At 70.3% G+C, this 57,671-nt stretch carries 45 protein-coding genes and 1 pseudogene (1 of these 46 only partly in view); 21 read left to right on the forward strand and 25 right to left on the reverse strand.

The genetic code is table 11. From position 1 onward, the window contains the following. The first annotated feature begins 309 nt into the window (after positions 1–309). Both AC07BF_RS22290 and AC07BF_RS22295 read left to right on the forward strand, forming a co-directional pair. Positions 310–1,101 (forward strand): hemerythrin domain-containing protein, encoded by a 792-nt coding sequence (locus tag AC07BF_RS22290; RefSeq protein WP_363580900.1) that lies wholly within the window; start codon positions 310–312, stop codon positions 1,099–1,101. Positions 1,102–1,329: 228 nt separating this feature from the next. Then, positions 1,330–1,737, forward strand: a complete 408-nt coding sequence (locus AC07BF_RS22295; RefSeq protein ID WP_363580902.1) for a hypothetical protein — start codon at positions 1,330–1,332, stop codon at positions 1,735–1,737. A 151-nt stretch (positions 1,738–1,888) separates the two neighbouring features. On the opposite strand, the gene AC07BF_RS22300 is transcribed toward AC07BF_RS22295, so the two are convergent. Together AC07BF_RS22300 and AC07BF_RS22305 are read right to left on the reverse strand one after the other, a co-directional pair. Further along, complete coding sequence (locus AC07BF_RS22300; RefSeq protein WP_363628525.1) at positions 1,889–2,452, reverse strand: DUF1707 and FHA domain-containing protein; 564 nt, start codon at positions 2,450–2,452, stop codon at positions 1,889–1,891. A gap of 168 nt (positions 2,453–2,620) precedes the next feature. Then, positions 2,621–3,169: a DUF1697 domain-containing protein gene (locus AC07BF_RS22305; protein ID WP_478333806.1), complete on the reverse strand. Its 549-nt coding sequence runs from the start codon at positions 3,167–3,169 to the stop codon at positions 2,621–2,623. Positions 3,170–3,234: 65 nt separating this feature from the next. Between AC07BF_RS22305 and AC07BF_RS22310 the strand changes: the two genes are divergently transcribed. Next, positions 3,235–3,705 (forward strand): pyridoxamine 5'-phosphate oxidase family protein, encoded by a 471-nt coding sequence (locus AC07BF_RS22310; protein WP_363580906.1) that lies wholly within the window; start codon positions 3,235–3,237, stop codon positions 3,703–3,705. A 48-nt stretch (positions 3,706–3,753) separates the two neighbouring features. Here the strand turns inward: AC07BF_RS22310 and AC07BF_RS22315 are convergent, their stop codons facing one another. Further along, complete coding sequence (locus AC07BF_RS22315; RefSeq protein WP_400805584.1) at positions 3,754–4,110, reverse strand: arsenate reductase family protein; 357 nt, start codon at positions 4,108–4,110, stop codon at positions 3,754–3,756. A 135-nt stretch (positions 4,111–4,245) separates the two neighbouring features. On the opposite strand from AC07BF_RS22315, the gene AC07BF_RS22320 reads away from it, so the two are divergent. Continuing rightward, positions 4,246–5,463, forward strand: coding sequence for a cytochrome P450 (locus AC07BF_RS22320; RefSeq protein ID WP_363580908.1), 1,218 nt, complete (start codon positions 4,246–4,248; stop codon positions 5,461–5,463). Between the two features lie 269 nt (positions 5,464–5,732). Further along, a complete protein-coding gene (locus AC07BF_RS22325) occupies positions 5,733–6,830 on the forward strand; it encodes a PP2C family protein-serine/threonine phosphatase (protein ID WP_363580909.1) in 1,098 nt (365 codons plus the stop codon). A 168-nt stretch (positions 6,831–6,998) separates the two neighbouring features. Here AC07BF_RS22325 and AC07BF_RS22330 read toward each other — a convergent pair whose 3' ends face one another. After that, a complete protein-coding gene (locus AC07BF_RS22330) occupies positions 6,999–10,277 on the reverse strand; it encodes an SdrD B-like domain-containing protein (RefSeq protein WP_478318756.1) in 3,279 nt (1,092 codons plus the stop codon). A 597-nt stretch (positions 10,278–10,874) separates the two neighbouring features. Between AC07BF_RS22330 and AC07BF_RS22335 the strand changes: the two are divergent. After that, positions 10,875–11,664, forward strand: a pseudogene (locus AC07BF_RS22335) (IS5 family transposase). A 451-nt stretch (positions 11,665–12,115) separates the two neighbouring features. On the opposite strand, the gene AC07BF_RS22340 reads toward AC07BF_RS22335, so the two are convergent. The 3 genes from AC07BF_RS22340 to AC07BF_RS22350 form a co-directional block, all read right to left on the reverse strand. Further along, positions 12,116–12,862, reverse strand: coding sequence for a hypothetical protein (locus AC07BF_RS22340; protein ID WP_478333807.1), 747 nt, complete (start codon positions 12,860–12,862; stop codon positions 12,116–12,118). Then, on the reverse strand, positions 12,859–13,263 hold the full coding sequence (locus tag AC07BF_RS22345) for a hypothetical protein (RefSeq protein WP_478333808.1): 405 nt from the start codon (positions 13,261–13,263) through the stop codon (positions 12,859–12,861). Before AC07BF_RS22345 ends, AC07BF_RS22340 begins: the two co-directional genes overlap by 4 nt. A 220-nt stretch (positions 13,264–13,483) precedes the next feature. Next, entirely contained in the window at positions 13,484–13,879 is a 396-nt protein-coding gene (locus tag AC07BF_RS22350; protein WP_478333809.1) for a hypothetical protein, read from the reverse strand. A gap of 292 nt (positions 13,880–14,171) precedes the next feature. Between AC07BF_RS22350 and AC07BF_RS22355 the strand changes: the two genes are divergently transcribed. The 3 genes from AC07BF_RS22355 (at position 14,172) to AC07BF_RS22365 (ending at position 18,902) form a co-directional block, all read left to right on the forward strand. Next, positions 14,172–16,193 (forward strand): restriction endonuclease, encoded by a 2,022-nt coding sequence (locus tag AC07BF_RS22355; protein WP_478333810.1) that lies wholly within the window; start codon positions 14,172–14,174, stop codon positions 16,191–16,193. A gap of 614 nt (positions 16,194–16,807) precedes the next feature. After that, positions 16,808–17,023, forward strand: coding sequence for a KTSC domain-containing protein (locus tag AC07BF_RS22360; protein ID WP_400662346.1), 216 nt, complete (start codon positions 16,808–16,810; stop codon positions 17,021–17,023). Between the two features lie 88 nt (positions 17,024–17,111). Further along, the gene (locus tag AC07BF_RS22365; protein WP_478333811.1) at positions 17,112–18,902 is read left to right on the forward strand and encodes an ATP-dependent nuclease; all 1,791 of its coding nucleotides are present in this window, start codon (positions 17,112–17,114) and stop codon (positions 18,900–18,902) included. Positions 18,903–20,255: 1,353 nt separating this feature from the next. Here the strand turns inward: AC07BF_RS22365 and AC07BF_RS22370 are convergent. Together AC07BF_RS22370 and AC07BF_RS22375 are read right to left on the reverse strand one after the other, a co-directional pair. After that, entirely contained in the window at positions 20,256–21,815 is a 1,560-nt protein-coding gene (locus tag AC07BF_RS22370) for an AbiJ-related protein (RefSeq protein ID WP_478333812.1), read from the reverse strand. A gap of 9 nt (positions 21,816–21,824) precedes the next feature. Beyond that, a complete protein-coding gene (locus tag AC07BF_RS22375; protein WP_478333813.1) occupies positions 21,825–22,412 on the reverse strand; it encodes a restriction endonuclease in 588 nt (195 codons plus the stop codon). A 92-nt stretch (positions 22,413–22,504) separates the two neighbouring features. Between AC07BF_RS22375 and AC07BF_RS22380 the strand changes: the two genes are divergently transcribed. From AC07BF_RS22380 to AC07BF_RS22420, 9 genes are all read left to right on the forward strand, one after another. Then, positions 22,505–23,347 carry a DUF932 domain-containing protein gene (locus tag AC07BF_RS22380; protein ID WP_478333814.1) on the forward strand — a complete coding sequence of 281 codons (843 nt, stop codon included), beginning with the start codon at positions 22,505–22,507 and terminating at the stop codon, positions 23,345–23,347. Then, complete coding sequence (locus tag AC07BF_RS22385; RefSeq protein ID WP_478333815.1) at positions 23,344–23,703, forward strand: hypothetical protein; 360 nt, start codon at positions 23,344–23,346, stop codon at positions 23,701–23,703. Before AC07BF_RS22380 ends, AC07BF_RS22385 begins: the two co-directional genes overlap by 4 nt. A gap of 273 nt (positions 23,704–23,976) precedes the next feature. Then, positions 23,977–24,492 (forward strand): hypothetical protein, encoded by a 516-nt coding sequence (locus AC07BF_RS22390; RefSeq protein ID WP_478333816.1) that lies wholly within the window; start codon positions 23,977–23,979, stop codon positions 24,490–24,492. Between the two features lie 34 nt (positions 24,493–24,526). Continuing rightward, positions 24,527–25,018: a hypothetical protein gene (locus AC07BF_RS22395; protein WP_363628833.1), complete on the forward strand. Its 492-nt coding sequence runs from the start codon at positions 24,527–24,529 to the stop codon at positions 25,016–25,018. 92 nt (positions 25,019–25,110) lie between these two features. Next, the gene (locus AC07BF_RS22400) at positions 25,111–25,590 is read left to right on the forward strand and encodes a hypothetical protein (protein ID WP_478333817.1); all 480 of its coding nucleotides are present in this window, start codon (positions 25,111–25,113) and stop codon (positions 25,588–25,590) included. 87 nt (positions 25,591–25,677) lie between these two features. Further along, positions 25,678–26,595 (forward strand): DUF2637 domain-containing protein, encoded by a 918-nt coding sequence (locus AC07BF_RS22405; protein ID WP_478333818.1) that lies wholly within the window; start codon positions 25,678–25,680, stop codon positions 26,593–26,595. Then, positions 26,558–27,406 carry a phosphoadenosine phosphosulfate reductase domain-containing protein gene (locus AC07BF_RS22410; RefSeq protein WP_478333819.1) on the forward strand — a complete coding sequence of 283 codons (849 nt, stop codon included), beginning with the start codon at positions 26,558–26,560 and terminating at the stop codon, positions 27,404–27,406. Before AC07BF_RS22405 ends, AC07BF_RS22410 begins: the two co-directional genes overlap by 38 nt. Beyond that, on the forward strand, positions 27,403–28,599 hold the full coding sequence (locus AC07BF_RS22415) for a hypothetical protein (RefSeq protein WP_478333820.1): 1,197 nt from the start codon (positions 27,403–27,405) through the stop codon (positions 28,597–28,599). The genes AC07BF_RS22410 and AC07BF_RS22415 overlap by 4 nt, the downstream gene beginning before the upstream one ends. A gap of 189 nt (positions 28,600–28,788) precedes the next feature. Further along, complete coding sequence (locus AC07BF_RS22420) at positions 28,789–29,793, forward strand: hypothetical protein (RefSeq protein ID WP_478333821.1); 1,005 nt, start codon at positions 28,789–28,791, stop codon at positions 29,791–29,793. 101 nt (positions 29,794–29,894) lie between these two features. Here the strand turns inward: AC07BF_RS22420 and AC07BF_RS22425 are convergent, their stop codons facing one another. Together AC07BF_RS22425 and AC07BF_RS22430 are read right to left on the reverse strand one after the other, a co-directional pair. After that, a complete protein-coding gene (locus AC07BF_RS22425) occupies positions 29,895–30,782 on the reverse strand; it encodes a hypothetical protein (RefSeq protein ID WP_478333822.1) in 888 nt (295 codons plus the stop codon). 93 nt (positions 30,783–30,875) lie between these two features. After that, positions 30,876–31,349 carry a hypothetical protein gene (locus AC07BF_RS22430; protein WP_478333823.1) on the reverse strand — a complete coding sequence of 158 codons (474 nt, stop codon included), beginning with the start codon at positions 31,347–31,349 and terminating at the stop codon, positions 30,876–30,878. 315 nt (positions 31,350–31,664) lie between these two features. On the opposite strand from AC07BF_RS22430, the gene mobF reads away from it, so the two are divergent. Then, positions 31,665–36,683, forward strand: coding sequence for a MobF family relaxase (gene mobF / locus AC07BF_RS22435; RefSeq protein ID WP_478333824.1), 5,019 nt, complete (start codon positions 31,665–31,667; stop codon positions 36,681–36,683). Positions 36,684–36,844: 161 nt separating this feature from the next. Here mobF and AC07BF_RS22440 read toward each other — a convergent pair whose 3' ends face one another. The 7 genes from AC07BF_RS22440 to glnA form a co-directional block, all read right to left on the reverse strand. Further along, a complete protein-coding gene (locus AC07BF_RS22440) occupies positions 36,845–41,131 on the reverse strand; it encodes a caspase family protein (RefSeq protein ID WP_478333825.1) in 4,287 nt (1,428 codons plus the stop codon). Then, entirely contained in the window at positions 41,128–41,973 is an 846-nt protein-coding gene (locus AC07BF_RS22445) for a lipase family protein (RefSeq protein WP_478333826.1), read from the reverse strand. The genes AC07BF_RS22440 and AC07BF_RS22445 overlap by 4 nt, the downstream gene beginning before the upstream one ends. After that, the gene (locus tag AC07BF_RS22450; RefSeq protein WP_478333827.1) at positions 41,912–42,598 is read right to left on the reverse strand and encodes a hypothetical protein; all 687 of its coding nucleotides are present in this window, start codon (positions 42,596–42,598) and stop codon (positions 41,912–41,914) included. The genes AC07BF_RS22445 and AC07BF_RS22450 overlap by 62 nt, the downstream gene beginning before the upstream one ends. A 51-nt stretch (positions 42,599–42,649) precedes the next feature. Beyond that, a complete protein-coding gene (locus AC07BF_RS22455) occupies positions 42,650–43,831 on the reverse strand; it encodes a hypothetical protein (RefSeq protein WP_478333828.1) in 1,182 nt (393 codons plus the stop codon). Positions 43,832–43,901: 70 nt separating this feature from the next. Next, positions 43,902–45,791 (reverse strand): hypothetical protein, encoded by a 1,890-nt coding sequence (locus tag AC07BF_RS22460; protein WP_478333829.1) that lies wholly within the window; start codon positions 45,789–45,791, stop codon positions 43,902–43,904. A gap of 384 nt (positions 45,792–46,175) precedes the next feature. Continuing rightward, positions 46,176–46,625 (reverse strand): endonuclease domain-containing protein, encoded by a 450-nt coding sequence (locus AC07BF_RS22465; protein WP_478333830.1) that lies wholly within the window; start codon positions 46,623–46,625, stop codon positions 46,176–46,178. A gap of 499 nt (positions 46,626–47,124) precedes the next feature. Continuing rightward, positions 47,125–48,537, reverse strand: coding sequence for a type I glutamate--ammonia ligase (gene glnA / locus AC07BF_RS22470; protein ID WP_063347323.1), 1,413 nt, complete (start codon positions 48,535–48,537; stop codon positions 47,125–47,127). 263 nt (positions 48,538–48,800) lie between these two features. On the opposite strand from glnA, the gene AC07BF_RS22475 reads away from it, so the two are divergent. After that, complete coding sequence (locus tag AC07BF_RS22475) at positions 48,801–49,268, forward strand: RDD family protein (protein ID WP_350885262.1); 468 nt, start codon at positions 48,801–48,803, stop codon at positions 49,266–49,268. Positions 49,269–49,393: 125 nt separating this feature from the next. Here AC07BF_RS22475 and AC07BF_RS22480 read toward each other — a convergent pair whose 3' ends face one another. The 7 genes from AC07BF_RS22480 to AC07BF_RS22510 form a co-directional block, all read right to left on the reverse strand. Beyond that, positions 49,394–50,083 (reverse strand): DUF4191 domain-containing protein, encoded by a 690-nt coding sequence (locus AC07BF_RS22480; RefSeq protein WP_063347321.1) that lies wholly within the window; start codon positions 50,081–50,083, stop codon positions 49,394–49,396. A gap of 205 nt (positions 50,084–50,288) precedes the next feature. Continuing rightward, a complete protein-coding gene (locus AC07BF_RS22485) occupies positions 50,289–50,468 on the reverse strand; it encodes a hypothetical protein (RefSeq protein WP_363580931.1) in 180 nt (59 codons plus the stop codon). A 224-nt stretch (positions 50,469–50,692) separates the two neighbouring features. Next, the gene (gene lipA / locus AC07BF_RS22490) at positions 50,693–51,646 is read right to left on the reverse strand and encodes a lipoyl synthase (RefSeq protein ID WP_063347320.1); all 954 of its coding nucleotides are present in this window, start codon (positions 51,644–51,646) and stop codon (positions 50,693–50,695) included. 198 nt (positions 51,647–51,844) lie between these two features. Continuing rightward, a complete protein-coding gene (lipB, locus tag AC07BF_RS22495; RefSeq protein WP_400805695.1) occupies positions 51,845–52,615 on the reverse strand; it encodes a lipoyl(octanoyl) transferase LipB in 771 nt (256 codons plus the stop codon). A 196-nt stretch (positions 52,616–52,811) separates the two neighbouring features. Continuing rightward, a complete protein-coding gene (locus AC07BF_RS22500; protein WP_400805596.1) occupies positions 52,812–54,719 on the reverse strand; it encodes a helix-turn-helix domain-containing protein in 1,908 nt (635 codons plus the stop codon). A 59-nt stretch (positions 54,720–54,778) separates the two neighbouring features. After that, positions 54,779–56,146 carry an MFS transporter gene (locus AC07BF_RS22505; RefSeq protein ID WP_363580937.1) on the reverse strand — a complete coding sequence of 456 codons (1,368 nt, stop codon included), beginning with the start codon at positions 56,144–56,146 and terminating at the stop codon, positions 54,779–54,781. A 187-nt stretch (positions 56,147–56,333) separates the two neighbouring features. Continuing rightward, positions 56,334–57,095 (reverse strand): 3-hydroxybutyrate dehydrogenase, encoded by a 762-nt coding sequence (locus tag AC07BF_RS22510; RefSeq protein ID WP_400805597.1) that lies wholly within the window; start codon positions 57,093–57,095, stop codon positions 56,334–56,336. A gap of 310 nt (positions 57,096–57,405) precedes the next feature. On the opposite strand from AC07BF_RS22510, the gene AC07BF_RS22515 reads away from it, so the two are divergent. Next, positions 57,406–57,671 carry the beginning of an NsdA family TPR-like regulatory protein gene (locus tag AC07BF_RS22515; RefSeq protein WP_400805599.1) on the forward strand. 1,651 nt of this gene lie beyond the right edge of the window, so 266 of the gene's 1,917 nt are visible here — the first part of the coding sequence; it begins with the start codon at positions 57,406–57,408; the stop codon falls past the right edge of the window.

The following is a 57,671-nucleotide window of genomic DNA, read 5'->3' on the forward strand; positions in this document are numbered from 1 at the left end:
ACGCCCCCCCCTCCCCCCCCCCCCCCCCCCCCCCCCCCCCCCCCCCCACCCCCCCCCCCCCCCCCCCCCCCCCCTCCCCCCCCCCCCCCCCCCCCCCCCCCCCCCCCCCCACGGCGTTCCGGCAGCGTCCGGAGGCCGGGGCGGGCGATCGCGGGGCGGCACCCGCGCAGCGCGGCTTCCCCCGCGCACATGCCTGTGACCTGCGCGTCAATCGGACATTGATTCACTTTTGATCGACTGTGAGCACCTTGGATGGGGCCGCTCCACCGGCTGGCCCCGCCCGCCCCACGACGTCGTGAAGAGAGTGCCATGCCGATCCATCTACTGCCCCAGCCGTCCCCCTCCGTGCCCGAGCAGGCGGGGTCCGGGGTCGACACCCGGGGCGCGGCCGTGCCCGTGCGGGCCGTCGGCGAGGAGCCGGCGACGGCCCGCTTCGCCGGACTGCGGCTGGTGCACGCCGCGCTGCGCCGGGACCTCGCCCGGCTGCCCAACGCCCTGCGGCTGCTCCAGCCCGGCGAGGACGACGCCGGCGAGGCGCTGCTGCGGCACTGGAGCTTCGTGACCGCGATGCTGACCTGCCACCACGAGCAGCAGGACAGCCGGATCTGGCCGATCGTGCGCCGCTTCGCCCCCGAGCTGCGGCTGCTGCTCAACTGGCTGGAGGCGGACCACCACAACCTCGACCACTCGTTCACCCGGGTCACCACGCTGGTGCGGATCGCCAGCCGGGACACCGGCAGCGCCTGGCCGGTGGCGTACGCGATGGAGGACCTGGCGGCCCGGCTGGAGACGCACCTGCGGATCGAGGAGCGCCAGTTGCTGCCCCGGATGGAGCGGGTGGTCCCGGAGGGCTCCCGGCTCGGCGGCCTGGGCGAGCTGATGGACCTGCTGCGCTCGGCGGACGGCCCGGGGACGGCGGACGCGCTGGCCTGGCTGCTGGAGGGTGTGGAACCGGCTCTGGTGGAGCGGCTGTTGGCCGAGTGCGACGACGACGTGGCCCGCAACTGGCCGCACTGGCAGGCCACCTACCAGCGCTGCATGGCGCCGCTGTGGGGTCCGGCCGGTGCGCGGGGCAGCGACCTGGGCGGTGTCGCCGACTGACCGCCGGTCCTTTTCGCGGCCCGTCGATCTACGCGCGTGGCATACCTCTGAGGCATATGCCGAGCCTTTCCGGAATCCGATCCAGCAGTTCCAACTCCCCTCGTCCCCTAGGGGATTCGACCCATCGCCCTCGGGGTCGCGATCGTTCGGGCGCTCCGGGGCCGGCCAGGGGGTGCGTACCGCCGACGGCCGATGGCGGGGCGCGTGCGGGCGCCTACCGTCGACGCCATGACCACAGCGAGCACCCCGAACTCCCACCGAACCCCTGCCCGGCGCCGTTTCGGGCCCGCCGTCCGCCGCCCGGCGCTCCTCGCCGCCGGCGCCGTCCTCACCCTCGGCGCCGGACTGACCGCCTGCGACGGCGGTGTCGCGCTCTGCCTCGACGACGACAGCTGCGACGTCGTCGTGCGCACCGATGACGCCGAGGCCTCCAAGACCCTCCAGGTCTTCGGCGGCGACCGCACCGTGAAGATGACCGTCAGCCACATCACCGACAGCACGGTCGAGGTCGCGGTCGGGGACGAACGGAAGACCGTCGGCAAGGGCGCCGAGACCGCCGTCGGCACGGCGAAGGTCACCCTGCGCAAGGCGGACAAGGGCGACCGCTACGCCGAACTGCACGTCACCCGCGGCTGACGTTCACCGCCCGCACGCCCGCACGCCCGCACGCCCGCACACCCGCACGCACGCCCGCACACCCGCACGTTCACCGTCCGCACGCATGGACGCCCACCCGACGCCTCCCCGGTGCCCGCTCGGGTCCGTACCGACCGGCCGGGGGTGCGACTCAGTCCGAGGCGAGCCGGAACTCCAGGTTCCCGAACCGGACCTGGTCGCCCGGCCGGACCCGTACCCCGCCCGCGATCCGGCGCCCGTTCACATGCGTGCCGTTGGTCGAGCCCAGGTCGTACAGCACCCAGCCGCCGCCCTCGCGCCGCAGTTCGGCGTGCCGTCGGGACACCGAGGCGTCGTGCAGCCGCAGCCCCGAGCCGGGGAACCGACCGATCGTCAACTGCCCGGCCCCGGTCTCCGGCAGGCTCAGCCCGGGCAGCCGTTCGGTGCGCCAGGCCCGGCGCAGCCGGTCCCCGAACGCGGAGACCCGGCCGACCGTCCGCAGCAGGAAGCGCTCGACCGGGCTCCCGGTCGGCAGCCCGGTCATCGCCTCGTCCAACTCGCCCCGGCTGGTGGCGTGCAGGACGATGTCCATCCGGCCGAGGAAGGTGTCGTGCGACAGCCGTCCGCTGCCCGCTCCGTCCTTGAGCACCCCGAGCGCCTGGTCCCGTTCGGCGTCCGAGGGGCGGACCGCGCCGGAGGGCCGGACGGCGCCGGTGCGGAACTCAGGAGACGTCATGGCCCGATTGTCGGCTCGGCCGGCTCGGACTGTCCAGATCACGCCGGGTGCCGGCGCACGGTGAGTACGTCACTGCACTCCAGACGCCCGGTGCGCCACCGCGGTTCCGGGTGGCCGGGTGGCCGGGTTGCCTGGTGCCGGGGTGGCCGGTGCGCGGATGTCAGGAGGTCAGCCCTTCCGGGCGACCGCCAGGATCTTCTCGGTGGTGTGCAGGAACCGGGAGGTGACCGCACCCCGGTAGGCCTTGCCGAACAGTTCCCCGGTGACCCACTTGCCGTCCCGCAGGTGGACCACCACGTACGCGGCGCCCGGGTCGGCGCCGACCACCTCGTGGTCGCCCTTCGGCGAGAGGCGGGGGAGGGCGAGGTCGGCGGGCAGCGGCTCGGAGAGGAAGGCCACCACCAGCCGGACGTCGGGCGTCACCTCGACGCCCTTGAACGGCTCGGCGGCCAGCAGCGCGGCCACCTCGTCGACCGTCCGCAGCAGCGTGGGCACCGGGTAGCCGAGGGACCGTTCCAGGTGCTCCTCGATGCGCCGGGTGAGGGCGGCGCGGTCCGGCTCGTCGGTGGTGAAGAAGACGTTGCCGCTCTGGATGTAGGAGCGCACGCCCCCGAGCCCCAACTCGGCGAAGAGCGCCCGCAGCCGCTCCATCCGCACCGTCCGGCCGCCGACGTTGATCGCCCGCAGGAACGCGATGTACGTGGTCGTGGTGGTCACTCCGCCAGTCTGGCACCGGCCCCTGACACCCGGCGGTTGTCGGTGCCCGGTGCCAGACTGGCGCCATGGCCACCTGGCAGGATTTCGAGCAGCAGGCACCCGAGCTGGCGCCCCTCGTGCGGGCCCGGTTCGAAGCCGAGAAGCACCACGTCCTGGCGACGCTGCGCAAGGACGGGTCGCCCCGGGTGAGCGGTACGGAGGTCGACTTCGTCGGCGCCGACCTGATGCTCGGGTCGATGTACGGCTCGGCCAAGGCGCGCGACCTCCAACGGGACGGCCGCTTCGCGCTGCACGCCCATCCGGGGGACGAGACGATGGCCGGCGGGGACTCCAAGGTCTCCGGCCGCGCGGTCGAGATCACCGACGAGGCCGAACTTTCCGCCTACGCGGCCGATCTGCCCGAGCCGCCGCCGACCGCCTTCCACGCCTTCCGGCTGGACCTGGAGCAGGTGGTGCACACCGCCGTGGGGGAGGGCCACCTGTGGGTCCTCAACTGGCACCCGGGCCGGCCGGTGCAGCGGATCCAGCTGCACTGACCGGCCCCGGACGCCCCGGACGCCTCTTGGGCTCCGGACGCGGCGCTGCTACGGCAGGACGGACTTGACCGCCTCGGGGGTGCGGGCCACGACGGCGTGGCCGTCGTCCGCGGTGATGATCGGGCGCTGGATCAGGATCGGGTGCTCCGCCATCGCCGCGATCCAGCGGTCCCGGTCCGCCGGCTCCCGGGACCACTTCCGCATCCCCAGGTCCTTGGCGACCTGCTCGTCGATGCGGGTGATGTCCCACGGCTCCAGGCCCAGCCGCTCCAGCACCTGCTCCAGCTCGGCCGCGGTCGGCGGATTCTCCAGGTAGCGCCGCACGGTGTACTCGGCCCCGACGGCCTCCAGCTCGCCGAGCGCCGATCGACACTTGCCGCAGCGCGGGTTGATCCAGATCTCCATACCGGCAACCCTACCGAGCCGCCCGACGGCCGGGCGCCAACCCGCCCGGCCCGGCGCCCCCGCCGGACGGGAACTCCGCTGCACCCTCCGGTGGTTCACGCAGCAGGAACGTGGCCTCTGGGAGGGGAGCACCGGATGGACGGCGCGGCGATCATCGAGGAACTGCTGACCAGCGAGGGCCGGGCCGACCCGTACCCGCTGTACGCGCGGGCACACGCGCTGGGCGCGGCGGTGCCCGCCGGGCCGGACACCTTCCTGGTGGCCGGCCACGCCGCGGCCGACAAGGTGCTGCGCACCCCCGCCTTCGCCGTCGCGACCGCCGACATGATGGCGGAGCTGACCCCGGAGTTCGCCGAGCACCCGTCGCTGGCGCTGTTCGGCCGCTCGATCCTGCAGCGCAACGCGCCCGACCACCCCCGGGTCCGCTCGCTGATCGCCTCGGTCTTCACCGCCCGCCGGGTGGCCGCGCTGCGCCCGGCGGTGGAGGAGGCGGTCGCCGGGCTGCTGGACGGGATGGCCGAGCAGGGCGCCGACGGCTCGCCGGTGGACTTCATGGACGCCTTCGCCTTCCGGCTGCCGGTCGGGGTGATCTGCGAACTGCTCGGCGTCCCCGAGCGGGACCGCTACCGCTTCCGCGACCTCGCCTCCGACCTCACCGTCGCCCTGGAGTTCATCGACGACCGCTCCGAGCTCACCGAGGCGGACGAGGCCGCCGACGAACTGGCCGGCTACTTCACCGAGCTGGCCGCCGAGCGCCTCGCCCGCCCGCAAGACGACCTGGTCACCGACCTGGCCCGGATCGCCGTCGACGACCCTGAGCGGCTGCCCGCCCGGGAACTGCTGGCCAACCTGGTGCTGCTGCTGGTGGCCGGCTTCGAGACCACCACCAACCTGCTCGGCAACGGCCTGGCCCTGCTGTTCCGCCACCCGGAGGCCGCCGCCGGGCTGCGCAGCGGCGCGATCACCCCGGCCGGCTTCACCGACGAGGTGCTGCGCTTCGACTCCCCGGTCCAGCTCACCTCCCGGGTGGCGCTGGCCGAGGGGCTGGCCGTCGACGGGCTGCCCGTGCCGGTCGGCAACGTGGCGCTCCTGCTGCTCGGCGCGGCCAACCACGACCCGGCCCGGTACGACCGCCCGGAGGTGTTCGACCCGACCCGCCGGGACAGCCAGCCGCTGAGCTTCGGCGGCGGCCCGCACTACTGCCTGGGCGCCCAGCTGGCCCGACTGGAGGCCGAGGTCGCGGTGCCCGCCCTGCTCGACCGCTTCCCCCGGCTGGCCCCGGGCGGCGTGCCGGCCCGGCGGGACCGCCTGGTCCTGCGCGGCTTCGAGACCCTGCCGGTGATCGTCCGCTGATGACCGTCTCGCTGCTGACCGCCCACCGGTGGGGCCGCCGCTGACCGCCCACCGGCCCGGTTGTCGGCGCGCCCGCCGACCGCCCATCGGCCCCGGCTGTCGGCCGGGGCCGGGTTGGTCACCGTCCGCCGACCGGCCCTGACGCCCCGCTTCCGGGCCCGGTCGGTCCCGGAAACCGGGACGTTCGGCCGTTCGTGGCCGGGTCCTCCGTAGGAGAGCATGGAGGGACGAACCGGTCATACCGACCGGTCGGCCAGGAGGACCCCACCGTGCCCGTAGCACCCCGCCCGGAGCATCCGGCGGCCGTGGAACCCCGGGCACCGCGCTGGGTGCCCTGGCTGCCGGTGCTCCTCCTGCTGCTTGACCTGGCCGCCGAGGCGGTCGTCCCGGACGCCGTCGCGGCCGGCTTCCTGCTGACCGCGCTGCCCGTGGTGGCGGCGTTCAGCTACGGCCCGGTGCTGACCGCCACCACCACGGTCGGCGCCCTGGCGCTGCAACTGGTGCTGGCCGTGCGGGCGGGCCACATCGACGAGCAGCACCACGTCTGGGTCTACATCGCCACGCTGCTCTCCGGGGTGATGGGCACCGCCCTGTCCTGGCAGCGGACCCGGCAGAACCGCACCCTGCTGCACGCCCGTACCGTCGCCGAGACCCTGCAGCGCACCGTGCTGCGCCCGGTGCCCGAGCGGGCGGGCGGTCTGCGGGTGGCCGGCCTCTACCGCCCGGCCCAGGCCGAGGTCCTGGTCGGCGGGGACCTGTACGAGGTGTGCGACACCCGCTTCGGCGTCCGGGTGCTGCTCGGCGACGTCCGCGGCAAGGGCCTCGGCGCCGTCCGTACGGTGGCCGACGTGCTCGGCGCCTTCCGGGCGACCGCGCACGACACCCCCGACCTGGTCGACCTCGCCGACCAGCTGGACCGTGCCGTCCTGCGCGACGCCGCCGACCGGGGCGACGACGAGCTGTTCGTCACCGCCGTCCTGCTGCAGTACCGGCCGGGCTCCGACTGCGTGGAGATCGTCAACCGGGGCCACACCACCCCGCTGCTGCTCACCGAGCACACCATCACCCCGGTGTCCTGCGCGGACGAACTCCCGCTCGGCCTGGCCCACCTCGGGCCCCCCGACGAGCGCGGCAAGCCGACCGCCGTCGCGCTGCCCCCGGGCCACACCGTCCTGCTCTACACCGACGGTGTGAGCGAGGCCCGGGACGCCACCGGCGCCTTCTACCCGCTGGCCCCCCGCCTGGCCGCCCTCGGCACCACCTCGCCCGACCGGCTGGTCTCCTTCCTGGCCCAGGACGTCCACGAGTACGCCGGCCTGCTCGCCGACGACCTCGCCGTCCTGGCGCTGACTCCGGAGCGCCCGTAGGCCTTCCCCGGGTGAACTCCCGCAGCCCGAGCCCCCGGTTCCAGCCCTGCCCGCCTGCCCGCCTGCCCGCCCGCCTGCCTGCCCGTCCGCCTCCGACAACGCGCCAGTGGCGCCGCTGGGGGCGGCGCCACTGGTGTCGGTCGGGTGTTCAGTTGTCCGTCGTCGGTGTCAGCTGTGTCGTCCGGGCCGCCGGTAGACCACCGCGCACAGCGCCACACCTCCCAGGACGGCGAGGGCGCCGAGGGCTGCGATCAGCGCGTCGGGCGCCGAGCCGCCGGTGTTGGGCAGCGTCCCGCCGCTCGCCGACGGACTCGCGCTGTGGGTCGGGCCGGCGGTCGGGGTCGTACTGCCGGACCGGGTCGCGGTCGGCGAGGGGGACGGCGACGGCGTCGGCGAGGACGTCGGCGACGGGGACGACGTCGGGGAAGGCGAGGAGGTCGGGGACGGGGACGGCGACGGGGACGGCGACCCGGTGGGGGTGGTCGGCAGGATCACGCCCATGTCGAGGTCGAGGTCGCGCTGCCCTCCGCTGAGCGTGACGGTCTGGGTGATGCCGGTGGCCGGGTCGGCGTCCGAGTCCTTGGCCGGATCGGTGCCGACGCCCCGCTTGGTGACGACGGCGCCGGCGGGCAGGGTGGACAGGTCGAACTGCACCGCGTAGCTGCCGTCGGGCAGGTGGTCGAAGAGGTAGTGGCCGTTCTGGTCGGTCACCGTGGTGACCGGCTTGCCGTTCTTGTCGCGGACGGGCTGGCCGTTGCCGTCGAGCAGCTTCACCGTGACGCCGGCGATGCCCGGGTCGCCGGGCTTCTGGATGCCGGAACTGTCCACGTCCTGCCAGACGAAGTCGCCGAGCGCGTTGTCGGAGGGCCTGGTCTGCTTGACGGCGACGCCGACCTTGGCCGGCTCGGCGGGCAGCAGCTGGCGGCCGCTGGCGTCGGTGGCGGTGAAGGCGAAGCTGTTCCAGGCGTACTCCCCGTCGGGGGCGTCCACCGAGGCGACCATGGGCCAGGTCAGGGTGAAGGCCTCGCCGGAGGGCAGGCTGCCGGGGCGGCGGACCCGGAACCAGGTGGCCGTTCCCGGGCCGGGGAAGGTGCTGCTCCAGGTGGCGCCGCTGTTGCAGCCGGTCCGGTTGACCAGGGCGGCGTCGACGCACGGGTTGGGGTCGGTGGTGTACTCGATCCCCACGGTCGGGTCGCTGGTGGTGATCGGCTGGCTCAGCGACGGGGTCCAGGCGCTGCCGCGCGGAGCGTCCTGGGTGAGGACGTAGTTGTCGCCCGGGGTGGGGAGCTTGTCGTAGGCGATGAAGTCGGTGACCGGGTCGGGCGAGTCGTTGCGGACGGTCATCCGGTAGGAGATCCGGCCGCCGGGGGTGGCGCTGCCGATGCTGACGTAGTCGGCGTCCAGGTCGCCCATGACCTCCTTGTACGAGCGCAGCACGCTCGGCACGTCCACCTGGATCTGGGAGGAGGCGTGGCACATGAGCTCGGAGGTGTCGCCGTTGCCGTTGAGGTCCAGCACGTCCGGCGTGCTGCCGCTGTCGGAGCCGGAGAACATGCAGGAGACCGGCGCGGTCGGCTGGTCGACGGTGACGTAGATGTCGTTGGTCAGCTCGCCGGAGCGGATGCTGCTGGCCACCTGCACGTCGAAGAGCATCCGGTAGGCCAGCGCGTCGTGCAGGTACGTCATGTCGGGCGCGCCGGGCGGCCATTCCATCCTGACGATCTGGCGGCCGTCCGGGCCGGGGGTGACGGTGATCGACTGGGGGGCCTTGGCGTCCGGGTAGTTCGGGTCCGGGCGGGCCGAGCCCTCGACGTAGACGACACCGGCCGGGAGCACGTCGTACAGCACGAGCGGGCGGGTCAGGTCGCGGCCGCTGCGGTTGTACGGGATCACCTGGAAGGTCGCCATGCCGCCGGGTGCGGACAGCTCGCCGGCGACGGTGGTCTTGGCCGCGCCCAGGTTGGTCGCGGCGGTGACGGTGGTCGAGGCGCAGGCGTTGGCGGCGGAGGTGCTGGTGCCGTCGCCGGCGGTGGTGTCCAGACAGTTGGTCAGCGGGCTGGGGGCCGGGCGCCCGTCGTGGCCGGGGGTGACGACCTGGGTGATCACCTGCACCGAGTTGCCCGGGCTCCAGCCGGTCGGGATGGGGCCGTCCCAGGTGAACCTGAGGCCGTCGAGCCGGCGGCCGGCCGGGATGCCCAGCTCGTCGCGGGTCGGGTCGCCGGCGCCCTGGACGAAGGTGATCCGGCGGGCGCTGGACCCGTCCAGCGGGCTGGACGGGCTGAAGGTCTGCCAGGTCGGGTCGCCGTCGAGGCGGTACTGCAGGGTGAGCCCGATGCTGGTCGGGTTCCACGGCTCCAGCTGGAGGGACTGCGGGAAGAGCCAGTTGTACAGGCCGTCGGTGGTGCCGGCGCCGGGGTCGGTCATGGTCAGGCTGGTGGCCGGGCCGGAGGTGTTGGTGGCCGACAGGCTGAAGGAGTTGAGGTCGCCGGAGGCGACGCTGTCGCGCCACACCTTGCTGGCGGTCACCATCACACCGGTGGCCGGGGGCCGGAACTGACCGGTGGTGGTGCCGGCGGTGTCGAGCTCGCGCTCGGCGTCCGGGCCGATCGGGTCGCCGTACAGGTCCACGGTGTTGTCGGAGGTCGTCCCGTCCGGGAAGTCGGCCTCCGGGTAGTTGACGACCAGCACACCCGGCAGCCGGCAGCCGCCGCGGCCGTTGCCGGAGCGGAACTCCCCGATGTCGTAGCCCCAGGTGTTGGGGCCGGGCGCGACCTGGCTCCAGCCGGGCGAGCGGCCGGTGTCCACCACGGCGCCGGGCGGCAGGGTGTCCAGCAGCCGGCTGGTGTCCAGGTCGACGTTGGGCACCAGGTCGGTGGCGCAGGCGCTGAACTGGTAGGTGACGGTGCGCCCGTCGCTGCTGGAGGTCTGGATGCCCTTGGTCACCGTGTACTGCGGCTGCACCTGGGCCTTGGTGTCGGCGGTGGCGGTCTGGCTGGGCTCACCGGTGGCCGTCATGGTGGCCGAGTTGGTGGAGGCCGCCCCGTCGGGGGTGGTGAAGTTCGGGTACTTCATCGTCACCGTGATGGTGGCGGTGGTGCCCGGGCTGAGGTCCTTGAGCCTGATGTCCATGGTGCCGCCCATCGCGCCCGCCGCGGGCACCGTGGAGGCGGCCTGGTCCACCGAGGAGGGGTCGGGCGTCCAGCCGACGAACTGCATGTTCGACGGCAGGGTGTCGGTGATCCGCCCGTCGGTGCACTCGGTGATGGAACAGGTGTACCGGAGGGTGTAGGTGACGTTCTCCCCCGGGGAGGCGGTCGCCTTGTCGACGGATTTGGTGAAAGAGATCGCGGCCTGGGCCGGCGGCGCCAGCACGCTGCTGCCGAGCAGCGAACCGGCCAGCAGGGCCAGCACCGAGGCGATCCGCCCGGTCCGGAAGTGAATGCGCATCTCGGAAGTTCATCCGACCGTCCGACCGTCCCTCCCCCGACGCAACGCACAACCCCCTACTTCCACCCGATCGGCCCCACCCGCCGAGAGGGCCCCGCCGCGCTCGAGAAGAGCGCGACGGGGCCCTGAACAGGCTTCGTGCCCGCACCGGCAACCGCGATTAGAGGTCGTAGTTCTGATCGAGCATGCCTCTGACCTGCGGAAATATGAACCTCACGGGAGATCATTTCACAACCAGTGCACATGCGACGGCCTTGACGACGAGCTGTGGTGAGAAGCGCCGAGTAGTGATGAATGCGTCGTGGCGACTGTGCGCGGCCGTCGCTACGTAGGGTCGCTGGAATACGCGGCGAATGCTTGCGCGGACGGGGCTCGGCGTCCACAGCCAGGGCTGACGCATCTGGAACTGCACAGGCGGCAGGCTGATCGGTGCCGTGTGGGGGGATCTTCCCAAGTGGCAATCGCTGGCCATCACTGGCCTACCCTCTGAGGCGCACCTGCTTAGAGCTCGTAACAGGATCTTGCTGATCGTCGCTGGTAGAGCGTGACCGATGTGACGATTCGTCCGTTCGTGATGGCGTGAGCAACAAACCGTGGATCGTTGGCGACGAACTGTGGACCCGGATCGAGCCGCTGCTGCCGGCCTGGCCGGAGCGGTCGCCGGGCCCGCGCCCGGTGGACGACCGACTGTGCCTTCAGGGCATCCTGTTCGTGCTGTACACCGGCATCACCTGGCAGCAACTGCCCCTGGAGCTGGGCTTCGGCTCCGGGCAGACCTGCTGGCGCAGGCTCGGCCGCTGGCAGGAGGCCGGGGTGTTCGAGGCCCTGCACCGCATACTCCTGGCCGAGCTGAACGCGGCCGGACTGATCGACTGGACGCGCGCCTGCGTGGACGCCTCCCATGTGCGCGCGAAAAAGGGGGCGACGCGACCGGCCCGTCGCCGGTCGACCGCCGCAAGACCGGCAGCAAACACCACCTGATCAGCGACGGCGGCGGCATACCGTTCCACGTGATCACCACCGCCGCCAACGTCAACGACGTCACCCAGACCCTCGCCCTGGTCGACGGCATCCCGCCCGTCGCCGGCCGCGTCGGCCACCCCCGCAAACGCCCGGACGCCCTGCTCGGCGACAAGGGCTACGACAGCAACCCCAACCGCCGCGAGCTGCGAAAACGCCGCATCCTGCCGGCCATCTCCCGCAAGGGCGCGCGGGACATCATCGGGCTCGGCAAGCTCCGCTATGTCGTCGAGCAGACCTTCGCCCAGCTCCACCAGTTCAAGCGCCTCGCCGTCCGCTGGGAACGCCGCCTCGACCTCCACAACGCCTTCGTCTCACTCGCCTGCAGCGCATCTGCTGGCGACGACTCAACACCCACGGCCAGTGATCGTGTTACGAGCTCTTATGGTTAGAGTCGCGATAATCGATGCGGTGGAGAATTATCAGAGTCGCGCAGTGCAGGGAAATTCGCCAGGCCTCGACTGTCAGACTTTCGTGCGTGTAGAGGTGGTATGTGAGGATTTCAGGATGGACCAGCTGATTTCTGATGCGAGTGACGGCTGCAGGACCACCCGAGCAGCTCCTTTAGTGGCCATCTGCATCTGAAATCGTGTAGTGCCCCTTATGGAGGGAGTGGTGAATTCTTGCAGGGTGCGGGAGGCGAGTTCGGGGCAGCTGTCGTCGAGTCATCCCGATCCGATGGGTCTGGGCCCGGTTGGCGAAGAGGAGGACCATTGCTCCCAGGCGATCTCCCCGTTTGTGTTGTAGCCGGTGAGGAGAGCGGGTCGACCTTGCGGCTCCCGTCGGCTGCATTGGGCCAAAGTCAGGAACGAGGCCTTCTATGAGTAGGCTGCGAAAATAATTGATATCGCAATCCCAAGGAAAATTCCAATGCCAAGCCACCGCAATCTTCCTTCCCAGTCGGGGAGGACTATCGGGGGAGGTGGCGTTACTCTTGCCTCGACTCGTTTCGCAATCTCCGCAAGTGATAAAGTCACTTGCTTGAGCTCTGCTGTGTGGATGCTGCCGCCTTTTAGGTGATTCATTTGATCCGTTGCAGCGCCAAGGCTTTCAATGCTGCTTTCGAGTCGGACTGCGAGCTCGCCGAAGCTGCCATTATTGTGAGATCCGAGAATTCCCTCAAGGCGCCTTGCTAGATTATCAAGCGATTCGAAGTCAATCCTTGTAGAGAGCTGGGAAAGTTGATCCGCAGCGTGGGCTATCTGGCTTGCCACATCTTCGTTGATGCTGCGGCTTGCATGGGTGAGAAGGCTGGCGACGTCCTCATTTATCCGATGTGAGGCGTATGTGAGCCGGTCGGCTACGTCTTCATTGATGCTTCGGGCGGCCACGGAGAGCTGACTGGCAGTGTCGGGTGAGATTATTCCGTCGCGCAGGGCATTTTCGAGCATCTGGGAAAGCCTAGGTGCCGACTTTCCCAGTTTCGCGAGTGTGGCCTTGGTTTTCGGGTCGATCTCGTGGTGAATATTGATGTCGCCATGCTGGTCGCCGCCGATAAATGCACCGTTGCCGTAGTTATTTTGAATCGGCTGCGACTTTTGGGGCACTGGGGCGTCGGCGGTCACCTGTCGCCCCGAGTGCTGATATTGATTTCACCATAGTGGTTGTTGCCGATGAATACCCCAGAGCTGTAATTGTTTTGGGAGCCGATGGTAGTCGTCCTGTTTGGTGCTGCGGTCGCGAGTTCCTCGATATCGGCCCGGGCGTCGGTGTGGGCACTAAGAAAAGCTGCGAACAGCTCGGTCCAGTTGTCGGTGACAGCACGCTCAGTAATCTCGCGCCGGGTCAGCGCTTCCGCGTGCTCATTCAGCATCTGCAAGGCGGAGGCCTCCTCTTGGGGGTTGCTACTGCGACGGAAGATGGCTGAGATCCGTGTGCTCAGTGCGTCGACCTGGCCTTGGAGTAGGTAGGAGAGAACTCCACTGGCGGCTCCCGTACTCACTGCCATAACTGCTTCTCCGTACATGGGACGGTTCTCCTTTGAAGTAGCTGGACAGCCCTTGCGTGGGTTGCACAACCCGGCCTGGACCGTCTTGCGTGCCAGGTTCGTCGACAGTATCGGCCGTAGTGCGGTCCTGGCCGGGCAACGTTGAGCGCTGTCTGAAAGGCGTTGCTGGGGATGTCTGTGCACCGCGTCTACTGCGCGGACAGGTGCCTTCCTCGCTCACGGGGTACCTGGGCCAGGTCTACACGGGTGGGGAGGACGGCCGGAACGATGCCGCCGAGGGAGGGCGATGACGAGGTCGTCGAGTGCGGCCCCGGTCGGGAAGCCGGCGGTGCAGGGCGCTGGCCGGATCGATCAGGAGCGGGACGAGCAGGGTGACAGCGGCGCAAGTCCCGGAGACGGTAAGCACCGCGGTGAGCAGGCCAAGGATGACGGGGCGAGCAGGACGGCGGCGAACCGAGCGGGTGGCGCCCGTGGCGCGACGGATGGTCAGCTCACGGGTCCGGTCGCGGACGGTGGCGAGGCCGATGTTGAGCAGGCCAAGCACGGCGGCCAGGAGCGTGGCCAGAGCGATGCCGAGGAGGGCCTTGTGGGCGGCAGGAAGGTCCTCGGCGAGTTGGGTCGACGGTGTGGGCACGCCGGACCTCTACCTCGCCCGGGTCCATGCTGTTCGCGTCGCTGCGCGGGAGGTTCCAGCCACTGCGCCAAGGGTTCACTGCGCGGTTGCCCGGCAGCAGTAGCGACAGGATGTGACGCATTTCGATCCTGATCAGCTGCTGTTCGTTCAGTTCAGTTCCCTTCATTGCGAGTTGGGTCTCGCCTGTCAGCGGTGGGCAGTAACGTGCGCGCGTGGCAGGAGTCTCTGCCGAATCACCCGACAGTGGTATGAACGGAATGGCCGCACCATAATGACTCCGGACCTCTCCAGCGTGACCAGCCAACCGGCCGCCGCGAGCGCGCTCGCTCTCGGGGCGCAGCGGAGCAGGTGGATGCAGCAGACGTCATCCGTACCGGACCTCCATTGCGGGAAGGACGAGATGTTCCCGCTCACCCTTGAGCTCGTTCGCAGGATCGGCGATGGTGAGGCCACGGATCTCGACGCGCGGCCGCAGCTGTCGAGTGTGGAGTCGTCGAGGTCCTGGCGGCGGTACTCGTACGCGCTGCGTCCGATGGGGCTGATCCAGAATCGAAAAGGATTCCTCCAACTGACCTCCGAGGGCTCCGCTCTGCTCTCGGACAAGTCGCGCTCACGTCTCGCCTCGTTGATGGCCGAGCGGATTCGGCTATTTGCCGAGGTGCTCGGGCTCCTCGTGCGCGAGCCGCTGACGGTCGAAGAGGCCAATGCCGAGTTGGTCGAGTCGTACAACCTCGGCTGGACGACTGTCAACAACACGCGCTTCCGGATGACCTGGCTCGAAGTCCTGGGGCTGACCGAATGGTTGGGAGAGCGGAAGCAGGGCGCGACCGCTGTAGGACGGTCGCTCTTCGCCACCTGGGAAGTCGTGACGCCTTCGGCCCTGGCCTTGCACGACTCGGGCGAAGCGGTCGACATTCCCGAAGCTCCGGAGGAGATCGCCGCGCTCCTCGCGCACCTAGCCGCGACCGACGGCGCCCAGGAGGTCAGGAATACCTACAACATCTGGGTTCCGAGCCCGAAGGAGGACCCCAATAAGATCGAGAACCTGCGGACGTGCATCGCGGCAGCAGAGGACCAGATGGAGAAGGAAGCACTGCTGGGCTTCATCGCGGACCGGTTCAGCCTGAAACGTAGCAGCGTCGACAGCATGCTGCCGTTCATGAGGGCCGCCGGGCTGCTTCTGGAGGTCCGCCGAGGGGTGTTCACGGCAACGCCGGCTGCCAAGGCGTGGCTGCGGTCGGGATCGGACATTGACTTCATCCGGATCCTTCACGCGAACATGAAGTTCGTCGGCGAGCTGATCCGTGCGGCGAAGGCCAATATTCCGAGGAATGACGTGTATCGGGAAGGCTTCACATACGGCTTGAACAAGGACAAGGTGCGGTGGCTCACGGCCTTCATGGTCGAATCGGGCCTGCTCATCGAGACGTCCTGGTCGTCGGTCCAGGCCACGGCGACCGGGCTGCGCCTCATCGAGACGCTCCCCCTCGCCGAACCGCACCTGCCGGAGGCCGCCGGGGAGCTGGAGCTGTCGTCGGACCTGGCACAAAGCACGTCGGGTGCGCCGGCCGAACCAGACAAGCTCTCGCTCATCGTGGAATCACTGACACGCAGCTCCGTCGACCCGGGCGCCGACGGCGCGGCACCCGGTGTGGCCTTCGAGGTGTACATCGAGAGCGCGTTCAGGCACATGGGTTTCCGCGCCCAGCGCATCAGCGGTTCCGGTGACACCGACATCCTCGTGCAGTGGTACGACGGCAACGGGTCGTTGCGGACGGCGATCGTGGAGGGAAAGTCGACGTCATCCGGTCGGGTCACGCACAACAACGTGAGCGACGTGGCAATCGACACACACAAGGAGAAGCGTTCAGCGGAGTACGTCGCTATCATCGGCCCCGCTTTCAGCGGCGACACGATCAAGAACATGGCCAAGCGGAAGCAGTGGGCGCTCATCACCGCCGACGAGTTGGGCCAGGTTGTTAGCTCCGCCGAGGCGCTCGGCTTGCGGCCAGCGGACGTTGGGATGCTATTCGAGGCGCCGGACGGGCTGTCCAGGCTCGCCGGGCTCATCGACACGCGGCAGCGCGAGCTCGACATCCTGTCCCTCGTCATCTCCCGACTCAAGACCGAGTCGGAGACGGAGGAGGCAGTTTCGGCACGCGACGTCTCGCTGATCGAGCGCAGGTCGCCGTTGGCGCCGAACATCGACGAACTGCTGGACACGTTCAGGTTGTTTGCCCGCCTTGACTTGGACATCGTGCGGAGCATTGAGGACCTGCAGGATCCCGCGCTACGCGACCTACCGGATCGGTGACGCGCGATCGGCAGCGAAGCGCCTTCGCGCCATCGCGACTTCGATCGAGAGGGGCCTCTAGGTGCGCATCTGCCGGAGCTCGCCCCGCACCGCGGCTGAGGGCAGGGGATCTTGACGTGGACGTCGGCACCCTGTTCAGCGCCCGGTGTCAGTTGAGGACGCATGAGGACCGTGCTGTTTCGTCCAGGGCCTGTTCCGGATGTCGGTCAGTTCCATGCGGTGGCGGCGGCGGTGATGCCCTCGTAGGCCGGGCGGTCGAGAGAGGTCCGCCCAGGAGCTCGGCGGCGCGGAGCCGGACGCCCGGGGCCGGCTTGGCATACAGGACATCGTCGCGGCCAATGTGCCGGGGAGTCAGGAGTGAGGCGCCCATTCAGAAGTGTCCACTCGGTGGGGTAACGCCCACTGGATGACCAGCCGGGCCGGGGCGATGAGGAGGGTGACGTCAGGCCAGGCGGTGCCGGGCCAGGCCCTGGCAAACCCGTAGACTCCCACCCCGTCCGATGGTTGGCATGCGGCCCGACGCAACCTCCCTTTCCGGGCAGGCTCTTGGCGTACTGTTGATAGCATCAACGGCCAACCGGGCACCTTCCGGCGCATCAATCGCAGGAGGCACTGTGCTGCACCAGCCGGTCCAGTCCACCAATGTCCTGTCTGTCGGCTACGACGACTGCTCCAGTACCCTGCAGATCGCCTTCCGTAGCGGATCCCTTTACGAGTACACACGCGTGCCCGCGCAGGTGCACACCGCACTTCTGGCCGCCGCGAGCAAGGGCGGGTTCGTGGCCCGGCATATCAAGGGGCGCTACCCGACCCGCAAGCTTGCGGGCTGACCCGGTCCCTCTGAGTCCACCCGTTCCTGGCCAAGTCGAGGCGTGCGTGCAGATCTGTGATGTGTCGGTCGAGGGTTTCCGCTGCCTCGTGGAGATCAAGCAGGTGCCGGTCTTGCGGCAGACCGTACTGACTGGCCAGAACGAGGGCGGGAAGACGGCGCTGTTGGACGCCCTCGCGTTCTTGTTGGAGGGCACAGCACTCAGCGAGCGTGACCTGACCTACCTCGGCGAGGGCGAAGCCGAGGACGCCGACGCACAGGCGCGCGTGGCACAGGCGGTGGTCGAGGGCTCCTTCGCACTGCGTCCCCATGAGCAGGAAGACCTGGGCCTGCCCGAGCATGTGCGGATCCGGCGCCGCTACCGGCCGGAGGCGGGCTCGTTCCTGGAGGTGCGGCGCCGCGTGTGCGAGGAGGCGGGGCTGCAGGACCTCGCGTCACTCAAGCTCCCTGCCTTGAAGACGACCGCGAACTCCTACGGCGTACTCCCGGTCGGCCCAGCCACCGCGCGCGACAGCTGGGAACAGCCGCTGCGGCAGCTTGCCGACACCATGCCGCAGGTCGACGCGTGGGTAGCGGCGGACCCTTCCGTGGAGGCCGCGCTGCCGTCGCTCGTGTACTTCCGCGGCGATGCGGTCCAGGCGCCCGAGACGGTGATCCATACCTTGCTGGGGTCTCGCCTGCGGGAATACACCCGAGCCGATGACGCCGCCAAGCGGGTCGAGGAGCTTGAGGAGTACCTCGCGAACTCGCTGACCGCGGACATCGACCGCATTCGAGAGCACATCGCGGACCGGTGTGAACTGCCGTCGGTCGAACTCGACCCGCAGGTGAAGGTCAAGCCCGCGCTGACTGGCGTGGAACTGACCGTTGTGGACGCGGGCGGACGTCGCATCCCTCTGTCCTCGGCCGGAACGGGCCGCTCCCGCCGCATCTCCCTGGCCCTCTGGGAGAGCAGCAACGAGCTGACCCAGAACGACGACGGCACCACGAGCGACGTCGTGTTCGTCTACGACGAGCCGGACACCCATCTGGACTACACCCGCCAGCGGCAGATCATGTCGCTCATCCAGGGGCAGTCGGCGCAGCCGAACGCCCGGGTGATCGTGGCCACCCACTCGCTCAACCTGATCGACGGGGTCGACATCTCCTCCGTGGTGCACCTGCGCACCCACCAGGGACAGGTCTGCGCGGAGGTCCTCGATGAAGGCGGCGCCGACGTGGACGTGCGCCGCCACCTGTCGACCATCGCGACGACGCTCGGGTTCCGCAACAGCGTCCTGCTGCACGAGCGGTTCTTCGTCGCCGTGGAGGGCGTATCGGAGACGTCCGCGTTTCCGATCCTCTTCCGCAAGCACGCTGGCGTACCTATCCAGTCCGCAGGCGTGTGCCTGATGGCCGGTGGCAGCAACGAGGGCGCGCTGCGCTTCGCGCAGTTCCTGGCCGACCACCGCCGGGACGTGGCATTCGTGGTCGACAAGGACAGCCGTACGAACCAGAAGCAGGTCTTCCGCGACGACAAGCTCAAGCAGTATGGCTTCACTCCTGACGAGCACTGCTTCTACCTGGGCGCGCCCAACGAACTGGAGGACCTGTTCCAGAACGCGGACTGGGCTGACACGGCCAACGCCCTGTGGCCGCGAACCGACGGCTCGGGGCCGTGGCAGCCCGGCGACGTAGCCGGGCTGCGGTCGGGCAAGAAGTTCAGCTCCGCGCTGCTGGTCATGTTCAAGACCGGTTCCCTGGAGGGGCCTCAGTCCAAGGAGGACTTGATGGTCGGGATCGCCGCACACCTGCCCAAGGAGCGCATTCCCGAGGACCTCACCAAGCTCTTCGATGATCTGGTCATCCGCGCCCGGAACGCGGGGCCGCATCTGTGGTGACTGCTGCGGACGCGGCCTGCCGGGCCGCCCGCCGCGCCTGCATGCGGCGAAGCCGCTGCTCGGGCGTCGGCTCCGCCCAAGTGTGCTGACCGACCGAGGCCACCCACTGAGTGCCGTGGTGGCCTTGGGCGTCGCCGCACCACCGACAGCCGTTCGGGTCGGGTGGTAGGACTCTGTTCGTGCGTATCACCCGTGCGCCGCCCATGAGACACCGTCCGTGTGTATTGGAGCACCTTCGCTGGGAGTAGTTACCCCGGAGCGTCATGTTCAAAGAGTCCCACGCGCCACCGACAAGCGGATTTATGCAGTCCGAATGGTCCCGCTACTGACCGCGCGCTACTTCAGTCCGATGCTGGCGACCTGGGCCCGCGGACTGGGCGGCCTGGGGCAGACGCTGGGCCGCATCCTCTATGCATCGCTCGCCGCCCGGGCGCGCACCGGCGTACTGATCGCCGCCAGCAGGGCCACTACCTTCGCCCTCGATGCGACGCCCGGCCTTGCCGCCCTGCTGATCACCCTGTCCATACTGGCCGGCGCCGTCGGGGGCAACCGGACCCTCCTCCAAGCCACCGCTGTGGGGTACCGCTTCCTACGGACGACTGAGCGCCCTCCTGGGAGCCCCGGCTGCTGTGGCCGCAGCCCTCGCCCCATGGGTAGGCGCAGTCCTGATCGACCCGCTCGGCAGTTGGCCTCAACTGTTTGTCCTGTCTGCTGTCGTCTCCGTGGCCGCCGCCGGGCTTGCTGCTGCCTGAGCCGGCTGATTCTCGACGGACATTGCTTGCCGACGTCCGGTGTACTCCCTGCCTTCTCGGATGTCCTCTTGATCGGCGGGAACTGGCGAGCGTGGGTGACGCCTTGCCTGCAGGAGAGGCAATGCTGGCAAAAGATCGAACCTGTTGAGTTGGCAGGCCACGAGCGGGGACTACTGAAAGTAGCGAGATGGCGTACTACCCAGTGCTGGCAAGGGCAACGAGGTGATCATCGCGAGTTCGATCTACGCGTGCTCATTTCACACTCATTTCACATCGCGAGTCCCAGGGGTGTTGAAGTCGACCCCTGTCCAGGTGTTTCCGCAGGTCAGAACCTTGCCTGACCTGCGGAAACGATGAGAGATCAAACTGCGTTCCCGCAGGTCAGAGGGGGTCCTACAGGTCGTAGTTCTGATCGAACGTGCCTCTGACCTGTGGAAACGCGGCCCTCAAGGAAGATCATTTCAAAACCAGTGCACACGCGGCGGCGATGACGATGAAAGGCGCCGAGAAGTGCCGAGCGGAGACTACGAGGTCGGGCCGGCAGCTCGCAGTGTGGCGCTACCTACTGCTACTGGCGTGTAGGCAGCGACCTTGACGGGCCTCAGCGATCTTGAGGGGCGACTACAGCCGCAAAGAAATCCCGCAGCATCGCTGGCGCTGTCGCTTGCCCGAGTTCGTATCCGCCGAATCGGTACACCTGGTATCCCTTGAGCCGCAGGGCCCGGTCTTCGGCAACCATCTTCGAGTACAGGCGCGGAGACGCAACGTCGCCTTCGGCATAGTGCTGCCTGCCGTCGACCTCAACGACAATCCGCACAGCTCCGGGAAGTAGGAGCAGGAAGTCCATGCGCTCGCGACCGAGAACGCTGTCCTTGCCTCCCCGCTCTGCGCGTGTCCGAGGATCGAGGTGCAAATAGACCTGGGGGAGCAGAGCGGGGTAGGCGGCTCCTGTCTCGTTGATCGGATAGTGCCGACAGTAGGTTCGGAAGAGGAGCCGCTCAGGGGTGATCACGTCAGGGCGTTTTGGGTCGTGGTGCAGCGAAGTCCAGAGCCGTCTGTAGAGGGATTCGCCGACAGTTTGGTCTGTCGCACCTTCGGGGAAGGGCACCTGGGCCCGCCACCAGTTCATCAAGCTGCCCCAGGTGAGGCCAGAGGCTCCCAAGGGGCGGTCGTACTGGAGACAGGAATCGCCGTTCTTCACGACCAGGATGTCGTTGTTGATGGCGTCGCCGAGCACGAAGTCCGGTTTGGGTCCGTTGGAGGCGAAGAACAGGTTCTTCATGGTGCCGGGGACACCGGAGCCGATTGGCCGGGGTGCGAAGACGGGTTCGCCGCTGATGCTGTCGGTCTCGGTGAGTTCGTATCCGTCGTGGATCAGCGCAGCGTTGATGAGGATGCGAAGCTGCTCGACCTCTGTGGCGTCGGTGCGGACCGCGGGGTGCAGCATCTCGGCAAGGAGCAGGAGCAGGCACTCGTCGCCGTCCGCGAGAGCAAGTCTCGGGTCCGTCCAGATCCAGTCCGCCTCCCAGTCGTTCGGATCGGCTATGCAGTGGTGCCCGATGTCCTGGGTGGCGGTGGCGTGCCTATGGTCGTTGCTGGGCAGGTTGTCGAGGTCGTATAGGCGGCGGAGGAACTGCACCTCGTCGAGCGTGCCCCACCAGTTGACTGGCAAGCGCTCGCGCAATCGCCGGCGCGTGACATCGGTGATTCGGTGGGACTTCGGGCGGTCGTGCACCAGGTGCGGGTGGTGGGTGTCTAGCTTGCCCAGCACAGGTTCGAAGAGTCCGGCAAGGTATCTGCGTCGGGCGTCGTAGCTGCCGCTCATGCCCTGCTGCTTCCAGTAGCTCTTGAAGCTCTTGAAGTCTCGGAAGGGTGGGGAGAATGCCACTCCGAGCCGTCGGAGCACCGCGGGGAGCACCCCGAGGAGGATGGCCATCTCGTTGTCGTCGAGACGTTCTCCGCCGCTGGTGCCGAACGCTTCCAGGTCTGCCCTGGCGATTCGGATGAGCTCGTAGGCGGCGTCAAGATCGGTCACGCCATCCAGGGAGCCGGCGCGCAGGCGCTCTACTCGCTCGGAGTCGAGACCGGTCCTGGCGAAGCCGAATCCTCCGGTGCTGGCATGCTGGCTTACGAAGGGCCGGTGATTCACAGCGCCGTTCATCTCCGGGTCCTAGAAGTCGACGTCGAGGACTGTGTGAGGGCGCCGGTCCAGCTTCGCTCTGCGGGTCTTCTCGCGCAGCCAGCCGGCAAGGCTCTCCTCGCGCTCTAGGAGCAGCACCAGCTCGCGCAGTTCGCCGAGGACCATGACCTTGTACGCGAGGAACTGCACACACTCCGCGACTGCCGGAGCACTGTACCCGGATGCTGAGATCATCAGGCCGCTGACGTCAGCGCGGGTCATCAGCCTGGACAAGTGACGGCTGACCGGGTTGACGTCCAGCGGCTTGGCCCACCAATTCACTTCGACGAGGTAGGTCTGGCCGTCGAGTTCGACAGCGCCGTCGATCTGCTCGGCTGCCTCGCCGTCCTCCAAGCGGAGGGTGAAGGACTCCCTAATGCCGATCCCGTCCAGGGCGAAGATGCGGTTGAGGAGGCTTTCCAACTCCAACCCGCGCTTCTGGGCATCCACCATCGAGAAGAGTGCGGCGAGCCGTGCCCTCAAGTCCGCGTAGAGGGCGTTCCGGCGCCTGCGTTCGTCCTCAGCCGCGCGGCGATCGGCCAGATGGGCATCGCGCTCCCGGTCGCGCTCCTGCTGCATGCGTGTGAAAGCGTCCTTCACGCCGACGACTTCGCGTATCTGTGCAACGGGACCACGGGCTTTGAGCTGGTCGTCAGGCCAGCACATCCAACGTGAACGGGTGGCTCAGCCACGAGAGCCGCACCGACAAGTCGTTCATGGTCCGCACTCTGACCCCGGCCCAGGGCGAGGACACCGGCACCGCCCGCGCCTTCCTCAGCCCCAGCTACCGGATCATCGACAATCTGGACATCCTGACCGCCGCGTTGCAGGGTGTGCGGGAAGCCGGTGTCGAGGTTCGGCTGGACAAGTGCGACCTCACCGACCGGAAGATGTACGTCAAGATCACCGCCCCGCAGGTCAGCGCCTACGCCCCCGAGTTGTTGAAGGACTACCGGAGCCCGTTCAGCGGCGCGCGTGGGGCGGACAACCCGACGGTCTTCGCCGGGTTCGAGATCTCCAACTCCGAAACCGGGTGCGGGGCGTTCACCATCGTGCCCCGGCTGGTCGTCCAGGTCTGCGACAACGGGATGGTGATCACCAAGGACGTCATGCGGTCCGTGCACATCGGCGGCAAGCAGCAGGACGGGGTGATCCGGTGGAGCAACACCACCCAGTCCCGCACGCTCGATCTGGTCACCTCCCAGACCACCGACGCCGTCAGCACCTTCCTTGATCACGACTACGTCGTCCGACAGCTGCGGTCCATCCAGGAGACCGCCGCGACCCGGGTCAAGAACCCGGAAGCCACCATCACCAGCGTCGCCCAGCGGCTCAAGTTCACCGAAGAGCGCCGGGCCGACATCTTTGCCCACTTCATCCAGGGCGGAGACCTGTCCGCCGGTGGCGTGATGCACGCCGTCACCTCCGTCGCCCAGACCCTCCCCGACGCCGACGACGCCCACGAGGTCGAAGCGCTCGGCATCCGCGCCATGGAGCTGGCCGCCTCCCTGTGACCGACCCGCCGCCCGGCCCACCGTGGCCGGGCGGCCCGGCACAGGCCGCTACCACCAGCCCACCGCGAGAACCGGGACGCCCCCTGAACACCGTCGTTGAACGCCTTCGCAACCTCGTTGCCGAGGTCACCACCGTCGAAGAGGAGTGGGAGGACAAGTTCCGCAAGGATCTGCCGTCCTACGACCCCAACCGCGAGGACTTCCCCGTCGACCCCGCCGACGAAGAGAGCTACTACACGCTCTGCGCCGATCGCGCGGCCCAGGCCTGCGACCAGCTCCACCGGGTGACCATCAGCATCGAAGCCGTCGTCCGCGAGCTGACGGACACGGTCACCGAGGCGGACCAGCCCGGCTGACCGAACCACCAGCCGCCCAGCGCGAAGCTGGGCGGCCCCGGCCGGGAGCGCCGTGCTGCGGGGATCGACCCCGCACCACGGCCCAACCCCTCCCGCAGCTCACCCGCCGCAGCACCGCCCCGCCACCCGCCCGCCGGCCCCTGCCGCCCGCAGACCGGGCGGCCCCCGGCCGGGAGCGCCGAGCTGCGGGGATCGACCCCGCAGCTCGGCCCAACCCCGCGCGGCGCCCCTCGCTGCCCACCTTCACCCCTCAACCACCACCAGGAGAAGCGCGTGCCCACCCTGCCCCACACCGGGCTCCAGACCCCCGACCAGCCCACTTACGAGATCACCAGCTGCCACGAGCTGGCGCTGCTCCGGGCGACCCCGTTCCTGGCCACCCTCAGCCACGCAGGCCGCAAGATCGGCACCGCCCAGAACTACGGCGACGGAGAAGCCACGGAGTTCGTGCCCCACGGCGACTTCGAGGTGGCCGACTTCGCCCGCTTCGCCGACGCCTGCCGACTGGATGGCCAGCCGATCTGCCTCTCCCTGCTGCTGGACCTTCTGATCGAAGAGTTCAACGTCGCCCGCTCCCTGCGTGCGCAGGCGATCCAGGGCCGCACCCTGCTCCGCGAGGTCGCTCCGGACCGCACCGTCACCATCAGCGGCACCATCCCGCTGCCCGCCACCGCGGACGACCGCCGCCGCGCGCGTGAAGCCCTCGGCCTGCCGCTCACCCCGGGAGCCGCGACCCAGTTCTGGACCGGCACCCACTGGGAGCACCTGGCCGGCACCCCCGCAGCCTGACCTCCCACCACCCAGCCAGCCCCAGGAACCTCCAGTGCACATCCCCGACACCCTCACCACCACGCTCCGCCTGCCCGGCGAGGAGTACCCCGTCACCGTCTGCACCCCGCTCCAGGCTGGGGCGCAGACCAAGCACACCAAGGTCGTGCAGTTCGCCTTGGGCAGGTCCCGGGCCACCGGCCCCGGCCGGACAGTGACCATCGGGCCTGACTCCCACCGCGTCCCGACACCCAGCAAGATCCGGTGCCGAGGCAAGGGCTGGCAGCGCTGGACCGAGCAGGACGGCCGCGTTCGCTACGGCATCGCCAGCGAGGCCCCGCCCTCGGAGACCGGAGCCGGGTGGAGCGCGCACGGAGCCCGAGTGGTCGTCCCCGCCGACGGCGGAGACCTGTTCGTCATCCACCGCACCGGTTCCGGCAACAGCTCCGACTGGGCCCGCGAAGGCGACGACGTGAAGATGCTCCCCGCTCGCCTCACGGACCACCGGCCCGGTCCGCTCAGCCACCGCACCGCCCTGGTGGCCTGACCGGCCCCGGTGCGGCCCGGAGCCCATCCGGACCGCGCCGAGGCCCGGCCAGACCGCAGGGCCCCGCCACGAGCACCGCAGGAGTCAGCAACATGCCCCAGTACATCGTCCCGATCGACGTCATCACCGTGCACGTGGTCCCCGTCCTCGCACCCACCGCCGACGTGGCCAAGGCCGTGGCCGAACGCATCGTCGCGGGCGACCGGAAGACCTGGTACGACCACACCGAGCCGCTGTGCGTCGGCGACGCCCACACCGCGGCCGAGTGGGACGCCCACCAGGAGACCCTCGCCCGCACCAGCAACACCGCCCGCCCGGCGCTGCCCCGGGCCCGCCAACCGCAGGACCCCACCCCCGCGCGGTTCCGCGCGCCCCGCACCGACCACCACGCCGACGGCACCGTGTGCCCTCCCGAGCACCGGCACACCACCAGCGGCCGGCCCCTCGTTGAGGGTTGCCCCGGCCGCGCGTACTCCAAGGCCGTGTGCACCTGCGGCGAGTGGTCGACCCAAGCGCCCGGCAAGGGCTACGTGGACGGCGAACGCCTTCGGCACCTGAGCACCGCGCACTGACACCACGCTCCACACCGACCGACGAACGGGTGCGGCCCGGAGGGCAACCGGACCGCACCCGCCCACGAAACCCGAGAGAACAAGATCGTGACCCCGACCCGTCCCGACACGGACGCGCTCACCGCGGACATCACCGTCGGCATCCTCGGCGTCTGCGCGTTCGCCGTCAGCTTCACCCACGTCGTCCAGACCGCCACCGAAGCCGGCCAGACCGGATGGGTGGCCTACGCCATCGCCGTCAGCGTCGAGCTGATGGCCCTCGGCTCCGTTTCCGAGATCCGCCGACGCAAACGGCACGGACAACCCGCCCGCTGGCCCCGCGGCGTCCTGGTCCTCGGCGTCGCGATGAGCCTGGCCGCGAACCTGGCCGTCGCCCAACCCACCACGTGGGGATACGTGATGGCCGCCTGGCCGAGCCTGGCATTCCTCGCTGCCGCCGGAATCATCGAGTCCCGCCCCTCCGGCCGCTCTGCCGATCCCGCACCGCCACGGCCCGCCGAGCCAGAAACCCACGAGCACCAGGACGTCGCGGCCGACCCTCCACCACCCGACCCGATCCCAGCTCAGCCGGACGACCAGGACCAGGCCGAAGACCCAGTCGATCCGGCCGACGACGCCGAAGCCGACGAGCCCGACGAGCAGCCGGCCACCGAGCCGCCGACGGAGCGGCCGAGCAGCCTACGCGTCATCACCGAGCTGCTCGCCGCGATGCGGGCCGACCCCGACTGGCGCCCCGACTACGCCGCGCTGACCACCGGCACCGGCTACAGCCGGAGTTGGTGCGAGAAGCGCGTGGCCGACGCCCGCACGCTCCACAGCCGTACGGAGCCCGACCACACCCAGGAGCCCCCCGACCACACGGTCGGCCCGCAGCCCCCCAGCCCGATCCGCACGCCCCGGGACGCCGACGAACGTCCCCTCCCGCCCACCTCCCGACCCGCACCGAACCCGTACGAGGAACCCGCACATGAGCACCACCCTCCACATACCGCCGCAGCTGCGTGACGCGGACGCCTACGTGATCAACAACAGCGCGGGCAAGGACTCCGCCGCGATGCTCCACCGGTGGGCCACCACCGCGACCCCCGAGATGCTGGAACGCACCGTCGTCCTCCACCTGGACCTCGGCGACGCCGAGTGGGACGGAGTCCCCGCCCTCGCCGCAGACCAGGCCGCCGCGTACGGACTGCCTTTCGAAGTGCGCCGCCGCGAGCGCGGTGGCCTGCTCGACCTGGTCCGCGCCCGGGGCCGCTGGCCCGGCCCCGGCACCCCCTTCTGCCGCAGTTACCTGAAACGGGACGTTGCCCGGAAGTACTACACCGAGCTGACCACCCGCCTCGGCATCAGCGGCCGACCCGCGCACATCGTCACCGCGCTCGGGCTACGCGCCGCCGAGAGCACGGTTCGGGCCCGCCGCCCCGCGGTCGCCCCGGACCGAGCGGCAAGCTCCGGCCGGCGCCAGATCACCACCTGGCTGCCCGTACACGACCTCAGCACCGACGACGTGTGGAAGACCGTACGGGCCAGCGGCATACCTCCCCACCCCGTCTACCAACACCTCGACCGCCTGAGCTGCCGCCTGTGCCCGTTCGCCGGACGCCGAGCCCTCATCACCGCGGCACGGATGGCACCGGACACTGCACTCGACTACGCCCTGGTCGAAGAAGAGATCGGCCAGCCGTTCCGCCGTGACCTGTCGATGGCCCGGATCATCGCAGCCGCCGAGCGTGAGGACACCGGTTCCGTACGGCCCCTGCACCCGTACGGGGCCGCCCCCCGTACGCTTCCGAGCCGTACGGGGGTGTGCGCCGCATGATCCGTACCAACCCCGCACCGACCCACACCGACCTGCCAGTGGTGTTCAGCTTCGGCATGGGCGTGGACAGTGCCGCCATCGCCGCCCGCTGGCTGACCGAGCCGACCAGTCGAAGATTTCCGCTCGACCGGCTGACGGTGCTGACCGCGATGACGGGCGATGAGCCGGACATCACCCGGCGTCTGGTCGAACAGCACCTGCTGCCGCTGCTGCGCGACACCAGCACGAGGTTCGTCCAGATCAGCCGGACCAACCAGCGCGGCGGCCACACCGTGCTGGACGACTCCCGCTCCCCGCGCCGACTGATCACACAGGGACCGTGGCGACTGTCCGACGAACTCCGGGCCAGCGGCACCGTCCCGCAGATCGCGGCCAAGCGCCGGCTATGCAGCCAGCACGCGAAGGGCGAAGTGCTCGACGGGTGGCTGGGCGACGAATTCGACGGACTCTTCCGGCACGTCCTCGGCTTCGCCAGCGAGGAACTCCGCCGGGCGGAGCGGGACGAGAGCTACACCGCCCTCGGCCGCATCCCCGAGTACCCGCTGATCGACGACTGGGGATGGGACCGCCAGCAGTGCGAGCAGTACCTGCTCGACCTCTTCGGCGAGCCGTGGTCCAGGTCCGCGTGCGGCTACTGCCCCTTCTCGGCAGGACAGCGCGGGCGCGCCGAGCTGATCGAGCGCTGGCGCGCGGAGCCAGCAGTCGGCGCCCAAGCGCTCGCCCTGGAGTACACCGCGATGGCCCTCAACCCGCGCTCCAAGCTGTACGGCACCGTCGCCGCCCAGGACCTCGCCCGCACCCACGGGCTGGCCGATGCCCTCGGCGCGTTCGAGGAACACCTCCGGCACCAGCGCTGGAGCGTCTACGAGGTCCGGCGAATCATCCATCCACGCCGCGACGACCCCACGGCGAAGGGCGCCGCCTGGCGCAGCGTACGGAGCAGGTTCACCGGCAGCCGGGCCGACGCCGCCGCCATGTTGACAGCCGTCACCGACGGCCGAGCCCGCACCGACCAGTACGGGATCACCCGGGCCGAGATCATCCCCCGAACCAGCGGATACCCCGCGATCGAGATGACGCTCGCCCTCGCACCGGCCGGGGTCATCGACAAGGAGAGACCGGCGTTCGGGGCATGGTGGGAACGTCTGCACCACCAGAGCGAAATCGCGCTCCCGGTCACGCTCGCCGCGTGAGCGGAGCCTAAAACGGGGGCCAGCAGCACGGCCGAAGCCGTGCCGACCTCAAGGATCGGCTGGGCAAGCCGCTGGCCCCCTCCCACGAAGCCCGATCCCGAAAGACCGCTACCTCGCGCAGGTAGATTAGTGCATGTCGAGCCGGGGAGGGCGCCTCCCCCTGAACACTCACCCCAAGGAGCCCAGCCGATGGCCCCCGCCCCGACGCTCGCCGAGCGGCTGGACGCCGCCGCTTCAGACAGCCTCAGCGTCGCCGACATCAGCAACGCGACCGGGCTGTCCGAGTCCACCGTCCGCCGCCTCGCCAAGGACCCGGGGTGGCCCGAGCCCGAGGAGTCCGGCGACCACCGCGAGCAGCGGTACCCGCGTGAACCGGTAGCCGCGTGGATGCGCGACAACCAGGCCGCACGCATCAACGCGGAGGAACTGCCGGGGGACGACAGTGACCGCGTGACCCTCACCGAGATCGCGAGCCGGACCGGTGGCCTGCGTGAGACCGTCAGCCGGCTGCCTTCCACGTACAGGACCAGCAGCGACCCGTTCCCCGCTGCCGACGCGCTCGGCACCTACAACTGGGGCGAGGTCAAGGCGTGGTTCGGCCGACGGGCCGGCCGTACCGGTCCCCGCGGCGCCACCCAGCCGCCCGCCCCGACCCAGGAGCCGACCACACCGCGGGTGCTCGACGTGCTCACCACCGCGATGATCGAGCGGCTCACCGGAAAGGGGAAGGAGGCAGTGAAGACCCTGGTCCGCCGTCCCGAGATCGCGGGACTCAGCTCCGGCAAGGTCGGCCGCCTCCGGGTGTGGCCGGCGGCCACCCTGCTGCCGCTGCTCTGGAATCTCGGCTACCTGCCGGAGTCCGGCCCACTCGGAGCCGAACCGACCGCCGTCCTGGTCGAACTCGGCTACCTGCCCGCGACGGGGAAGCCGAGCGCCGAGCAGATCGCCGTGCTGCGCGCATTCGGCTACGACGAGAAGGGGAGCCCCGAGCACCGTGCGTGGCTCGCCGGACCGCTCCGAACCGCGACCGAGTTGTCCAAGCACTACGGGGTCAGCCTCAGCGCGATCAGCAAGCGCATCGCCCGTGCCCAGGAAGCCGGCCAGCCCGTTCCGCACCCGATCGACACCGAGGACGGCAGGCGGTACGACCCTCGGGCCTTCGACGCCTTCTGGAACCCTCCGGCCGCCGAGTAGCAGCCCTGAACACGACGAAGGCGCCGCCGACCAACAGGTCGGCGGCGCCGTCGTCGTTCCGTCTTCCGCCCGTGTCCGAACGGCACGGCCGGTAGCCCCGCCTATCGCCCCACAGGCTCGGCGCCTCCGACACGAGCGGCCTCGGGGTAGGACTTGAGGAGCATGTGGTGCCGGGCCCCGCCCTCGATCGCCGCTGTCGCTTCCCGGGGGATCACCACGATGCCGTCCAGCAATCGCACAGCCCGGCGGTAGGCGGTCTGACGCTCGGCGTCGGACGCTCCGTCACCCACCGCGGTGCACAGCAGCCGCTGGGCCTGCGCCACCGCCGCGCGCTCCCGCTCGGGCATCTGCGCAGTGCCGACCCTGCGAGCATGACGGTCCGCGACTTGCCAAGCGATCTCCAACGCGGTCACAGCCCGCCCGTACTCCACCGCGCCGTCGGAGCCGGCCACGGACCGGGCGTCGGCTGCCGCCGCGAGCGCGTGCACCAGAGTGGCCGTCTCCCGCACAGCGGCATCTGCCAGCAACGGACGCTCCAACACTGCCAGGATGTCGCCGGTGAACTCGCCGTACTGCTCCAGCACGGCATCGTGCCGATCCTCGATGCGGCGCAGCCGCAGCCGCGCCGCCCAGTCGTCCGTCCGGCGCTTCTTCACGGCCGCCGCCACCACCGCCACACCGGCCACGGTCACGACCGCGCCCGCCGTCAGCCCGACGGTGCCCCACGGCACCGCGAAGCCGCCGCCGTCAGCCGGCGCCGACTCGGCGGGTGCCGCGGCCGCCACCGAGCCCCAGACAGTGGGGAGCAGCTTGAACGTCAGCCACGGAAACGCGGGGATGACCGCTCCGGCAATGAGCCCGGAGACCGGGGAGCCGCCGTGCCGGCCCTCAAGGCCGTACCAGGCAGAGCGGACCAGCGCGCCCAGGGCCACCAGGGCGCCGCCGAACAGCGTGACCCCCTGAACCCACTGCTCAAGGTCCTGGTTCATTTCCGGTACGTCCTCGGGGTAGTTCGAATGCGGCACATCGTCTCACGCCGTCCGCAGCCGAAGCAGTGACGAACGGCACCCGGCCTCTGCCGATCACCCCTGCACGACGTCACCGTCCCCCGTGGCGCCGGAGCCGGCCGCCGCACCCACCGACCCGGGCGCCACCGCCGCGACCACAGCGGCGCCGCGGCCGTCGCCGCGCGGCTTCCCCGGCCCGGCGATGTCCGCCAGGACCGCCCGGACATCCGGCAGCGACAGCCCGGTCAACTCCGCGATCTGATCGCGCGGCTCACCCATATGGGCGAGCGCCGCCACCGCCTCCCGCGCCAGCCGCTCCGGCTCCAACGCTGCCGCTTCCGCATCCGCATCCGCATCCGCCAAGAGCTTCTCCGCCCGAGCGCACGCGGTCGCCCGCAGCTGCTCCGCCCTCCCCGTCTGCTCGTAGAAGTCGGCCAGCGCCGCCTCCACCCGCTGCTCGCGCCGAAGACGCTCCGCGTCCCTCGCCGCCTTCGCCTGCTGCGCCGCCCGAACCGCATTGGCCCGCGACACCGAAATTCTTCCGCTCATGCATCGAACATAGCCGAAAAAGCCTAGGTCGCAAACCCCTTTGAATCCCTCTCGATAAGCATCGATAAACGTCGAGAAATTCCGATAGGGAAACCGAGATGCATGTCACGCTTTCAGCAATCCAGGCCATCTGAGCTGCCGATCTACCAGCATCAGCAAGCCATCCAGACACCTCTTGCAGATATTCTGAGCATGGTCCGCTGCGCGGGGCTAAAGTACTCGCATGGCATTTGATGAGGTAGGTGAATCGGCGGCTCGAATAGCGGTCGCACTTGCCCTCATCCAGGTTCCGGAAAGCTGGGGGTGGTTGCGTTGATGACCATCCACAAGCTCACCGCCGGCAACGGCTACACCTACCTGACGCGCCAGGTCGCGGGCGGCGACGTACAGCGTCAGCGGGGTCAGTCCGCGGAGGAGTACTACACCCAGAAGGGCAACCCGGCGGGCGTCTGGCTCGGCCGCGGCGCCCCCCTGCTCGGACTCGACGGGACCACCGTCACCGAGCAGCAGATGAAGCACCTCTTCGGCCTCGGCCAGCACCCGGACGCCCAGCGCATCATCGACGAGTACCTGGCCGCCAACGTGCGCGCCGACATGGACGACGACCAGCTCAAGGCCGTCCGGGCCGCCGCCGTCAAGGCCGCCACCCTTGGCCGCAAGTACCCCGAGTACGAGCCGCTGGACCCCTTCGCCGAGCGTGTCGACCGGCGCCTGGCCGTCATCGAGAAGGAAGCCCGGCGGGCGCCCACGAGCGCCGAGATCAAGAAGGTCCAGCACGAGGAGTCCCGCCGCCAGCGCGCCGCCGTCGCCGGGTTCGACCTGGTCTTCGCCCCGGTCAAGTCCGCCGCGGTGCTGTGGGCACTGGACGAGCGCCCCGAGGTCCGCGCCGCCGTCCGCGAGGCCCACGAGGCCGCCCGCGACGCCGCGCTGGAGCTGCTGGAGGAGAACGCCGCACACACCCGCACCGGCAGCACCGGCCAGGCCCAGATCGACACCAAGGGCCTGGTCGCCGTCGCCTTCGACCACTTCGACTCGCGGGCCGGCGACCCCAACCTGCACACGCACGTGGTGGTCGCCAACAAGATCCAGGGCGTCGACGGGAAGTGGCGTTCGCTGGACGCCCGCGGCCTGCTGGCGATGACCGTGGCCACCTCCGAGTTCTACAACTCGCGGTTCGAGACCGAGCTGACCGCCCGTCTCGGCGTCACCTTCGAGGCTCGCGAGGACTCCGTCACCAAGCGCCAGCCGGTGCGCGAGATCGTCGGCGTCCCCGTCGAGGCGATCGCCCACTTCTCCTCCCGCCGGACCGAGATCGAAGCCCGCTACGAGCAGCTGCTGCGCGAGTACCGGCGCGAGCACGGGCACGACCCCTCCCGCGGCATGACCCACCAGCTCGCCCGCCAGGCCAACCTCGACACCCGCGAGGGCAAGAAGGCCGCCCGCTCCCTGGAGGAGATGCGCGCCGACTGGACCAGCACCGTCACCACCGCCCACGGCCAGGACGTCGTCCGGCGCGTGATGGCGGCCGTCCCCGCGCCCGATCGCACCCCGGCCGCCGCCCGGCAGGCGGAGCCGAAGCCGGTCGAGATCCCCACCCTGGCCGCCGCCGTGATCACCGCCGTCGGTGAGGAGCGGGCGGTGTGGACGGTGTGGAACCTGCGCGCCCACGCCGAGCGCCTGGCCCGCTCCGAGCACCCCACCACCAGCACCGCCGAGCACCGGCAGCTGGTCGAGGCGATCGTCACCGAGGCCGTCTCCCCGGCGCACAGCGTCCGCGTCGACGCCCCCGCGCTGCTGAACGAGCCCGAGGAACTGCGGCGCGCCAACGGCGACTCCGTGTTCGTCCGGCACGCCTCCGACCGCTACACCAGCACCGCCATCCTGGACGCCGAGCGCCGCCTGGTCACCGCTGCCCTCACCCCTGTCACCGAGGGCCCGAACCCGGCCTTCGTCGGCGCCGCCCTGGACGGCTTCGAGGCCCGAAGCCGTGCCCTCGACGAGGGCCAGCGCGCCCTCGTCACCGCGTTCGTCACGGACCCCCGGTTGGTCTCCCTCGGCCTCGGCCCGGCCGGTTCTGGCAAGACCACTGCGATGCAGGCGTACGTCCACGTCGCCAACCAGGCCGGCCAGCGCGTCGTCCCGCTCGCCACCTCCGCAGCCTCCGCCGCTGTCCTTGCCAAGGACCTCCAGCAGCCCGCCGAGAACCTCCACAAGTTCCTCTGGGAGTACAGCGGCGGTAAGTACATGGGCGAGCTGCTCAGCGGCCAGAAGGTGCCCAAGAGCCGGGCTGGCTTCATCCTGAACCCGGGCGACGCCGTCCTGGTGGACGAGGCAGGGATGGCCGGCACCCTCAACCTGGACAACCTCGTCAAGATCGCCGCTCAGCGCGGCGCGACCGTGCGCCTGCTCGGCGACTACCGCCAGCTCAGCAGCGTCGAAGCGGGCGGCGCGCTGCGGCTGATCGCCGCCGAAGCCGGCGCCGTCGAGCTCACCACGCTCCACCGGTTCAGCGACAAGGCCGAAGCTGCCGCCACCCTCAAGATCCGAACTGGCGACGCCGCCGGGCTGGACTTCTACTTCGCCAACCAGCGGGTGGTCAGCGGCTCGCGCACCGCGATGGTCGAAGCCGCCTACGAAGGCTGGAAGACCGACATGCTTGCGGGCCGCACCACGCTGATCAGCGCCCGCACCGGCAGCGACGTCACCGCCCTGTCCGCCCGCGCCCGCGAGGACCGCGTGGCCGCCGGCCAGGTCGAGGCAGACGGCGTCCTGCTGCGCGACGGCAACCGTGCGGGCAAGGGCGACTGGATCGTCACCCGCAAGAACGACCGCAAGCTCACCACCAACCGGGGCCGTGACTTCCTCAAGAACGGTGACGCCTGGGAGATCCTCAAGCGCCACGAGGACGGCTCCCTCAAGGTCCGCCACCTGGAGCACCGCGGACGCCTCACCCTGCCCGCCGAGTACGTCGCCGCCGACGTCCAGCTGCTCTACGCCTCCACCATCACCCGCTCCCAGGGTGGCACCGTCGACACCGCCCACCCCCTGGTCACCGACGACACCACCCGCGAGGAGCTGTACGTCCAGCTCACCCGCGCCCGCCACACGACCACCCTCTACACCGCCACCCACGAACTCCTCCCGTTCGACACCGACGAGCAGCTCGACCAGCCGAAGAACGACCCCGACTCCTTCGCCGCCCGCGAAGTCCTGGAGCGCGTCCTGAGCCGTGAGGGCGCCCAGCTCTCCGCCACCGAGACGATCCGCAACGCCCAGGAGGACGCCGTCTCCCTGGCCACGCTCGCGCCCCGCCACCAGCACGCCGTCGAGACCCTGACCGCCCCCTACTACCACCAGCTGATCCACCGACTCCTCGGCCCCGCCCTCGCCGAGCAGATCACCACCGACGACGCGATGACCGCCGTCACCCGCGCCCTGCGCACCGCCGAAGCCGCCGGCTGGCAGCCCGAGCGGCTGCTCGCCGCCGCCACCTGGCGCGGCGACCTGACCACCGCCGACTCCCCGTCCCAGGCCCTCGCCTGGCGCCTGAACACCATCACCGAAGACCGCCCGGCCCCGGCCCATCTCGACGCCCCGACCACGGCCGACACCACCCGCTACGCCGCCCTGCTGGCGGCGCACATCGGCCTGCCCGCCGACCGCTTCGATCCCGAGACCGCGACCCTTGAGCCGGCCGCCCTGCGCATCGCGCCCGCCGCCGCCCAGGCCGCCGACGCGCACCCGCACGTCTCCGCCGACACCCTCAACCGCTACGCCACCACCGCCGCCACCGCGTTCAACACGGCCACCGACCAGGTCACCGCCCACCCGCAGTGGCCCCACCTCGCCGGCGCCCTGGCCGCCGCCGAGCGCACCGGCCGCGACACCACCACCCTGCTCACAACCGCCGCCACCCAGACCACCGGCGCGGGCGACCCGGTCACCGCCCTGACCCGCGCCGCCCGCACCAACCTGGCCGCCGATGGCATCCCCGAGCAGCACCAGCAGGCCCCCGAAGCCCTCCGCCACCAGGCCCTCGCCGCCGACGCCCTCGGCCACCAGCACGCCACCCGCGTGCTGGGCGAGAGCACCTGGCCCACCCTCACCGCGGCCCTGCGCCGCGCCGAGACCGCCGGCCACGAACCCGCTGCACTGCTGCGCCAGGTCGCCGAACAGCGCCCGCTCACCGGTGCCGACAGCCTCAGTCAGGTCCTCGCCTGGCGCGTCGGCCGCCAGCTCGCCGCCGACGTCCCGGCCACCGCCGCCCAGCAGGAGGACCGCGCCGAAGCGGAGCTGTGGCGCACCCTCGCCTGGACCCTCAAGACCATCGAGAACACCGGCGCCGCCACCGCGGAGACCGCCCTCTCCGAGGCGACCGGCCGCACTGCGCTGCCCGAACTCCTCCAGCACGCCCAGCAGCAGGCCCTCGCCCACACCCGCGCCGCCTCCGGTCGCGCAGACCTGCCCGCGTGGATCAGCCCGGTGCCGCACTCCACCGCGGCCAACCCGCGCCACCACGAGTACCTCACCGAGAGCACCGCGCTGATCACCGGCCGCCTCTCGGCCCTTGCCGAGCGCACCGTGGAGAGGCGCCCGGAGTGGAGCCGCACCCTCGGCGAAGCCCCCACCGACCCCACCTTGCGCGCCCAGTGGCAGCAGCAGATCGCCGTCGTCGCCGCCTACCGCGACCAGCACCGCGTCACCGACGACACCGCCGCTCAGCCCGCCGGCCCCTACATCGAGGAAGGCCGCACCGGCCACTACGCATACTGGACGGCCACCGAAGCCGCCATCGCCGCCCGCCGCATCGCCACCGCCACCCCGGCGGCGGCTCCCGCAGACAGCGATCAGCAGGCCCTCCGCCGACTCGCCGCCGACGTCTACCGCACCCTGCCCGAGACGGACCAGGCCGAGATCCTGCGCACCGTCGCCACCCGGACCGGCGCGTCCTGGCTCGCCGGCCGCCCGCGCTTGGACGATGCGGCCCTGGCCCAGCCGCATGTCGCCGAGTCCGTTAGCACGGTCCTCGCGGAGCGCCGCCAGCTCACCGCCGAAGCCACCCAGCCCGAGCGACAGGAGGTGGAGGAGCGCCGCCGGCCGACCCTCGCCGAACGCCGCCGAGCTGGCCGCCAAGCCGAACGCCAGGCCCACCGCGACCAGCTCCAGCAGCGCGGCGGACAACCCGCCTCCCGAGCCACCCGGCCCGCGCCGAACCGCCGGGTCGAACCCGTCGACCAGCGCGAAGTCCAGGCCCCGACCCAGCGCCCGTTCGAGCAGCGGCAGCCGCTGCAGCCGCGCCCGCAGCAGGACCAGAAGGGACCACGCCTCCGCTAAGCCCCGAGCTGCCTTGCGACCGAGATGGTTCACGCCACCTGACACATCACTGCGATGCGGAGTACCTAAACCGGATCGGCTGAGGTGTACTCGTTGCCGACAGCTGGCCCCGCTACGTCAAACCTGACGGGATTCCCGCCACCTAACGTGTGAGCAGCTGTTCATCCTCCGTGGTTATCCATGCGCGGTGGATAACCTGCCCTGTCGGGGCGGCGCCGGTAGTGGGCGACGTCGCTGTGGAAGCTGACGATGAGGTCTCCAGCAGCGGTGATTGCGACGCCACCAGGTGAGTCGATCGGGATGGTTACGGCAGCCTTCTGGGTGGCCAGGTCCCATACCCGTACCGTCTGGTCCTGGCTGGTGGTGACGGCGACGGTCCGGCCGTCGAGTTCGGTGCACGCCACCGCGTTCACGTTGTCGGTGTGGTCGGTGAGGGGTTGGCCGACGGGTTGGCCGGTGGCCAGATCCCATACCCGCACCGTCTGGTCCGCGCTGGTGGTGACGGCGACGGTCCGGCCGTCGAGTTCGGTGCACGCCACCGCGTTCACGCTTTTGGTGTGGCCGGTGAGGGGTTGGCCGACGGGTTGGCCGGTGGCCAGATCCCACACCCGCACCGTCTGGTCCGCGCTGGTGGTGACGGCGACGGTCCGACCGTCGAGTTCGGTGCACGCCACCGCATACACGTTGCTGAAGTGGCCGGTGAGGGGTTGGCCGACGGGCTGGCCTGTGGCCAGGTCCCACACCCGCACATTGTTGTCCCAGCTGGTGGTGACGGCGACGGTGCGGCCGTCGAGTTCGGTGCACGCCATCGCGGTCACGGTGTTGGTCGGGTCGGTGAGGGGTTGGCCGACGGGCTGGCCGGTGGCCAGGTCCCATACCCGCACATTGTTGTCCCAGCTGGCGGTGACGGCGACGGTGCGGCCGTCGAGTTCGGTGCACGCCATCGCGGTCAGGTTGCTGGTGGGGTCGGTGAGGGGTTGGCCGACGGGTCGGCCGGTGGCCAGATCCCATACCCGCACCGTGCCGTCCCAGCTGGCGGTGACGGCGACGGTGCGGCCGTCGAAGACGGTGTACTCCACCGCGGTCACGTTGCTGGTGTGGCCGGTGAGGGGCTCGCCGATGGGCTGGCCGGTGGCCAGATCCCACACCCGCACCGTGCTGTCCGCGCTGCCGGTGACGGCGACGGTGCGGCCGTCGAAGACGGTGTACTCCACCGCGGTCACGTTGCTGGTGTGGCCGGTGAGGGGCTCGCCGACGGGCCGGCCGGTGGCCAGATCCCACACCCGCACCGTGCTGTCCGCGCTGCCGGTGACGGCGACGGTGCGGCCGTCGAGCACCGTACACGCCACCGCTTCCACACCGTCGATGTGGCCGGTGAGGGGCTCGCCGACGGGCCGGCCGGTGGCCAGGTCCCACACCCGCACCGTGCCGTCCTCGCCGGTGGTGACGGCGATGGTGCGGCCGTCGAGCACCGTACACGCCACCGCTTCCACACCGTCGATGTGGCCGGTGAGGGGCTCGCCGACGGGTCGGCCGGTGGCCAGGTCCCACACCCGCACCGTGCCGTCCCAGCTGCCGGTAACGGCGATGGTGCGGCCGTCGAGCACCGTACACGCCACCGCTTCCACACCGTCGATGTGGCCGGTGAGGGGCTGGCCGACGGGTCGGCCGGTGGCCAGGTCCCACACCCGCACCGTGCCGTCCCAGCTGCCGGTAACGGCGATGGTGCGGCCGTCGAGTTCGGTGCACGCCACCGCGGTCACGGCTTCGGTGTGATCGGTGAGGGGTTGGCCGACGGGCTGGCCGGTGGCCAGGTCCCACATCCGCACCGTGCCGTCCTCGCTGCCGGTGACAGCGATGGTGCGGCCGTCGAGTTCGGTGCACGCCACCGCGGTCACGGCTTCGGTGTGATCGGTGAGGGGTTGGCCGACGGGTTGGCCGGTGGCCAGGTCCCACACCCGCACTGTGCCGTCCCGGCTGGTGGTGACGGCGATGGTGCGGCCGTCGAGTTCGGTGCACGCCACCGCGGTCACGCTGCTGGTGTGGCCGGTGAGAGTGCCGCGGAGGGCGGGGCTGAACGTGCTGCCGGTTGCCCAGCGGGGTGTCCAGGTGCCGGGTGGGAGGCGGTGGGTGAGGTCGTTGTGGAGGTCGGTGGCGCCAGCGCGGGCGGCGTCCAGGGTGAGGACCTGCCGTCGCACAGACGGGGCGGTTTCGTGGTGGAGGTGGAGGCCGGTGCGATAGACGGCGGCGTTCAGGCGGGCGGCGGGGCCGTCGGCACGGTGGAGGTGGGGGGTGAGGCCGCGGGGTTCGGCGTGGACGAGGTACTCGGTGTCGGTGAGGACCTGGTCGAGGAGGCCGGCCTGGGCGGCGTGGTGGGCGAGGTGGGTGAGGGCGTAGGGGTGGGCGCGGGACCAGTCGCGGGTGGCGTCGGCTCGGTAGGGGACCCGATCGGTCAGGACGCGGGTGTAGGCGGCGTGGACGCTGGCGGGGCCGGTGCCCTGGCGCAGGTACTCGGCCATCGCCTCGTGGTAGAGCCGGTAGGCGGAACGGCCCTTCTCGGTGGCCTCCACGATGTAGGAACCGGCCTGGTGGCGTAGCCACAGGATGTCGTCGTCGGTGCAGGAGCGGCCGGAGGTCTCGGTGGCGAGGGGCGCCCAGATGTCCTCCCAGGGCAGGCCCTGACCCTGGGCGTAGGCGAGGGGGAGCAGGAGGTCGATGGCGCGCTGGGCGTGTCGGCCGAGGCGTCGGTGGAGGTCGCGGTGCATGGCGTCGCTGGCGTGGCGCGGCAGGGTGGCGCGCCAGTGGGGGTCGGTGGGGTCCGGGACGATGCGGCTGGCGGCGAGGGTGGCGGCGGTGATGCGGGCGACGAGGAAGGAGCGGCCGGCCGCTTCGGCGACGGCCTCGGCCACGGGCCGGGCGGTGGAAGGGCGGCGGCGGTAGGGGGAGCGGCGGTGGGCCTCTAGGAGGGTGCGGATGGCGTAGGTGGTGATCGCCTGGGGGTCGGCGTAGCGGTCGTCGTCGAGGTTGATTTCCTGTTCGGGGGTGGTGCCGAGGCGGGGCAGGAGGTAGGGGCGGGTGCCGAGCAGCAGGCGGATGCGGCCTTGGGAGTGTTCGATGAGGGGGCGCAGGATGCCGGCGGTGAGGGTGTCGGGGGTGGCGGCTTCGTCGAGGGCGTCGATGAGGACGGTCAACGGCCGTGTCCGGTGGGTGAGGGCTTGGAGGAGTTCGCCGACGGTGGCGGCCCGGGTGCGGGCGGCGGCGTTCAGGGCATCCAGGACGTCGGCGTTGCTCAGGCGCTGGGCGTAGACGGTCGCGTCGAGGGCGCCTAGTTGGATCAGGTCGGGGGGCAGGCCGAGGGTGTGGGTGGGGACGGTGCGGTGGCGTTCGGGGTGAGAGAGGGCGGCGACGAGTCCGAGGACGGCAGTCTTCCCGGAGCCGGGGGCCGCGGTGACGACCCGGCACGCCACGCCGTCCTGGCAGGTGGGAGTGTCGAGCCAGGCGGCCAGGTGATGGAGGGCGGTGTGGCGTCCGCTGAACCACCACGCGGGGTCCTCGTCAGTGGTTCGGTGGTAGCCCATGGCGCGCACCAGCATCCGGGAGACGAATTCTGTCTCCCGGCGCTGGTCCTGCTCGTCGAAGGCGGCAGCCCGCTGCAGGGCGAGGTCGACCTCGGTCAGGCGAACGTCGTGGCGGGGGTTGGGGAAGAACGGCGGCACCTCGCCGTCCAACCCAACCATGGTCAGGCCGATGCGCTGGTGGCCGGGCAGATGGGGGGAGTCGTTCATGTGCTTAACGAGCGCGTTCACCGACAGCTCCCGCGGGCCGTGCCCGGCTACCGGCGGGCCGGCGACCGCGTCGTGCAGCAACTGCGGGAACGCGCCGGCCAGGGCGGGCTGGTGCGGCTGCGCGGAGGAGACCACCACCAGCCCCGACCCGGTTTTGCGGCCCCACGGCGCGCCCATCCGCTCCAGTGCGGCGGCGGCCATCTCGTTGCCGCCCTGGCCCACGTAGCAGGCGTCCAGCATCAGCAGCACCCGTCGGATCCGGGTGCCGCGCAGCAGCACCCGGGTCAGCTCCGCCGTGGGCAGCGCGGTGTAGGCGAGGTCCTCGGGGTCGGTGTCCGCGGTGAGCAGGACGTGCTCCTCGCCGTCGCCGAGGATCTCGCCGTGGCAGGACAGGTAGAGCGCCAGCAGGTCGTCCTCCCGGCGCTCGGGGGAGGCGCAGAACGCGCGCAGGGCATCGGTCAGCTGCTGCTTGGTGGGACTGAGCGGCAGCGGGTCGTGGAGCTGGTAGCCGAGCGTCGTGGTGAACAGCTCGACCACCCGCTCACGGGCCTGCACCAGACCGGGCCGGTCCCAATCCCGGTTCTTCGGGTAGCCGGCCACCGCCGCGGCGATCAGGTACCGCCGCGGCCCCTCGTCACCCGCACCGTCCTGCGCAGCGCTCACGCCAAGCCCTCGGCGATCGCCTTCCCGCACAGCGCGTCGGTCAGATAGGAAGTGGCGTCGTGCGCGTGCACGCCGTTGGACAGCAGTCCTGAGCGCAGCCGCTCGCCGAACAGCGGGCGCAGGTCCTTCACCAGCGCCACCACGTCCCCGGTCGCGGCCAGATTCGTCCACACCAACTGCTCGCCGCCCGGCCACACACCACCGGCCTGCTTACCCACCGGTGTGGGGGCAGGCTGGAGGCGGTCGAAGACCAGGTTACGGATCCCCAGCGGCGAGCCGATCGTCACCAGCGCCCGCACCCCGTGTCCCGGCAACGCGCACAACGCCTCGTAGGCCACCACCGATCCCAGCGAGTGCGCCACGACCACCCGCGTGTCAGGGCCAATCTGCGCCATCACCCGCTTTCGGGCCTGCACACGCGTTTGCTGGTTCGTCAGGTACGCGCGCACCTGCTTCAGGTCCGCGACCACCGCCCGCAGCGCCAGATTCGCGAAGAACTTCGAACCGGACAGGGCCCGCAGAGCAGCCTGCACCGACTGCGGGGTTGCCATCAGGGTCCCGTCGGCGTCCGGCGCCACCACTGCGGGGTCCGTCTCGGCCGCTGCCTGCCACCAGGCCGCCAGGAGTTCCTGCTCGAAGCCGGCTTCGACGTCCCCGGCCGTGTAGGGCGGATCACTCGCCGCGAGCAGCTGCCCGGCCGGACGGAATAGGTCCCCGTAGAACCCCATCGCCACATCCGACTCCGACAACGCGCCTTCCGCTTCGGCCCGGCGCAGCCCGTCACTCAGCGCCGGAAACCACACGGACCGCAGCCGGTCCTCCCCCTGAACCTGCTGCCCCATCCCGTGCACACACACCACCCGAGCCACGAACCCACCCCCACGGCAGACGAGAACACCTAACCGGCGAAAGACGTCCCACACCTACCAGCTCGCACCCCGCACGTCCGCCGAATCCGGAGATCGACCACCCCAACTCACCCGACAGGCCGACACCCCGGCGGCGGCCTCTGCGGACGGCGACCAGCAGGCCCTGCGCCGACTCGCCGCCGACGTCTACCGCACCCTGCCCGAAGCCGACCAGGCCGAGATCCTGGGCACCGTCGCCACCCGGACCGGGGCGTCCTGGCTCGCCGGCCGCTCGCGCCTGGACGACGCCGCGCTTGCCCAGCAGCACGTCGCCGAACACGTCAGCACGGTACTCGCCGAACGCCGCCAGCTCACCGCCGAGGCCACCCAGCCCGAGCAGCAGCAGACGGAGGAGCGCCGCCAGCCGACCCTCGCCGACCCCCGCCGAGCCGGCCGCCAGGCCGAACGCCAGGCCCACCGCGACCAACTCCAGCAGCGCACCGGACAGCCCGCCCCCCGAGCCGCCCGGCCCGCGCCGAACCGCCGCGTCGAGCCCAGCGACCAGCGCCAGGCCCAAGCCCCGGCTCAGCGCCCGGCCGAGCAGCGTCAGCCGGTCCAACCGCGCCCGCAGCAGACCCAGCAGGACCCGCAGGGACCGCGCCTCCGCTAGCTAGGAGGGGTCGAGGAGGTCTGCCGTGACGCGGTCCCAGGACGGCCGGTCTTCGTCGATACGACGAACCACTGTCAGCATCCGTCCGTCCAAATGCGTGTCCAGCGACTGCGCGTACCGCCTGGCGTGGCCGCGTCGTGTTGCTCGGTCGGGCAGATGGTCGATAAGGACCCCAAGGAAGACCTCGTGGGTGGCAGGGCCCAGACGATCGGCCGAAACCCATCGTCCACGTATGGGGACACCGCCGATCTCGCCTTCCACGTCGCCCGTCATCTCGAACCGGTAGTTCAGCGCCGCATCCATCCGGTCCTCGGGGCTGAGTACCTTCTTCCCGAACAGGATCTTGGATTGAACTGAGCGAATCTCGGCTCGTGACCGGGGCTCATTCGAGTCCAGGTCTTCTACCCAGGGATCCTCGGCTGGAGCTTCAGCCCGCGCGGATGCTCTGCGGCGCTCTGCCCGGATCTCCCACACTGCATGTCCCGGCTCGTCGATCCAGTCCAAGTCCAAGGCACTATCGACTCCGTCACCGGCGGGCAGGAAGATGTCGACCCCCACACCAGCGGGACCGATCCACACCCAGCTCATGAAGTATGCGTGGCCCGCGTGCGCGGCCGACCACGCGGCGAGCTGGAGAAGCCGACCTCGCTGACCGGCTGTCGCCGTCCCGGGGAACAGCTGCTTGGCCAGGCGCCTGCGCCCCCGGGCCTCGCCCGCAAGCGGTCCCCCTGCCACCTGGAAGAGCAGGTCAGGGCGAACTCCTCCGCCTCCGTACTGCTTCACCAACTGACCAGGTAGGACATCGAAGCTGTGCAAGCCGTCAGCCGACGACCAAGAGAATAGGCACTCGCTGGCGGCGGTCATCACTCCAAGGCCGGTCGCTTCCGCGACGAACCTGCTGATGTGCCCCGAGCTGGCCAGCAGCGTCTGATGCTTCGCGGTGAGGAGCGTGCCGGGTGCACCTGCGGTGATGTAGCTGAGCAGGAGGGCAACCTCGTGGTCCCGTACGCGCGGATCGACGATCTTCCGCAGGTCACAGGCAAGGGCGTTGATGTGGATCAGTCGTGAGAGTGCCACAGGTAGATGTCCTTGGCCGACCTCGACGGCGACGATGTCCGAGATGCCGTCCGGATCGGCTTGGACGCTGAACTTCCACAGGCGGGCCCGCACGCTGGTCGTCACCTGCCGAGCCTACAAGGCTGCAAAGATGCTGGTAGGCCCGGATGGTTGCCTCCGGGCCCACGGCTCCGAGTCAGGCACGAGCCTTTAGAGAAGGGGCCGGCCGCCTGACTGCGTGCATCGCGAGCAGGTGGGCGAGGTGCGCACTCGTGGCCAGGAGGTTTTCGCGCGCGCGTGGACTGACGTTGTCCAGGACGGTGTGCTCCTCGAAGATCAGTTCGCTGGTAAGACGGGTAAGGACGGGCGTGCCGAAGTCGGCGAGTCGAGCGTCGGCGGCGTCCCGGGACTCCACAGGCGGCTGGGAGTGCTTACTCCCCGGAACGAGAATGAGGCCAGCTACCGGGATGTCACTTGCCAACATCCGGAGGTTCCGCTCCCGCCAGGCAGTCGCGGACTCGGCCAGTGTCAGATCGACGTGGCGGCCCACGTTCGTGGCCTGTTGGCCGCCGGTACTCGCGACGGCGATCGTGGTTGCGTAGCCCGGGTCTTCCACCGCGACCACGAAGCGATCGGTGATCCCGTCCAGCATCGTGGGGCCCATGTACCTATAACTGTGCGAGATGCTGTCCGCCAGGATGATCCAGTCGAAGTCGGACCGGGCCCGCGGGATGAGCTTCTCCAACGCTTCCCAGCTGTGGCTTCCCACGTGGACGTGAAGCTCTCCCGGGCCGCTGGTGAGACGAAGACGCTGCCAGGGCGCATCCTCTGTCGGGGCCGTTGGACGAGGCCGTTCGGGCCACGTTGGAGGGGGATAGGCCGCTGGCTGCGCGGATGCCTCGCTGACGTCGTGAACGACAAGCACTCGCCAACCGTGCTGGGCCCAGCCTGCGCCCACGTGCAAGGCGATCTTCCAGCATGACGTCTTGCTCAGGGAGTAGCCCACCGACTCAAGCTGCACGACGAGTCCGGAGTTCCGGTCGTGTCCGTCCAAGGACGGCATCGCGCCATTGGGTGCGGGTCGGAGCGGCGAGACCTCGTTCTCCACAAGGGATTCCGCGAGGACCGTGAACGGCCTGGGACGGCGTGCTGGAAGGTGCTCTGAGGTGGTCCGAACAGTTCGCACGGTCAGCACTCCGTTCCACCCATGGCCGGCCTCCCGTGGGACGAACCGCATCCGGCACTCATCGGGGCCGCAGGCGTGCATTGCCCGATCCCAGATGAGGTCGGGCCCTGCAATCGCGTCGCCCAGAACGCAGGCAATGCGATCATCGTGGACCGCCGCCCCCTGGGTGACGACGCGGTCGAGCAGCCAGTCGACACCGTGCTCGACTTCCGAGCTGGAGACCCTCAGGTCCAGGTGGCCCTCCAGGCGCGTCCAGATCCCGGGACGACGCAGCAGAGCGCTGGCCAGGAACTGCGACGTCCTGACCGGCGGTGTGACCGGGCTGGGCTTCTGCCGGCCCAGCGCCCGAACGGCCCTGCGCCCGTGTACGAGCTTCGGCTTAGGCAGCGGCGAACTGGTGCTCCACATCACCCGACGCCCTCGCGCTGTGGTGGCAGCCGCGTGCTCAGCCAGGAGTTCAGTCAGGTCGGCACCCTCGGTCCACAACCGCAACTCCCCGCTCGCCTGCCTGTGGTCGAAGGCCACGTGCACAGCGGTACGGACGGGCCGGGCCAGGAGGCCAGCGACTCCGTGGATCGTCTTGTCACTGTCCCGGGTCGGGAGCAGATCGAGCACCGGCCGGAACGCCTCGGGCCCGGCGAGATGGACGTCCAGCCGATTCGGCAGCGGGCTCACATCGATGACGCCGAACGGAGCCGTGCCGAGATTAGCCCCGGGTGTGCTGCGGGCGACCGCGGAGAGAAAGAGCGCTTCGAGGAGCGCCTGTGTTCCGTCGGCCTGCGGGATGAGCCGAGCGAAGCTGTCGAACTGGCCGATGCGGAGTCGGACCACTTCGAGCGGCTCTTGGGTGAAGTCGGCACGCGCTGCCGCTGCTTGCTGGTGCATCATGATCGCTTCCACTCTGGAGAAGTGAGGTGCCCCGACCCGGCGCGAACTGACGCAAATACGTGGTGAGTTTGTCCTTGGCGATGGCGTGCGGACATACATGCGAAGAAGGTTCTCCGTCGGTGCCGACAGGTCGGATAAGGCGCCCGGATCTGGCCCCTCGCACGGGCCAGGCTGATTCCAAATCCTAGGGCATTACAGTCGGTGCTTCCGGCACCTGCTGGACTTGTTCACTCGATTGGGGGGATGAGAGCCGTTCAGTGCACCGCCCCTAACATGGTCCTATGGAAGCAGATGGTCGCCACCGAGCACGGTCTCCGGAGCGGCTGTGGGCTGAGGCAGTAGTCGTCGTATATTGGAAGATCACAGGGAGCCAGCCACCTCCGCTTGCAATGGAGGCTAAAATGCATCTCCGAAGGAAAGCTGGCCCGCTGACTCTTCAACCGACCGCATCTTGCGGCCATACCGGAAGCGGATTCCGAGCAATTCGGTAGGTGGGCGGAGTCGGTAGTTCAGAAACCGGCCATCCGAAGTTCGATGACCTTCAGACGAATTGCACCAAATGCAGAGGTAACCGCGCAGCATGCCGGTGGCGTGATTATGGTCCTGAACCAATCCCGATTCTCGGCAGTGGCGGGCCTCGGGGCGAGTCTCCTGCCACCAACAGATCGCGCAGCGGCCCTGCTGCCAGTTGAACAGGGAAGTGGTCTCGGATGCCCAGCGCGCTCCTCCCGTGTCGGGGAGCGGCCAGAACCAGCATGCCGGCCAGAGGTGTGGCAGCCATCGATCGACAAGCGGCTTCGCCCAGCGGCGCACTAAGGCCGCGCTTTCCCGCTCTTCGTCGGTCATGCACTGGCGGCAGGAATATGTCCCTGCTGAGACGGGCCCATCGCACGTGGCGGCTGCGCAGCGGACCCCCGCCCAATCCCGCCTGACGATGGCTTGCGCGGCCAGCACTTGTTCCACGAAGTCGGGAGTCATGACAGGAGATTCGGTCATCGACTATCCCTCGCACGGTAGTTGCTCGCTCACCCTGTGCAAACGAGCCCGTGCGCATCATGGCGGGTAGGACTGACAGGGAGGTGGCGATCCGAGCGACTGGCGACGGTGGGTGATGCCCTGAGCTGAGGGTGGCGCAAGCGGGGCCCGTCACCCTCCGTGGGGAGAGCGACAGGCCCCGGCGTCGACCCGCTCGGCTGATGCTACGTCAGCTATTGGCGTCGCCATTTCACACTCATTTCACATGAGGGCGAGGACGGGCGAGTAGTAGCGAGAGCTTGCGATAGACGTTTTTGCAGGTCAGAGGCCCTAGAGTGGCCTCCTGGCCAGGTGGCCCATGGGGGCCGGTTTAGAGGTCGTAGTACAGCTCGAACTCGTGCGGGTGGGGGCGGAGGGCGATGGGGGCGATCTCGTTGGTGCGCTTGAAGTCGATCCAGGTCTCGATCAGGTCCGGGGTGAAGACGTTGCCGGCGAGCAGGTACTCGTGGTCGGCTTCCAGGGCGTCGAGGACGGCCGGGAGGGAGGCGGGTACCTGCGGGACGTTGGCGTGCTCCTCGGGGGCCAGCTCGTAGAGGTCCTTGTCGACGGGCTCCAGCGGCTCGATCTTGTTGCGGATGCCGTCGAGGCCGGCCATCAGCATGGCGGCGAAGGCCAGGTACGGGTTGGAGGAGGGGTCGGGCGCGCGGAACTCGATGCGCTTGGCCTTGGCGTTGGAGCCGGTGATCGGGATGCGGATCGCGGCCGAGCGGTTGCGCTGGGAGTAGACGAGGTTGACCGGCGCCTCGAAGCCCGGGACCAGGCGGTGGTAGGAGTTCACCGAAGGGTTGGTGAAGGCCAGCAGCGAGGGGGCGTGCCGGAGCAGGCCGCCGATGTAGTAGCGGGCGGTGTCGGAGAGGCCGGCGTAGCCCTGCTCGTCGTAGAAGAGCGGCGAGCCCTCGGTCCACAGCGACTGGTGGACGTGCATGCCCGAGCCGTTGTCGCCGAAGATCGGCTTGGGCATGAAGGTGGCCGTCTTGCCGTTGCGCCAGGCGACGTTCTTGATGATGTACTTGAACAGCATCAGGTCGTCGGCGGCGTGCAGCAGGGTGTTGAACTTGTAGTTGATCTCGGCCTGGCCGGCCGTGCCGACCTCGTGGTGCTGGCGCTCGACCTCGAGGCCGGACTTGGCCAGTTCGAGCGACATCTCGGCCCGCAGGTCGGCGAAGTGGTCCACCGGCGGGGTGGGGAAGTAGCCGCCCTTGTACTTGACCTTGTAGCCGCGGACGTCGCCCTCGGCGGCGCCGGAGTTCCAGGCGCCGGCCTCCGAGTCGATGTGGTAGAAGGACGCGTTGGCGCTGGTCTCGAAGCGGACCGAGTCGAAGACGTAGAACTCGGCCTCGGGCCCGAAGAACGCGGTGTCGGCGATGCCGGAGGAGGCGAGGTAGGCCTCGGCCTTCTTGGCGACGTTGCGCGGGTCGCGGCTGTAGGCCTCGCCGGTGACCGGGTCCTGGATGAAGAAGTTGATGTTGAGGTGCTTCTCGACCCGGAAGGGGTCGAGCCGAGCCGTGGCGAGGTCCGGGACCAGGGCCATGTCGGACTCGTGGATGGCCTGGAAGCCGCGGATCGACGAGCCGTCGAACATCAGGATCTCGGACGGGTCGAAGGTCGCCGCAGGTACGGAGAAGTGCTGCATGACGCCAGGCAGATCGCAGAAGCGGACATCGACGAACTTCACGTCGTTGTCCTGAATGAACTGCTTCACTTCGGCGGCGTTGTTGAACATCCATCCTCCTCGGCGTGCGAATGTGGCTCACCCTAGGAACGGGCCGTTTCCGGCCGGTGACCCGGTCGTTTCATAAATGTTAACCACGCCCGCCGATCGGGTGGCAAAGATGTACGGGACGGGGCAAAACGTACCGCCGTCAGGCTCGGCTCTCCACAAGTGGTCTGGACCACTTGGAAAGCTCCGGCGGCACGATTCACCCGCCCGTGGCGTTCGGGGGAGCCGGTGGCGGTCCGGACGGGTCGCCCGGTTAGTGTGGATTCGTGGACACCAGAGAAGCGTTGGGATCGTGGATCGACGGCCCGAAGGCGGCCGCCGAGAAGATGGGGGCCGACTTCGGCTTCCGCGGCGAGCGCCTCGGCCTGCCCAAGGAGGGCCCCGGCTCGATCGCGGGCCCCGGCCGCCGGATCGGCGCCCTGTTCGTGGACGGTTGGCTGGTCGCGCTGATCGCCTACGGGCTGATCGGCAAGGGCAGCCCGGCCGAGGCGAACCTGTGGACCAGCCCGCTCTACTTCCTGGTCGCGGCGGTGCTGCTCGCCACCACCGGGACGACCGTCGGCAAGCGGCTGTTCGGCCTCCGGGTGATCCGCCTGGACGGCGGCCGCGCGACCATCCCGCAGGTGCTGCTGCGCACCTTGCTGCTCTGCCTGGTGGTGCCGCCGCTGGTCTGGGACCGTGACACCCGCGGCCTGCACGACAAGGCGGTCGGCACCGTCGAGGTCCGGATCTAGTCGGGATCTGTCGAGGCCCTGACCCAGTCCGGATCCAGGGCCGGACGACCTTGCCGCACAACACTGAACGGCCCCGCTGCGGGATCTCCGCGGCGGGGCCGTTCAGTGTTGTGGTCGGGGGAGCGTCAGCGGGCCTGGCCGCCCTTGGGCATCCGGGCACCCTTGGGCATCGGGCCCTTGGGGATCGGCGCCTTGGAGAGCAGGTCGCCCAGGGCGCGCAGACGGTCGTTGGTCTCGGTGACCTGGGACGCGGTGATGGCGCGGGGCAGTCGCATCAGGTGGATCTGCAGCTTCTTGAGCGGGATCTCGCCCTCGCCGGTACCCACCACGATGTCGTGCACCGGCACGTCGCCGACGACCCGGGCCATCTTCTTCTTCTCGGAGGCCAGCAGCTGGCGCACCCGGTTCGGGTTGCCTTCGCCGATCAGCGCGATTCCGGCCCGGCCCACCGCGCGGTAGACCGCGTCCTGGTTGCGGGTGACCGCGACCGGGGTGGAGTTGGAGCTCCAGCCGCGTCGGATGTTGTTCAGCACCGCCGCAACGGCGCCCGGCTGCCCTTCCATCTGTCCGAACGCCGCGCGTTCGGCCCGGCGCCCGAAGACGATCGCCATGGCCAGGAAGGCCACGATGAAGCCCAGGATGCCCAGGTAGATCGGGTGGTCGATTGCGAAGCCGATGGCGAGGAACACGCCGAAGGTCAGCAGGCCGACGCCGGCGATGATCAGGCCGATCTTGGTGTCGACCTTCTTGGTCATGGTGTACGCCAGGCGGATCTGCTTCAGTCGCCCGGGGTTCTCGGATGTTTCCCTCGCCATAACGCTCATGGTACGTGGCACGGGTACGGGATAACCAAGCCCGGGTACCCGTTCGCCTCGATCCGTGACTCGTGTGCCCTGTGTCGTCGCACACAGCGACCGTCTGCCACGGCGAACGGCCCCCGGCGCGGTCGCGTCGAGAACGTCGCCGTCGAGAACGTCGCCGTCGAGAACCGTGGAGAACTGTAGAGAACCGTCGGGGACGTCACCGTCGTGGCGGTGACGTCGTCGCCGCCCGCGCGTCGTGGCGGCGGTCCGCCGCGTACTGGCGGTTCTCGCAGACCGCCGCCCAGGCGTTGCGCCGGGCCTGCTGCTGGCCACCCGCCAGCAGGACGCTCTCGGCGAGCCGCAGCGCGACCCCCACCGACCGGATGCGCATCCGCATGCCGAACAGCTCCCCTCGTGGCTGAGAAGAATCGAACGATCGCAACGAGTCCATCGTCACCATCCCGTGTTACCAGGCGGTGACCAGGCAGTCAAAGCGCGGTGAAAACCACAAGGGCGGAGCCGAGGCTCCGCCCTTCGCCCGCATGCGGGTGGCTCAAAAGCACCGGATCAGCAGGATCGGCAGGATCAGCCGACCCCGCTGCCCCAACCGACCCAGCCGGATCAGACCGCGGCCTGCGCGCGCCGCTCCAGCGCCTGCCGGTACAGTCGCCCGGCCCGGTAGGAGGAGCGCACCAGCGGGCCCGACATGACCCCGGCGAAGCCCAGCTCCTCGGCCTCCTGCTGGAGCTCGACGAACTCGTGCGGCTTGACCCAGCGCTCCACCGGGTGGTGGCGCAGCGAGGGGCGCAGGTACTGGGTGATGGTGATCAGCTCGCAGCCGGCGCCGACGAGGTCGGCCAGCGCCTGGCTGACCTCCTCGCGGGTCTCGCCCATGCCGAGGATCAGGTTGGACTTGGTGACCAGCCCGGCCGCGCGGGCCTGGGTGATGACGTCGAGCGAGCGCTCGTAGCGGAAGGCCGGGCGGATCCGCTTGAAGATCCGCGGCACCGTCTCGACGTTGTGCGCGAGCACCTCGGGGCGGGAGGAGAAGACCTCGGCCAGCTGCTCGGGCACCGCGTTGAAGTCGGGGATCAGCAGCTCGACGCCGGTGCGGCCGCTCTCGCGGTCGGCGGTCAGCGCGTGCACCTGGCGCACGGTCTCGGCGTACAGCCAGGCGCCGCCGTCCGGCAGGTCGTCGCGGGCGACGCCGGTGATGGTGGCGTAGTTGAGGTCCATCGTGACGATGGACTCGGCGACCCGGCGCGGCTCGTCCCGGTCGAACTCGGCGGGCTTGCCGGTGTCGATCTGGCAGAAGTCGCAGCGGCGGGTGCACTGGTCGCCGCCGATGAGGAAGGTCGCCTCGCGGTCCTCCCAGCACTCGAAGATGTTGGGGCAGCCGGCTTCCTGGCAGACGGTGTGCAGCCCCTCCTTCTTCACCAGCGACTGGAGGGCGTTGTACTCCGGCCCCATCTTCGCGCGGGTCTTGATCCACTCGGGCTTCCGCTCGATGGGGGTCTCGCTGTTGCGGACCTCCAGGCGGAGCAGCTTCCTGCCGTCGGGCGCGACAGCGGACACGTGCGACTCCTAGAACTAGACGGGGTACCCCCAGGGTACGCCTGTGGTTGTAAGGCCTTTGCGCGGCCTGTTGCCCCGCAATCGCAGGGCAACAGAGCTACTGGCCGGTAGATTCCCGGGGGAGAACCCGGAACAGGACACGGGGAAGAATCCGGAGCAGGACCCGGGTGAGGACCCGGGTGAGGGCCCGGGCCCGGGTCAGCGGGTGAGCGCGGGTTCGGGCAGCTCCGCGAACACGTCCGCCAGGTGCCGCTCGACCATCGGCAGCGCCTCGCCGACGGTGAAGTCGCGCCCCAGCTCACCGGCGAGCGAGGCGACGCCGGCGTCCCGGATGCCGCACGGCACGATCCGGTCGAACCAGGTCATGTCGGGGTCGCAGTTGAGCGCGAAGCCGTGCATGGTGACCCCGCGGGCGACCCGGACGCCGATCGCGGCGAGCTTGCGGTCGTCGCCGCGCTGGCCGGCGTTGGACGGCGCGTACTCGGGGCCGGCCAGCCGCGGGTCGATGCCCAGCGGCAGGCCCATTCGCAGGGTCAGCTTGCCGATGTCCACCACCTGCGCCGGGTCCACCACGGCGTCCGGGATGGACTCGCCCAGCACCCAGACGCCGCTGCGGCCCTCGACCCGGGTGGTTCCGACGCCGAACCCGGCGCAGGCGCGGATCAGCGCCTCCTCCAGCCGGCGGACGTAGGCGACCACGTCGATCGGGTCGGGCAGCTTGACGATGGGGTAGCCGACCAGCTGGCCGGGGCCGTGCCAGGTGATCTCTCCGCCCCGGTTGACCTCGACCACCGGGGTGCCGTCCAGCGGCAGGTCGGCGGGGTTGGTGCGCTTGCCCATCGTGTAGACGGGCTGGTGCTCCAGCAGCAGCACGGTGTCGGGGATCTCGTCCGCGACTCGCAGCGCGTGCAGGCGCTGCTGCTCCTCCCAGGCCTCCTGGTAGGCGATGGCGCCCTCGCCTGTCCCCATTCGAACGAAACGCACGTTCTCGCTCACCGCTGCCGCTCCTTGCCAGGCGTTCGAGACCAACCTCGCCACTGTACGCCCACGCCCGTACGGACGGTTCAGCCGCCCGTACGGGACGTTCGGGCGCCCGCACGGGCCGCGCCCGCAAGGGCCGATCAGCCCTCCGCAAGGAGGTCGATCAGCCCTCCGCGAGGACCGTTCAGCCCCCCGCGAGCAGTTGCAGCCGCAGCGCCAGCTGGAGTTCGAGCGAGCGCTCGGGGTGGTTCCAGTCCGGGCCGAGCAGCGCCTCGACCCGGTCCAGCCGTTGGACGACGGTGTTCACGTGGACGTGCAGTTCGTCCTTGGCGCGGGTGAGGCTGCCGCCGCAGTCGAAGTAGGCGCGCAGGGTGCGGACCAGTTCGGTGCCGCGCCGGGCGTCGTAGGCGAGCAGCGGGCCGAGCGCCGAGCCGACGAAGCCGTCCACGTCGTGCCCGTCGCCGAGCAGCACCCCGAGGAAGCCCAGCGCGCGGGCCGAGGCGCCCTCCCCGGCGCGGCCGAGCACCCGCAGTGCCCGGACGCAGCGCAGGCCCTCGGCGTACGAGGCGGCCAGCGCGGGCGGGCCGGCGGCCGGACGGCCGACGCCGACGGTGACCGGGAACCCGGCCAGCCGGGCCAGCCGCTCGGCGGCCTGCCGCGCGGCCTCCTCCGGGTCGCCGGCCTCCGGCACCAGCAGCACCACCGCCTCGCCGTGCTCGGCGCTGACGCCCCGGGAGCCGAACAGGTACCGCCGGGCGGCGCCGGCCAGCCGGCCGCGGTCGGGGACGGGGGGCCCGGCGGGTTCGGCCGGTTCGGCGACCAGGACCAGGTGCGGGCGGGCGAGGTCGACGCCGAGCCGGCGGCCGCGCGCGGTGAGCCCGGCCGGATCGCGGTCGGGGGCGGTCAGCAGGTCGGTGAGCAGTTCGCCGCGGACCCTGTTCTCGGTCTCGGCCACCGAGCGGCGCAGCAGCAGGAGCAGCGCGGTCACCACGCTGGCCCGTTCGAACAGCCGCCGGTCCGCGTCGTCGAGGCCGGGGCGTCCGCGCAGTACCAGGGTGCCGAGGGCGTCGTGCCCGGCCAGCACCGCGCACACCCACAGCTCGCCGTGCCGGACGGACCGCCCCTCGGCCCGGGACGCGGCGACCGCCTCCGCCAGCTCGCCGGCGGGTGCGGACCGCCCGGCCAGCGGCTCGCCCTCGGCGTCGAGGACCGCTATCTCGCCGCCCAGCAGGGCCGCGACGGCGGCGGCGACGTCCGGCACCTCGGCGCCGCGCAGCACCAGGTCGGTGAGCCGGTCGTGGGCTTGCTCGGCGCGCTGGACGGCGGCCGAGTGGGCGCGGACCAGTTCGTTGGCGCTGTTCAGTTCGGCGAGCGCGGCCCGGGTGTCGGCCAGCGACTTGGCGGTGTCCAGGGCGATCGCGGCGTGCGCGGCCAGTGTGCACAGCAGCGCCACCTCGTCGGGGGAGAAGGCGCGGGGCGAGCGGTCGGCGGCGAACAGTACCCCGATGACCTCGCCGCCGAGCAGCAGCGGCACCCCGATGATCGCCACCAGGCCCTCGTCGAGCACGCCCGCGTCGATCGTGCCGGTGTGGTGGAACCGTTCGTCGGTGCGGTAGTCGGGGGTGGCGTACGGGCGGGCGGTCTGCGCGACCAGGCCGCCCAGGCCGTGGCCGAGACTGAGCCGCAGGGTCTGGAACAGGACGGAGACCGAGCCGTCGGTGACCCGCATGTAGGTGTCGCCCGCGGCCTCGTCCGGCAGGGTCAGGTACGCGGTGTCGGTGCCGAGCAGCATCCGGGCGCGGCGGACGATCGCCTGGAGCACGGTGTCCAGCTCCCGGGAGGCCGCGAGGTCCCCGGCGGTGTCGAACAGTGCGGTCAACTCCGCCTCCCGGCGCCGGTGTTGACGCAGCGTGCGGTGCACCCGCAGGGCCTGCCAGGTGGCGTCGTCGATCTCGGCGAGGACGGCGGCCGGCGCCCCGCGGCGGCGGGCGTCGGCCAGCACGTCGGCGAAGTCCTCGGTGGCGGCGCCGGAGGCGAGCAGGTCGAGCAGTCGCCGCAGCGCGGGCGCGGCGCTTTCGTGAGGGTGGTTCATGGTGCGTGCCGCCAATCGGCGTCGGGTCCGGCGGAAGCGCGATCGTAGCGGCTCCGCCGTCAGGCGGTGGCGGGCTTGGCCGCCACGGCGGCGGCCTCCGCCTCCACTGCCGCCTCGACGTCCGCCAGGTCGCTGCCCCTGGTCTCCCGCCCGCACAGCACCGCCAGCACGGTGATCGCCGCCGCGATCGCCACGTACACCGAGATCGGGGTGGCGTTGCCGTAGTCCTTGAGCAGCGCGGTCGCGATCAGCGGCGCGGGCGCGCCGGCGGCCACCGAGGCGAACTGGGCCCCGATCGAGGCGCCCGAGTAGCGCATCCGGGTGGCGAACAGCTCGGAGAAGAACGCCGCCTGCGGTGCGTACATCGCGCTGTGGAAGACCAGCCCGACCGTCACCGCGACCACCAGCTGTCCGAACGACCTGGTGTCCACCAGCCCGAAGAAGACGAACGCCCAGACGCCCACTCCGACCGCGCCCACCAGGTACACCGGCTTGCGTCCGACCCGGTCGGACAGTGCTCCGAACAGCGGGATCAGCGCGAACTGGATCGCGGAGCCGATCAGTACGGCGTTCAGCGCGGTCTGCTTGGAGAAGTGTGCGTGGGTGACGGCGTACGTCAGCACAAAGGTGGTCATCACGTAGTACGAGATGTTTTCCGCCATCCGCGCGCCCATCGCCACCAGCACCTCCCGCCAGTGGTTGCGCAACACCGCCACCAGCGGAGGCTGTTCGGCGGTCCTCCGCTGCTGCTGGGCCGCCAGCGCCTGCTTGAACAGCGGCGACTCGTCCACCGCCAGCCGGATCCACAGCCCGACCCCGACCAGCACCGCCGACAGCAGGAACGGCACCCGCCACCCCCACGACAGGAACGCGTCCTCCGACAGCACCGCCGTCAGCAGCGACAGCACCCCCGCCGCCAGCAGGTTCCCGGCCGGCGCCCCGCCCTGCGGCCACGACGCCCAGAACCCGCGCCGCCGCTGGTCCCCGTGCTCCGACACCAGCAGCACCGCCCCGCCCCACTCCCCGCCGAGCGCGAAGCCCTGCACCAGGCGCAGCACCGTCAACAGCACCGGCGCCGCCGCCCCGATGGAGCTGTAGGTGGGCAGCACCCCGATCAGCGTGGTCGACCCGCCCATCAGCAGCAGGCTGAGGACGAGCAGCTTCTTCCGCCCGACCCGGTCCCCGAAGTGCCCGAACACCAGCGCCCCGATCGGTCGCGCGGCGAACCCGATCGCGTAGGTGAGGAAGGACAGCAGCGTCCCCGTCAGCGGATCGGTGTTCGGGAAGAACAGCTTGTTGAACACCAGCGCGGCCGCTGTTCCGTACAAGAAGTAGTCGTACCACTCGATGGTGGTCCCGATGAGACTGGCGGCCACGACCCGAGGGAGTGAGCGGGTGGCTGCCGTGGCTGGTGCGGAGGCGTTCATGGTCACCACTTCCGGGCCGGGGGGGGGAGGATGTCGCCCCAGGGACGTCGCCCCGAGGAGTGTCGTCCCGAGGGGCGCCGCCCCAAGGGACGTCGCCACAAGGTAGGGAGGCGCGTTCCCCGGGACTATGTGGGCCACCCACATAGTCCCGGGGGTCGGCCTGGGGAGGACGGCCAGGTGCCGCCGCTCAGCGCGCCGTCCAGCCGCCGTCGACGGGGAGGCTGGCGCCGGTGATGTAGGAGGCGGGCGGGGAGCAGAGCCAGAGGGCGAGTTGGGCGATCTCCTCGGGCTCGATGAGGCGCTTGACGGCCGTGCGTTCGAGCATGATCTGCTCGACGACCTCGTCCTCGCGGATGCCGTGGGCGAGCGCCTGGCTCGCGATCTGCTTCTCCACCAGGGGAGTTCGGACGTAGCCCGGGTTGATGCAGTTGCTGGTGACGCCGTAGGGGGCACCCTCCAGGGCGACGGTCTTGCTGAGGCCCTCCAATGCGTGCTTGGCGGTGACGTAGGCGGACTTGAAGGCGCTGGCCCGCAGGCCGTGGACGGAGGAGATGTTGACCACCCGGCCCCACTCCTGCTCGTACATGTGCGGGAGAGTGCGGCGCAGGATGCGGAACGGCGCCTCGACCATGACGCGTTGGATGAGAGTGAAGCGGTCGGGCGGGAACTCGTGGACGGGCGCGACGTGTTGGAGGCCGGCGTTGTTGACCACGATGTCGGCGTCGGCCGGCAGGGCCTCCACGGCCTCCGGGTCGGCGAGGTCCGCGACGACGGCGCGGCCGCCGATCCGCTCGGCGAGCTCCCGGGCCGGTCCGGCCGCGAGGTCGACGACGTAGACCCGGGCGCCGGCCTCGGCGAAGGCCTCGGCGCAGGCCCGGCCGATGCCCGAGGCGGCCCCGGTGACCAGGGCCGTCCGGCCGTCGAGCGGGCGGGCTGTAGTGGTGTCCATGGCCGAGAACGCTAGGAAATCCGGGGGCCCGGCTCCCATGTGGTGGTCCACCACAGCAGCCCGGTGGGCTGTGGTGTTCACCGCCATGACAGCCGATCGACGGTTCGACCGCGGAAGGCCAAACCCGCGCCGACCGCGCTTCCCCACAATGGGCGCGGTTGCTTCACCCGTTCGGAGGATTGCTCGGTCAGATCCACCCATAGCGCCCGAATGCTCGCTACATTCACGCCGATTCCCGACAGGGGGCGCCGCCCCAGGCAGCCGAAGTGCTGGTAGAGCCCGGTGCGACGTCCGAGAGGTGTTGACTGACATGCCCCAACGGCCTGCAACCGACAGCCCGGCGTACGGACCGCTCGACCCGCTCGGCCACCACCGAGGCCCGGTCGGCCGGACCCTGCCGGACGCCCCCGACGCCCTGACCGCCGACGCCCCGACCGCCGACGAACTGCGGCTGCCCGCGCAGGCCACAACCGACCGGCACGAACCCGCCGTCCCCGCCCCCGGGCCGGTCGGCGGCCACTCCGGGCACTCCGGCCCGGCCCCGCAGAACGGCCAACTCGCCGCGCTCATCGAGGA

It is taken from the genome of Kitasatospora sp. NPDC043950, from assembly GCF_056435345.1.

Coding starts and splice junctions, on each gene's coding strand:
- AC07BF_RS22290 (WP_363580900.1), top strand. CDS start 310: ATGCCGATCCATCTACTGCCCCAGCCGTCCCCCTCCGTGCCCGAGCAG.
- AC07BF_RS22295 (WP_363580902.1), top strand. CDS start 1,330: ATGACCACAGCGAGCACCCCGAACTCCCACCGAACCCCTGCCCGGCGC.
- AC07BF_RS22300 (WP_363628525.1), bottom strand. CDS start 2,452: ATGACGTCTCCTGAGTTCCGCACCGGCGCCGTCCGGCCCTCCGGCGCG.
- AC07BF_RS22310 (WP_363580906.1), top strand. CDS start 3,235: ATGGCCACCTGGCAGGATTTCGAGCAGCAGGCACCCGAGCTGGCGCCC.
- AC07BF_RS22315 (WP_400805584.1), bottom strand. CDS start 4,110: ATGGAGATCTGGATCAACCCGCGCTGCGGCAAGTGTCGATCGGCGCTC.
- AC07BF_RS22320 (WP_363580908.1), top strand. CDS start 4,246: ATGGACGGCGCGGCGATCATCGAGGAACTGCTGACCAGCGAGGGCCGG.
- AC07BF_RS22330 (WP_478318756.1), bottom strand. CDS start 10,277: ATGCGCATTCACTTCCGGACCGGGCGGATCGCCTCGGTGCTGGCCCTG.
- AC07BF_RS22345 (WP_478333808.1), bottom strand. CDS start 13,263: ATGTACGGAGAAGCAGTTATGGCAGTGAGTACGGGAGCCGCCAGTGGA.
- AC07BF_RS22370 (WP_478333812.1), bottom strand. CDS start 21,815: ATGAACGGCGCTGTGAATCACCGGCCCTTCGTAAGCCAGCATGCCAGC.
- AC07BF_RS22375 (WP_478333813.1), bottom strand. CDS start 22,412: ATGCAGCAGGAGCGCGACCGGGAGCGCGATGCCCATCTGGCCGATCGC.
- AC07BF_RS22400 (WP_478333817.1), top strand. CDS start 25,111: ATGCCCCAGTACATCGTCCCGATCGACGTCATCACCGTGCACGTGGTC.
- AC07BF_RS22410 (WP_478333819.1), top strand. CDS start 26,558: ATGAGCACCACCCTCCACATACCGCCGCAGCTGCGTGACGCGGACGCC.
- AC07BF_RS22415 (WP_478333820.1), top strand. CDS start 27,403: ATGATCCGTACCAACCCCGCACCGACCCACACCGACCTGCCAGTGGTG.
- AC07BF_RS22420 (WP_478333821.1), top strand. CDS start 28,789: ATGGCCCCCGCCCCGACGCTCGCCGAGCGGCTGGACGCCGCCGCTTCA.
- AC07BF_RS22425 (WP_478333822.1), bottom strand. CDS start 30,782: ATGAACCAGGACCTTGAGCAGTGGGTTCAGGGGGTCACGCTGTTCGGC.
- AC07BF_RS22430 (WP_478333823.1), bottom strand. CDS start 31,349: ATGAGCGGAAGAATTTCGGTGTCGCGGGCCAATGCGGTTCGGGCGGCG.
- mobF (WP_478333824.1), top strand. CDS start 31,665: ATGACCATCCACAAGCTCACCGCCGGCAACGGCTACACCTACCTGACG.
- AC07BF_RS22445 (WP_478333826.1), bottom strand. CDS start 41,973: ATGGGGCAGCAGGTTCAGGGGGAGGACCGGCTGCGGTCCGTGTGGTTT.
- AC07BF_RS22465 (WP_478333830.1), bottom strand. CDS start 46,625: ATGACCGACGAAGAGCGGGAAAGCGCGGCCTTAGTGCGCCGCTGGGCG.
- glnA (WP_063347323.1), bottom strand. CDS start 48,537: ATGTTCAACAACGCCGCCGAAGTGAAGCAGTTCATTCAGGACAACGAC.
- AC07BF_RS22480 (WP_063347321.1), bottom strand. CDS start 50,083: ATGGCGAGGGAAACATCCGAGAACCCCGGGCGACTGAAGCAGATCCGC.
- AC07BF_RS22485 (WP_363580931.1), bottom strand. CDS start 50,468: ATGCGGATGCGCATCCGGTCGGTGGGGGTCGCGCTGCGGCTCGCCGAG.
- lipB (WP_400805695.1), bottom strand. CDS start 52,615: ATGGGGACAGGCGAGGGCGCCATCGCCTACCAGGAGGCCTGGGAGGAG.
- AC07BF_RS22500 (WP_400805596.1), bottom strand. CDS start 54,719: ATGAACCACCCTCACGAAAGCGCCGCGCCCGCGCTGCGGCGACTGCTC.
- AC07BF_RS22505 (WP_363580937.1), bottom strand. CDS start 56,146: ATGAACGCCTCCGCACCAGCCACGGCAGCCACCCGCTCACTCCCTCGG.
- AC07BF_RS22510 (WP_400805597.1), bottom strand. CDS start 57,095: ATGGACACCACTACAGCCCGCCCGCTCGACGGCCGGACGGCCCTGGTC.